The 54,334-nt window shown below is 66.4% G+C and carries 61 protein-coding genes and 1 pseudogene (1 of these 62 cut by a window edge); 25 read left to right on the top strand and 37 right to left on the bottom strand.

Translation table 11 applies throughout. The features are described from left to right. From STE01S_RS17105 to STE01S_RS17085, 6 genes are all read left to right on the top strand, one after another. Positions 1-189, top strand: the end of a protein-coding gene (locus STE01S_RS17105) for a DUF4440 domain-containing protein (RefSeq protein WP_062769953.1). It extends 396 nt beyond the left edge of the window; 189 of the gene's 585 nt are visible here — the last part of the coding sequence; its start codon lies beyond the left edge, outside the window; the stop codon is at positions 187-189. A 93-nt stretch (positions 190-282) separates the two neighbouring features. Further along, positions 283-1,272: a hypothetical protein gene (locus STE01S_RS17100; RefSeq protein ID WP_062769950.1), complete on the top strand. Its 990-nt coding sequence runs from the start codon at positions 283-285 to the stop codon at positions 1,270-1,272. Positions 1,273-1,329: 57 nt separating this feature from the next. Beyond that, positions 1,330-1,479, top strand: a complete 150-nt coding sequence (locus STE01S_RS20490) for a hypothetical protein (RefSeq protein WP_162928312.1) — start codon at positions 1,330-1,332, stop codon at positions 1,477-1,479. A 138-nt stretch (positions 1,480-1,617) separates the two neighbouring features. Further along, positions 1,618-2,070: a hypothetical protein gene (locus tag STE01S_RS17095; RefSeq protein WP_062769947.1), complete on the top strand. Its 453-nt coding sequence runs from the start codon at positions 1,618-1,620 to the stop codon at positions 2,068-2,070. 172 nt (positions 2,071-2,242) lie between these two features. Then, a complete protein-coding gene (locus tag STE01S_RS17090) occupies positions 2,243-2,491 on the top strand; it encodes a YdcH family protein (RefSeq protein WP_003038757.1) in 249 nt (82 codons plus the stop codon). Continuing rightward, positions 2,488-2,829, top strand: a complete 342-nt coding sequence (locus STE01S_RS17085; RefSeq protein WP_003038760.1) for a TraR/DksA family transcriptional regulator — start codon at positions 2,488-2,490, stop codon at positions 2,827-2,829. The genes STE01S_RS17090 and STE01S_RS17085 overlap by 4 nt, the downstream gene beginning before the upstream one ends. Before the next feature lie 97 nt (positions 2,830-2,926). Here the strand turns inward: STE01S_RS17085 and STE01S_RS17080 are convergent, their stop codons facing one another. After that, complete coding sequence (locus tag STE01S_RS17080; protein WP_062769944.1) at positions 2,927-3,184, bottom strand: DUF2171 domain-containing protein; 258 nt, start codon at positions 3,182-3,184, stop codon at positions 2,927-2,929. Between the two features lie 154 nt (positions 3,185-3,338). Here STE01S_RS17080 and STE01S_RS17075 point away from each other — a divergent pair, with 154 nt between their 5' ends. After that, on the top strand, positions 3,339-4,013 hold the full coding sequence (locus STE01S_RS17075) for a hypothetical protein (RefSeq protein WP_062769941.1): 675 nt from the start codon (positions 3,339-3,341) through the stop codon (positions 4,011-4,013). Here STE01S_RS17075 and STE01S_RS17070 read toward each other — a convergent pair. Continuing rightward, positions 4,010-4,417: a thermonuclease family protein gene (locus STE01S_RS17070; RefSeq protein WP_062769939.1), complete on the bottom strand. Its 408-nt coding sequence runs from the start codon at positions 4,415-4,417 to the stop codon at positions 4,010-4,012. The genes STE01S_RS17075 and STE01S_RS17070 overlap by 4 nt on opposite strands. A gap of 488 nt (positions 4,418-4,905) precedes the next feature. Between STE01S_RS17070 and STE01S_RS17065 the strand changes: the two genes are divergently transcribed. Then, entirely contained in the window at positions 4,906-5,487 is a 582-nt protein-coding gene (locus tag STE01S_RS17065) for a DsrE family protein (protein WP_062769936.1), read from the top strand. 12 nt (positions 5,488-5,499) lie between these two features. Here the strand turns inward: STE01S_RS17065 and STE01S_RS17060 are convergent, their stop codons facing one another. The 5 genes from STE01S_RS17060 to mnmA form a co-directional block, all read right to left on the bottom strand. Continuing rightward, the gene (locus STE01S_RS17060) at positions 5,500-5,802 is read right to left on the bottom strand and encodes a hypothetical protein (RefSeq protein WP_082813398.1); all 303 of its coding nucleotides are present in this window, start codon (positions 5,800-5,802) and stop codon (positions 5,500-5,502) included. 88 nt (positions 5,803-5,890) lie between these two features. Next, entirely contained in the window at positions 5,891-6,589 is a 699-nt protein-coding gene (locus tag STE01S_RS17055) for a DsbA family oxidoreductase (RefSeq protein ID WP_062769930.1), read from the bottom strand. 34 nt (positions 6,590-6,623) lie between these two features. Then, positions 6,624-6,764, bottom strand: coding sequence for a hypothetical protein (locus tag STE01S_RS20485; protein WP_162928311.1), 141 nt, complete (start codon positions 6,762-6,764; stop codon positions 6,624-6,626). A gap of 106 nt (positions 6,765-6,870) precedes the next feature. Further along, positions 6,871-7,287 (bottom strand): hypothetical protein, encoded by a 417-nt coding sequence (locus STE01S_RS17050; protein WP_062769970.1) that lies wholly within the window; start codon positions 7,285-7,287, stop codon positions 6,871-6,873. 57 nt (positions 7,288-7,344) lie between these two features. Beyond that, positions 7,345-8,487, bottom strand: a complete 1,143-nt coding sequence (gene mnmA / locus STE01S_RS17045; RefSeq protein WP_062769967.1) for a tRNA 2-thiouridine(34) synthase MnmA — start codon at positions 8,485-8,487, stop codon at positions 7,345-7,347. 144 nt (positions 8,488-8,631) lie between these two features. On the opposite strand from mnmA, the gene STE01S_RS17040 reads away from it, so the two are divergent. From STE01S_RS17040 to STE01S_RS17030, 3 genes are all read left to right on the top strand, one after another. Next, positions 8,632-9,015 carry a hypothetical protein gene (locus STE01S_RS17040; RefSeq protein ID WP_062769927.1) on the top strand — a complete coding sequence of 128 codons (384 nt, stop codon included), beginning with the start codon at positions 8,632-8,634 and terminating at the stop codon, positions 9,013-9,015. Positions 9,016-9,017: 2 nt separating this feature from the next. After that, positions 9,018-9,317: a CtrA inhibitor SciP gene (sciP, locus tag STE01S_RS17035; RefSeq protein WP_003038785.1), complete on the top strand. Its 300-nt coding sequence runs from the start codon at positions 9,018-9,020 to the stop codon at positions 9,315-9,317. A gap of 184 nt (positions 9,318-9,501) precedes the next feature. After that, positions 9,502-9,777 carry a hypothetical protein gene (locus STE01S_RS17030; RefSeq protein WP_003038787.1) on the top strand — a complete coding sequence of 92 codons (276 nt, stop codon included), beginning with the start codon at positions 9,502-9,504 and terminating at the stop codon, positions 9,775-9,777. A 240-nt stretch (positions 9,778-10,017) separates the two neighbouring features. On the opposite strand, the gene STE01S_RS17025 is transcribed toward STE01S_RS17030, so the two are convergent. Next, entirely contained in the window at positions 10,018-10,644 is a 627-nt protein-coding gene (locus STE01S_RS17025; RefSeq protein WP_003038790.1) for a GNAT family N-acetyltransferase, read from the bottom strand. A 179-nt stretch (positions 10,645-10,823) separates the two neighbouring features. Here STE01S_RS17025 and STE01S_RS17020 point away from each other — a divergent pair, with 179 nt between their 5' ends. After that, a complete protein-coding gene (locus tag STE01S_RS17020) occupies positions 10,824-11,174 on the top strand; it encodes a helix-turn-helix domain-containing protein (RefSeq protein ID WP_162928310.1) in 351 nt (116 codons plus the stop codon). A gap of 9 nt (positions 11,175-11,183) precedes the next feature. Here the strand turns inward: STE01S_RS17020 and lepA are convergent, their stop codons facing one another. From lepA to STE01S_RS17000, 3 genes are all read right to left on the bottom strand, one after another. Continuing rightward, complete coding sequence (gene lepA / locus STE01S_RS17015) at positions 11,184-13,007, bottom strand: translation elongation factor 4 (RefSeq protein ID WP_058812482.1); 1,824 nt, start codon at positions 13,005-13,007, stop codon at positions 11,184-11,186. A gap of 374 nt (positions 13,008-13,381) precedes the next feature. Further along, positions 13,382-14,308, bottom strand: a complete 927-nt coding sequence (locus STE01S_RS17005) for a hypothetical protein (RefSeq protein ID WP_062769918.1) — start codon at positions 14,306-14,308, stop codon at positions 13,382-13,384. A gap of 45 nt (positions 14,309-14,353) precedes the next feature. Next, positions 14,354-15,577 carry a TIGR04063 family PEP-CTERM/XrtA system glycosyltransferase gene (locus STE01S_RS17000; protein ID WP_062769964.1) on the bottom strand — a complete coding sequence of 408 codons (1,224 nt, stop codon included), beginning with the start codon at positions 15,575-15,577 and terminating at the stop codon, positions 14,354-14,356. Between the two features lie 104 nt (positions 15,578-15,681). On the opposite strand from STE01S_RS17000, the gene STE01S_RS16995 reads away from it, so the two are divergent. From STE01S_RS16995 to STE01S_RS16955, 9 genes are all read left to right on the top strand, one after another. Then, positions 15,682-15,867, top strand: a complete 186-nt coding sequence (locus STE01S_RS16995) for a hypothetical protein (RefSeq protein ID WP_003038799.1) — start codon at positions 15,682-15,684, stop codon at positions 15,865-15,867. Then, a complete protein-coding gene (locus STE01S_RS16990) occupies positions 15,860-17,218 on the top strand; it encodes a putative O-glycosylation ligase, exosortase A system-associated (protein WP_062769915.1) in 1,359 nt (452 codons plus the stop codon). Before STE01S_RS16995 ends, STE01S_RS16990 begins: the two co-directional genes overlap by 8 nt. Beyond that, a complete protein-coding gene (locus STE01S_RS16985) occupies positions 17,215-18,342 on the top strand; it encodes an acyltransferase family protein (protein WP_062769912.1) in 1,128 nt (375 codons plus the stop codon). Before STE01S_RS16990 ends, STE01S_RS16985 begins: the two co-directional genes overlap by 4 nt. A gap of 59 nt (positions 18,343-18,401) precedes the next feature. Then, entirely contained in the window at positions 18,402-19,424 is a 1,023-nt protein-coding gene (locus tag STE01S_RS16980; RefSeq protein ID WP_062769909.1) for a DNA topoisomerase IB, read from the top strand. A 33-nt stretch (positions 19,425-19,457) separates the two neighbouring features. Further along, complete coding sequence (locus tag STE01S_RS16975) at positions 19,458-20,609, top strand: mechanosensitive ion channel family protein (RefSeq protein ID WP_062769962.1); 1,152 nt, start codon at positions 19,458-19,460, stop codon at positions 20,607-20,609. 95 nt (positions 20,610-20,704) lie between these two features. Further along, complete coding sequence (locus STE01S_RS16970) at positions 20,705-21,163, top strand: MaoC family dehydratase (protein ID WP_082813397.1); 459 nt, start codon at positions 20,705-20,707, stop codon at positions 21,161-21,163. 70 nt (positions 21,164-21,233) lie between these two features. Next, the gene (locus STE01S_RS16965) at positions 21,234-22,415 is read left to right on the top strand and encodes an acetyl-CoA C-acyltransferase (RefSeq protein ID WP_003038814.1); all 1,182 of its coding nucleotides are present in this window, start codon (positions 21,234-21,236) and stop codon (positions 22,413-22,415) included. Position 22,416: 1 nt separating this feature from the next. Beyond that, the gene (locus STE01S_RS16960) at positions 22,417-23,001 is read left to right on the top strand and encodes a carboxymuconolactone decarboxylase family protein (protein ID WP_062769906.1); all 585 of its coding nucleotides are present in this window, start codon (positions 22,417-22,419) and stop codon (positions 22,999-23,001) included. A 36-nt stretch (positions 23,002-23,037) separates the two neighbouring features. Then, the gene (locus STE01S_RS16955) at positions 23,038-23,328 is read left to right on the top strand and encodes a putative quinol monooxygenase (protein WP_062769903.1); all 291 of its coding nucleotides are present in this window, start codon (positions 23,038-23,040) and stop codon (positions 23,326-23,328) included. 17 nt (positions 23,329-23,345) lie between these two features. On the opposite strand, the gene STE01S_RS16950 is transcribed toward STE01S_RS16955, so the two are convergent. The 7 genes from STE01S_RS16950 to argH form a co-directional block, all read right to left on the bottom strand. Next, a complete protein-coding gene (locus tag STE01S_RS16950; RefSeq protein WP_120694217.1) occupies positions 23,346-24,245 on the bottom strand; it encodes a transposase in 900 nt (299 codons plus the stop codon). Then, entirely contained in the window at positions 24,205-25,209 is a 1,005-nt protein-coding gene (locus STE01S_RS16945) for a HEAT repeat domain-containing protein (RefSeq protein WP_062769900.1), read from the bottom strand. The genes STE01S_RS16950 and STE01S_RS16945 overlap by 41 nt, the downstream gene beginning before the upstream one ends. Positions 25,210-25,259: 50 nt before the next feature. Further along, the gene (locus STE01S_RS20480; protein WP_162928309.1) at positions 25,260-25,406 is read right to left on the bottom strand and encodes a hypothetical protein; all 147 of its coding nucleotides are present in this window, start codon (positions 25,404-25,406) and stop codon (positions 25,260-25,262) included. Between the two features lie 74 nt (positions 25,407-25,480). Further along, positions 25,481-26,257 (bottom strand): precorrin-2 dehydrogenase/sirohydrochlorin ferrochelatase family protein, encoded by a 777-nt coding sequence (locus tag STE01S_RS16940; RefSeq protein WP_062769897.1) that lies wholly within the window; start codon positions 26,255-26,257, stop codon positions 25,481-25,483. Between the two features lie 153 nt (positions 26,258-26,410). Beyond that, a complete protein-coding gene (lysA, locus tag STE01S_RS16935) occupies positions 26,411-27,670 on the bottom strand; it encodes a diaminopimelate decarboxylase (protein ID WP_062769894.1) in 1,260 nt (419 codons plus the stop codon). A 16-nt stretch (positions 27,671-27,686) separates the two neighbouring features. Continuing rightward, entirely contained in the window at positions 27,687-27,947 is a 261-nt protein-coding gene (locus STE01S_RS16930; protein ID WP_062769891.1) for a hypothetical protein, read from the bottom strand. Between the two features lie 3 nt (positions 27,948-27,950). Further along, the gene (gene argH, locus STE01S_RS16925) at positions 27,951-29,348 is read right to left on the bottom strand and encodes an argininosuccinate lyase (RefSeq protein WP_255266005.1); all 1,398 of its coding nucleotides are present in this window, start codon (positions 29,346-29,348) and stop codon (positions 27,951-27,953) included. On the opposite strand from argH, the pseudogene STE01S_RS16920 reads away from it, so the two are divergent. Beyond that, positions 29,281-29,850: pseudogene (locus STE01S_RS16920) on the top strand (TlpA family protein disulfide reductase); the annotation flags it as partial. The gene argH and the pseudogene STE01S_RS16920 overlap by 68 nt on opposite strands. Before the next feature lie 160 nt (positions 29,851-30,010). Here the strand turns inward: STE01S_RS16920 and STE01S_RS16915 are convergent. The 11 genes from STE01S_RS16915 to zwf form a co-directional block, all read right to left on the bottom strand. Next, on the bottom strand, positions 30,011-30,349 hold the full coding sequence (locus STE01S_RS16915; RefSeq protein ID WP_003038837.1) for a hypothetical protein: 339 nt from the start codon (positions 30,347-30,349) through the stop codon (positions 30,011-30,013). Positions 30,350-30,499: 150 nt separating this feature from the next. Then, positions 30,500-31,501 carry an NAD(P)H-dependent glycerol-3-phosphate dehydrogenase gene (locus STE01S_RS16910; RefSeq protein WP_003038838.1) on the bottom strand — a complete coding sequence of 334 codons (1,002 nt, stop codon included), beginning with the start codon at positions 31,499-31,501 and terminating at the stop codon, positions 30,500-30,502. Between the two features lie 112 nt (positions 31,502-31,613). Further along, on the bottom strand, positions 31,614-32,546 hold the full coding sequence (locus STE01S_RS16905) for an alpha/beta fold hydrolase (RefSeq protein ID WP_062769882.1): 933 nt from the start codon (positions 32,544-32,546) through the stop codon (positions 31,614-31,616). A 109-nt stretch (positions 32,547-32,655) separates the two neighbouring features. Then, positions 32,656-33,507 (bottom strand): alpha/beta hydrolase, encoded by an 852-nt coding sequence (locus STE01S_RS16900; RefSeq protein WP_062769879.1) that lies wholly within the window; start codon positions 33,505-33,507, stop codon positions 32,656-32,658. Next, complete coding sequence (locus STE01S_RS16895; RefSeq protein WP_062769876.1) at positions 33,504-34,952, bottom strand: DUF3336 domain-containing protein; 1,449 nt, start codon at positions 34,950-34,952, stop codon at positions 33,504-33,506. The genes STE01S_RS16900 and STE01S_RS16895 overlap by 4 nt, the downstream gene beginning before the upstream one ends. A gap of 20 nt (positions 34,953-34,972) precedes the next feature. Beyond that, a complete protein-coding gene (locus STE01S_RS16890; RefSeq protein ID WP_255266003.1) occupies positions 34,973-36,541 on the bottom strand; it encodes a wax ester/triacylglycerol synthase family O-acyltransferase in 1,569 nt (522 codons plus the stop codon). A 140-nt stretch (positions 36,542-36,681) separates the two neighbouring features. Beyond that, complete coding sequence (locus STE01S_RS16885) at positions 36,682-39,033, bottom strand: glycerol-3-phosphate 1-O-acyltransferase (RefSeq protein WP_062769871.1); 2,352 nt, start codon at positions 39,031-39,033, stop codon at positions 36,682-36,684. A gap of 109 nt (positions 39,034-39,142) precedes the next feature. Next, a complete protein-coding gene (locus tag STE01S_RS16880) occupies positions 39,143-40,681 on the bottom strand; it encodes an HAD-IB family hydrolase (protein WP_255266002.1) in 1,539 nt (512 codons plus the stop codon). Positions 40,682-40,883: 202 nt separating this feature from the next. Then, positions 40,884-41,504, bottom strand: a complete 621-nt coding sequence (gene eda, locus STE01S_RS16875; RefSeq protein ID WP_062769865.1) for a bifunctional 4-hydroxy-2-oxoglutarate aldolase/2-dehydro-3-deoxy-phosphogluconate aldolase — start codon at positions 41,502-41,504, stop codon at positions 40,884-40,886. A 92-nt stretch (positions 41,505-41,596) separates the two neighbouring features. Continuing rightward, positions 41,597-43,438, bottom strand: coding sequence for a phosphogluconate dehydratase (gene edd / locus STE01S_RS16870; RefSeq protein WP_062769862.1), 1,842 nt, complete (start codon positions 43,436-43,438; stop codon positions 41,597-41,599). 96 nt (positions 43,439-43,534) lie between these two features. Continuing rightward, positions 43,535-44,938: a glucose-6-phosphate dehydrogenase gene (zwf, locus tag STE01S_RS16865; protein ID WP_051066284.1), complete on the bottom strand. Its 1,404-nt coding sequence runs from the start codon at positions 44,936-44,938 to the stop codon at positions 43,535-43,537. Positions 44,939-45,125: 187 nt separating this feature from the next. Here zwf and glpD point away from each other — a divergent pair, with 187 nt between their 5' ends. Further along, complete coding sequence (glpD, locus tag STE01S_RS16860) at positions 45,126-46,646, top strand: glycerol-3-phosphate dehydrogenase (RefSeq protein WP_062769859.1); 1,521 nt, start codon at positions 45,126-45,128, stop codon at positions 46,644-46,646. A gap of 70 nt (positions 46,647-46,716) precedes the next feature. On the opposite strand, the gene STE01S_RS16855 is transcribed toward glpD, so the two are convergent. Then, positions 46,717-47,460 (bottom strand): SDR family oxidoreductase, encoded by a 744-nt coding sequence (locus tag STE01S_RS16855; protein ID WP_062769956.1) that lies wholly within the window; start codon positions 47,458-47,460, stop codon positions 46,717-46,719. Between the two features lie 97 nt (positions 47,461-47,557). Between STE01S_RS16855 and STE01S_RS16850 the strand changes: the two genes are divergently transcribed. Further along, positions 47,558-48,466, top strand: a complete 909-nt coding sequence (locus STE01S_RS16850; RefSeq protein ID WP_062769856.1) for an AraC family transcriptional regulator — start codon at positions 47,558-47,560, stop codon at positions 48,464-48,466. Here the strand turns inward: STE01S_RS16850 and STE01S_RS20890 are convergent. The 6 genes from STE01S_RS20890 to STE01S_RS16825 form a co-directional block, all read right to left on the bottom strand. Continuing rightward, entirely contained in the window at positions 48,463-48,591 is a 129-nt protein-coding gene (locus tag STE01S_RS20890; RefSeq protein WP_255266001.1) for a hypothetical protein, read from the bottom strand. The two genes, STE01S_RS16850 and STE01S_RS20890, sit on opposite strands and share 4 nt — an antisense overlap. Positions 48,592-48,685: 94 nt before the next feature. Further along, positions 48,686-50,269, bottom strand: a complete 1,584-nt coding sequence (gene ahpF / locus STE01S_RS16845; RefSeq protein ID WP_062769853.1) for an alkyl hydroperoxide reductase subunit F — start codon at positions 50,267-50,269, stop codon at positions 48,686-48,688. Positions 50,270-50,405: 136 nt separating this feature from the next. Further along, a complete protein-coding gene (gene ahpC / locus STE01S_RS16840) occupies positions 50,406-50,969 on the bottom strand; it encodes an alkyl hydroperoxide reductase subunit C (protein ID WP_062769850.1) in 564 nt (187 codons plus the stop codon). A 154-nt stretch (positions 50,970-51,123) separates the two neighbouring features. Further along, positions 51,124-51,843 (bottom strand): anti-sigma factor family protein, encoded by a 720-nt coding sequence (locus STE01S_RS16835; RefSeq protein WP_062769847.1) that lies wholly within the window; start codon positions 51,841-51,843, stop codon positions 51,124-51,126. Continuing rightward, positions 51,836-52,387 (bottom strand): sigma-70 family RNA polymerase sigma factor, encoded by a 552-nt coding sequence (locus tag STE01S_RS16830; protein WP_062769844.1) that lies wholly within the window; start codon positions 52,385-52,387, stop codon positions 51,836-51,838. The genes STE01S_RS16835 and STE01S_RS16830 overlap by 8 nt, the downstream gene beginning before the upstream one ends. A 9-nt stretch (positions 52,388-52,396) precedes the next feature. Continuing rightward, a complete protein-coding gene (locus tag STE01S_RS16825; protein ID WP_062769842.1) occupies positions 52,397-53,611 on the bottom strand; it encodes a glycosyltransferase family 4 protein in 1,215 nt (404 codons plus the stop codon). Positions 53,612-53,694: 83 nt separating this feature from the next. Between STE01S_RS16825 and STE01S_RS16820 the strand changes: the two genes are divergently transcribed. Further along, complete coding sequence (locus STE01S_RS16820) at positions 53,695-54,021, top strand: DUF423 domain-containing protein (protein WP_062769839.1); 327 nt, start codon at positions 53,695-53,697, stop codon at positions 54,019-54,021. Between the two features lie 3 nt (positions 54,022-54,024). On the opposite strand, the gene STE01S_RS16815 is transcribed toward STE01S_RS16820, so the two are convergent. Then, the coding region (locus tag STE01S_RS16815; protein ID WP_303745191.1) for an oxidoreductase C-terminal domain-containing protein at positions 54,025-54,334 on the bottom strand (310 nt) is incomplete at its 5' end.

Here is a 54,334-nt window from a genome sequence, read left to right as displayed (position 1 = left end):
GCGCATGTCTTTTTCGAATGGAATGCCAAGGACGCGCGCTGGGACATGGTCGGCGGCGCACGCTATATGCACGTCTGGCAATGGATACCCGCCGAAGGCCGCTTCCGCCTGTCGGAAAGCCTGAGCTACGATCACGGCGCCGCCGCCCCCTATCCCCCGCCGCCCGCCGACCAGACCCGCGCCGACTAGGGCCCGCGCCGCTTCCCCGCATTTTCCGCTTTCCTACAATTCACCCATATGGTTCATTCTGGCAGTTTTACCTTTTCGGAAAGGATCACTGCCATGTCATTCGAAACCGTCGCCGAACCCGCCGCCCCCGCCAGCTATCATTGGACCCCCGCGCTCCAGCGCGCCTTTCTTGACCATCTGGCCGTCACCGGATCGGTTCAGATCGCCGCCAGCCGGGTGTCGATGTCGCCCGGTGCCGCCTATCAGCTTCGCCACCGCGCGCGCGGCGTCGCCTTCCGCCTCGGCTGGGCGGCGGCGCTGCTCGTCGCGCGGGCGCGGCTTGCCGACGAGCTGCTCGACCGCGCGATCTGGGGAATCGAGGAATGCTATGAGCGCGGCCCGGCCGAGCGCGAGGGCTATCATTTCCACAAGCGCCGCCGCCACGACCCGCGCCTTGGCCTTGCGATGCTTGCGCGGCTCGACCGGGCGGTCGATGTCCGCGCCAAGGCGGGCGAAGACATGCTGGCACAGATTATCGCGGGCGATTGGGACGCCTTCCTCGCGCTGTTCGACGCGGCGGAGGCCGATGGCGCGGCGGACGGCCAGAATGCGGCGTTCGCGCTCTGGCTCGCGGGGCGCGACAACCGCGCCAATCCGCTCGCGGAGCTGTGGCGCGACAGCCCGATCGCGTGTGAAGTTGCACGCATTTCCGCCGATTGTGCCGAGGGCGATGCGCCTGCGGCCGCCCCCGATCCGACCCCCGAGGAAGAGGCGGCGGCGATGGACGTGTGGCCCGACGGCGAAAGTGGCGAGCTGCGCACCAATTTCCCGCCGCCCGACGATTTTATGGGCATCGAGGAGGGTCAGTTCGGCGATGCCGACTATGAACGCACCCTCGACGATGACGAAGAGGCCGCCTTCGCGGCGATCGTCGCGGTCGAAACCGCGCCGCTGCGCGCGGCGGGGGAGGCGGCGCGGCGCGCCTTTTTCGGGCTGGGGGCAGACGGAAGCCCCGATCCCGTGCCCGCTGCGGCGAATGACGCGGCGCGCGATGCGGCATCGGCGCCGCGCACCGCCAGCCGGTCCGCCCCGCCCGCGGGGTGAGCGGTGCGCAGGCGCGCCGCCGCCATGCTATGCTGCGCGCCTGAAAGGAGAAAGCCCATGCAACCCGTGACCGAAGGCGACCGCCGCAAGGAACTCGGCACCCTCCTCCGCCAGATCGCCGCGCATCCCGAACGCGACTGGAGCGCGGCGCGGCGGCGGATCGCGACGCTCAACAAGCTGATCGCGCGGCGGCCCACGCCCGCCTGATCGCTCCGTCGCGCGCGCCGGTCGCTCCGCCGCCCATGCGGCAACGAACGCCCGGCGCGCCGGTTTCTCGTCGGCAAGGCCGCCCGTCCCCCCTTCCCCCCTCCGGGCGGCCTTGATCGGACAATAAGGAGAAACCCGATGCGCAAGACCCTGATGACGCTCGCCGCCGGTGCCGCGATCGTCGCCGTTCCCGCCGTCGCGCAGGTCGGCCTTGGCGGCTCGGCCAACCTCAACGCGGGCGCCGCACTCGATCCCGCCGCCACCGTCGGCAGTGTGACCGACCGCGTCGGCCAGACGGTCGACAGCGTCGATGGCGCCGCGAACGATGCCGTCGATTCGGCGAAGCTGACGCTCGCAACGCGCGAACAGGTGCGCGCCGGTGCGCAGGTTACCGACGCCAAGGGCGCGAGCATCGGCACGGTGCAGGGCATCGACGGCGACAATGCGATCGTCGTCGACGGCGGCAAGCTCTACAACGTCCCGCTTTCGGCGCTCTACAGCCAGGCCGACAGCGTGACCGGCCCGCTGGTGACGAAGCTGCCCAAGGCCGATCTGTCGGTCCGCGCCGCGGGTGCCGCCGAAGCGCGCTGACACGCTTTCGGCCTTTCGGGGCCGCAATCGACGATCGCCGTCCCGTGGGTCGCGGGATGGTGACCGGAACGGAGCCGGGCGATGTGCCCCGGCTCCGTTTTTGACTCAGCGCAATGCACGGCGGCGCGGTTGGGGTAGGATCGGCGGATTATCGAAGCAGGAGGAAGGCCCCATGTCGCATACCCCCCACGAACTGGCCGACGCATTTCCGGGCGATGCCGCGGCGATCCACCGGCTCAAGGAAGGCGACGCGCATTTCGCGGCGCTGGCGGAGCGCTACCATGTCGTCAACCGCGCCATCCACCGCGCCGAGAGCGAGGTCGAGCCGGTGTCCGACGAACATGCCGAGGAACTGAAGCGGCAGCGGTTGGCGCTGCTCGACGAGATCGCTGCGATCATCGCGGCGGAGCGGACGGCATGAGCGGCGGCGGCGACGGCTTCGCCGCGGTGCGCACCGGATTGATCCTGCGGCTCGCCGACCTCAGGGCGCGCGGGGCGCGGGTCGCCGCCGACCTCACCGCGCCGATCAGCGCCGACGCCGAAGATGCGGCGATCGAACGCGAGGATGACGATGCGCTGGCGGGCGAAGATGCGCTGCTGGCGCGCGAAGTCGCCGCGGTGACGGCGGCGATCGCCCGCATCGACGAAGGGAGCTATGGCATCTGCACCAGCTGCGGCAAGGATATCGCCGCCGAACGGCTCGCCGCCAAGCCCGAGGCGGCGCTCTGCATCGAATGCGCGCGCAAGCTATCGGCCTGATGCGCACATGAAATGGCCCGCCCGGAGGCAGTTGGGCGGGCCAGTTTCAGTGCCGGGCGCCCGATTGCGTCCCGGCCATCTGTTATCTGCGTGCCGGTCAATCCGCCTCTTCGAACAGATCGACCGCATTGGCGGCGGTCGCCGACAGGCGCACTGTATCGCCCTCGACCGCGGCGACGAGGCCGGCGGGCAGATAATGGTGCCGGGCACCCTCGCCATCTTCGGCCTGGGGGCTGTCGGCCTTGGTCAGCTTGATGCGTTCGCCATCGACATGATCGACGGTACCGACATGGACGCCGTCGGCGCCGATGACGGCCATATGTTCCTTGATCGCGCTATGATCGTGTTCGGCCATGGTTCTTCTCCTTGCCGCGCCGCCGCCAGCTGATCCGGCGGCCGCGACAAGGATGATACGCATGGGGCGCCGAGTCGGGTCCATCGGCTTGGACGAAGCGCTCCGAAACCGCGCCGGCTTTCCAAGCGGCGACACGCGGGCTAGCCTGGCCGCCATGCGCTTCCCCCTTCTCCTCGCTGTTTTCGCCTGCCTCGCCGCGCCGCTCCCGGCCGCGGCCTGCTCGCCCGCGCCGGGTTATGCCGTGCCGACCAACATGGAACTGACCGCCGAAGCCGAGCTGATCCTCCTCGCCACCGTCACCGGCGGCACCCCGATGGACGAAGCCGACGCCCCCGACACGATGCGCGTCGACATACGGCCGATCGCGGCGCTCAAGGGCAATCTTGCCGACGCGCCGAAAACGCTTCCGATCGCGCTCGCCACCGGCCGCTTCGCCGCGCTCAGCAATCCCTACGAGCTCCAGCACGCCCATCCGCTCGCCTATATCGGCGGCTGCGTCCGTTACATGGTGCCGCTCGGCTCGAGCCTGCTTTTCTTCCTTGACCGCCACGATGGAGAATGGGGGCCGGCGGGCGGCCCCTTCTCGCGCTGGGCCGAAGATGTGCCGGGCGACGACGCGCCGTGGCTTACCGCGGTGCGCTTTTACCTCGAGGTGATGGCGCTGCCCGAAGCCGAGCGCGCGGCGGCGCTGACCGATCGCCGCGATACGCTGCGCGCGCGCCGCGACGACCCCGTCGCGCAATTGCTGGCCGACGATCTCGACGCGCAGCTTGCAGGCCCGAACAAGCCGCTGCGCGAGGCCTTACCCCCTGCGCCCGACGGCGACTAGCACCACGGGCGCCGATACCCTTCCCACGGCCGCGCCAGCCCCGCATCGATGAGCACGCTGCCGACGCTCACCCCGTCGCGGGTGGCGATGCGCAGCTTGCGCCCGTAACGATCGCTGTCGCGTTCGTTTTCTTCGAGCCGGAAGGCCCCGGAATTGAGCCAATCGCGCAGCCGCTCGGTCGCCTGGGTCCCCAAACGCGCCTCCTGCGCACAGCGCGGCGGATGCGTCTCCGGCGTGTCGATGTCGGCAAGGCGGTATTTCTGGCCCTCGAACCAGAAGGTGTCGCCATCGACGACGCAATTGCGCCCGCCTCCGGTATGACAAAATCCGAAATGCGCCGAATGCGGTTCCGGCGCGGCAGTGGGCCATGACAGCTCGGCGTGGGCCGGCGCGGACGCCTGCATCTGCAAAGCCGCCAAAGTTCCCGCAAAGGCTCCGGCTGCCGCCACCAGAACCCATATCCCCCCAGATCGGCGGGCGCGGATACGGCGACGACGCGAAGCGGAACGGATATCTGTCGGGTGCGGCATGCCGGCGAATTTGCCAGCGCAGGCTTACCAAAGTCCTGACGAGTCCGGTCCGAACCGCCAGCGACGACCGGCAGACACCACCACTGCGGCGCCATATTGATCAGGATCAATGCCGCCGCGCCGCCGCTAATCCATGTCAGGGCTTCCGAACCACCAAGGAGCCCCAGACATGACCGATCCCTTGACCCAAACCCCCGTTCTTCTTTTCGCGCTGATGATGGTGAGCTTCATCGTCGTCGTCGGCGGCCTCGCGACGGCGGATCTGGTGCGCAAACGGCGCGATTGACAGGCTCGCGGGCTGGTGCAGCCTGAAGCGGAACGGTAGGCTGCGCCATCAATCCCGATCCGAGAGGAACCTCACGATGTCACCGTCCCGCCCGCTCGCGCTTGCCTTCGCTGTTGCCGGCCTTGCCCTTCTGTCGCCGGTGCAAGCCGCCGACATGGGTAAGGCATCGCCCGACCCGATGGCATCTTTTCACGGCGGTACGGTCATTCCGGCGTTCGGCAAGGTCGCAAGTGTCACCGACGCCGATATGCGCATTCCCGCCGGAACCGAATTTCACATCGCATTCGACGTTGCCGCGGCGAAAGAGTCGACACTCAATCGCACGCTGGAATCGGCTGCTCGTTTTCTCAACATGCAGGTCGAAGCCGGCGTGCCGGCCGAACGCATCCATCTCGCAATTGTCGTGCATGGCCCAGCAACCTTCGATGTGGCGGGCGCCGAAGCCTATGAGCGAAAATATCCCGGCGCGGAAAATCCCAACGCCGCGCTGGTCGATGCCCTGATAAAGGCCGGTGTCCGCATTATCGTGTGCGGCCAGAGCGCGGCGGGACAGGGCGTCAAAAAGACCGATCTGCTCCCGGGCGTCGAACTGGCGCTATCGGCGATGACTGCGCACGCGCTGCTTCAGCAGCAAGGCTATACGCTCAATCCCTTTTAGCATCGCCGATCATCAGGGGGCGCCGCGCGGTTCGTCGTCTTCCACCCCGCCCGGTCCCAATTCATCATCCTCGTCATCGTCGCTGCGCTCGCCGCGATAGGCGTCCATGTCGATGCGGCCCGATCGTTCCATCTGCCGCATATGATCGACCAGATCCTGCGCGTCGTCGCCCTCGTCGCGTGCCGGCGCTTTCCGACTGTCTTCGAGCGGACGCGCCTGACGCGCCGCCGCAGCTATGGTTTGCGCCTGTGCGGGTTCGTCATCCTGTTCGCGGTTGACCATTTCGGGGGCGTCTCCGTCGGGGGAAGCGGGCATCGAACCATCTCCTTGATTGCGCCTATCGGCCCCAAGAGCCTGTGCGGCGGGAATGGATGGAAAACGCGCGTGCGGCGGCTACAGTTCCTCAGGCGGCGGTCGCCAGCACCTTGTTTTCGATGACCCGAATGAAGGCTTCGGGATCCTGTGCGCCAGGGATCAGCATGCGGCCGCCCAGGATGAAGGCCGGAACGCCGGTGACATTATTGTCGGCCCAATAGGCCTCTTCCATCCGCACCATCTCGGCATAGTCGTCGCCGTCCAGAATCGCGGCGGCGCGGGCCGCGTCCAGTCCGACCGAGGCCGCGATATCGATCAGAACGGCGGGATCGCTAATGTCGCGATTGTCGGTGAAATGGGCGCGGAACAGTGCGAGTTTCAGCGCGGTCTGAACGCCGGTCGCTGCCGCCTGATCGGGCTCTTCCAACGCCCCGGCCCAGGTGAGCAAACGATGCGCATCGAAGCTGTTGCGCATGCGAAAACCCGGCCCCCGGTTGAATGCAAAGCCGAGGTCGGCCGCAATGGCCGCCAGCCGCCCGCTATTGGCCCGGCTCTGTTCTTGGGTAATCCCGTATTTCCGGATGACGTGTTCGGCCGCATCTTCGCCCTCAGGGGGCATGTGCGGATTGAGTTCGAAGGGGTGCCATTGGACACGGAAGGCCAACCGTCCCTCAAAATGCGCCATGACCTTCTGAAACTTCAGCCAGCCGATAATGCACCAAGGGCACATCACGTCGGACACGATATCGAGGCTGAGGCGCGGCAATTCTGTTTGGGTCACGGTCATTCTCCTGAACCGTGCCACCAGCCTGCCCGATCGGTCAGCCCCCGGTACGGCGTTCCTTGCCCGACCGCCGGTCGCCCTGACGGCGCTCGGGGCCTTTGTAGTCGGGATCGTCCGCGACGCGCCGATCGCTCTGGCGCCGGTCCGAACTGTCCCGCTTGTCGTCATCGGATGTCATGTGCGGCCCCTTTCACACAGGAAACAGAAGCGCGACCCGATGTTAATTTACGCATAAACCGGCCTGCAACACAACAGGACCGAATTTCTCGTTATCGCTCAGCTCATTATGACGAAATCTCGACTCCTGAAGCCGAAGCCGAAGCGCGCGACAGCATATAATAGGCCGTGATCATCAGGCCGACCGACAAGGCTTCGATAATCATCGCCTGCACGATGCCGCTGTTGACCAGGTCACCGCTCGCGACCCCGATCAGGCGGCCGACCAGCGCGGTGCCGTAGAGCGCGGCAGGAACCAGCAGCGCGCGCGACCAGCCGCGCAGCAGTCCGCCGATCGCCGCGCCACCGGCGGCCACAAGGAAAAAGGCCGACATGTCGGCACGCACCGTGTTCGCGGCAACGCCGTCGGCGATGATTCCGAAGGTTTCGGTAAAGCTGGCAGGGTTCAGCACGCCGCGAATGCCGACGATGAAGAAGAGCAGCGCCCAGAGCAGAACCGCGCCGCGCAACACCCAATTGATCATGATCGTCTCTCCCCTTGCTTTGCGCCGAAGCTGCGGCATCGGGACAGAAAGTGCAATCTATTCCGTCGGCTCGGCCGCGAAGCTTTCCTCTATCCAGCCGCCGCCGAGTACGCGCGTGGGGTCGGCAGCATCATAGAGCACCGCCGCCTGGCCGGGCGCAACGCCATATTCGGGCGCGGCGAAGAGCAGTCGGTCGCCGTCCATCTGCGCCGGCACGGGCTTCGCCATGCTACGCACCTTAGCCAGAACCGGGCGACGATCGACCTCGGCAAGCCAGTTCGCTTCGCCGATCCGCGCACCCGCGACGGCCAGCGCGCGGCGCGGCCCCACGATGACGCGCTTCGCCGCTGCATCGAGGCGTATGACATAGAGCGGCTCGGCCTGCCCGCCGATGTCGATGCCGCGGCGCTGACCGACCGTATAATGGATAAGTCCCTTGTGTGCGCCCAGCACCGTGCCGTCGACATGCACGATCTCACCGCGATCTTCCGCCTCCGGACGCAGCTTGCGCACCAGCGTCGCATAGTCGCCGTCGGGGACGAAACAAATGTCCTGGCTGTCGGGTTTGCCCGCAACGCCAAGGCCGAGATCGCGGGCGATTTCGCGCACCACGCTCTTTTCGAGCCCGCCGAGCGGGAAACGAAGAAAGTCGAGTTGCTCCTGCGTGGTCGCAAAGAGGAAATAGCTCTGATCGCGGGCCGGATCGACCGCCCGGTGCAGCTCGGCACCGGCCGGCCCCATCATGCGGCGCACATAATGGCCGGTCGCGAGGCAATCGGCGCCCAGATCGCGCGCGAGCTGGAAAAGATCGGTGAATTTCACACCCATGTTGCAGCGGACGCACGGGATCGGCGTCCGGCCCGCGAGATATTCGTCGGCGAACTGGTCGATCACCGTATCGCGAAAGCGGCTTTCATGGTCGTGGACATAATGCGCGAAGCCGAGCCGGTCGGCGACCGCGCGCGCATCGCGAATATCCTGCCCCGCGCAGCAAGCGCCGACGCGCTTGGCCTTGGCACCATGGTCGTAGAGTTGCAGCGTCACGCCGATCACCTCAGCGCCCGACCGCGCAGCGAGCGCGGCGACGACGCTCGAGTCGACTCCGCCCGACATTGCGACCACGATTCGCCGATCCTTTAACGGACCGGCGAGCTGGAAGTCGGCCTGGGCCAGGCCCGCGGGTGAAATTACGGTTGCCATGATGCCCGCCATCTAGGGATCGGCCATGCAAAATGCCAGCTTTTCCGCGGCAGCTGTCAAGATATTGACGGGGGTTAAGCTTCGCTAACAAGCGATGAAATGGGCATTTACTGGACCTTAGGCCACACGCGCTAGAGAGGCAGCATGAACTTGCTTCCCTCCGACCTTCCGCATCCAGCCGATGCGACGAGCCTGTCGAAGCCCGGCTTCGACATATTGCTCGCCGTGTCGCGGGCGCGGCAGGCGGCGCTTCCGACGGTTCGCTTGCTGCGTGAGCGCGAGACCGACGAATCGCATGCCGCAGCGGTCGGCGCGGTGCGCGAAATGCTGGGCGGCGGGGTGCAGGCACTGGACGACGGAATGCTTCGTCCCGCGCGCTTCTTCGACTTGTCCGACGAAGCGAACGGGCTGCCCGAAACTGTGAACAGCGCGTTTACCAGAGGGTTTCAGCCGATGTTGAACCCCTCTTCTATAAAAGCACGGACGTCGGCTTTGCCGATCCCCCACGACGAAGATTTTATGGAATGAGCATGATCGAGAATCAGAAAATCCGGCCCGCCCAGGTCATCGGCCCCCTCGGGGAACCGCTGACGCTGGACAGTCTGCCGCCTGCGAACACCACGCGCTGGGTCGTTCGCCGCAAGGCGGAAGTGGTCGCAGCCGTCAATGGCGGCCTGTTGACCGTGGACGAAGCGTGTGAGCGCTATTCGCTGACGCTCGAGGAGTTTGCCGGCTGGCAGCGATCGATCGACCGCAGCGGCATGCCGGGCCTGCGCGTTACGCGTATCCAGCACTACCGCGATCTGTACGAGCGCCAGCAGCGCTTCTGATCGCATCGCGCGCGATACACGATGAAGGGGGCGCCTGCGGGCGCCCCCTTTTTTGCGTCGGAGCGGGACAGGAGCGGCGTGAAAACAAAAAATAGCATTGCGAAAGCATAGGCTTGCAAATTTTGTTGCAACCGATGCCAGCGGCGCGGCGTTGCCCCCCCTGTAACAAGGGAGAACTGTTATAATGCGCAAGATTGCTCTTACCCTCACTGCCGCTTCGGCCCTCGCGCTCGGCGCTTGCCAGAGCCCCGCCGCCGACAGTGTCGAGGATCAGGCCGAATCGCGGGCCGACGCCATCGATGCTCAGGCCGACACCATGCCCGATGGCGCCGCCAAGGAAGCCATGGAGAACAAGGCCGACCGCGTCGAAGAAATGGGCGAGGAAAAGGCCAACGCCATGGACGACAATGGCGAGGTTGCCCCGTCGGAAACCGGCGTCGGCGACACGCAGAAGAAGTAAGACTGTCCCCGACCTGCGCCCCCCGCGGGTCACGGACAGCCTAGAAAGGGCGCCAGCGCATGCCGCTGGCGCCCTTTCGCTTGTTCGTGATCTAAAAAATTCGCCCCTGTGACGTCGGTCACGGTGACGTCATGGCAGCGCCGTTAGAGCGATGTGCGTGGGACACGGGGGCTCCGACACCCGCGTTCTTCACCTTCCCGCCGCCGGTCGCGACCCCCGGCGGCGGGGAGGACCACCGGTCTATCCGGCACCGAGTTGCTTCAGCACATCCTGAACCCCGCGTGCGCCCGCGTCGCTGCGCAGCGCCTCCAGCGCCGCCGCGACGTCGATCACATATTCCGCAACGCCGCGCGATTCCTCCTTGCGTGTGCCGCCCATCGCCTTGATCAGTCCCAGTGCGGCGTGATTTTCGGACAGGATGTTCACGTCAAGCGTCGTCAGCCCTTCGGCGAGACAATCGACGAGCAGCGCCGCGGTCATCATCCGGGCGAGGCCCTGGCCGTGAAAGGCGTCGAGGATCGCGATCGAATATTCGCCGACGCGCATCTCGTCCCCGCCGGCGCCTGCCTTGTGCCGGACGGCATGAACCGCACCGATCGCCGGTTCGCCCTCGCATTCGGTGCAAATCGCGCCCCAGGCGATATGGTCGTGGCCATCGACATCGACCAGCCGCTCGATCACAGCATCGGGCATGGCCGGCGCGGGCGAAAAGAAGCGCAGATAGCGCGATTCGGCTGAGAGTTTCTGAATTCCGGCGCGGAGCAGGCCGGCGTCGTCGGGCCGGATCGTCCGCAGGCATACCGCGGTTCCGTCGTTGAGCACGCTGTGCACGACGATGTCGTCGATCGGCCTTGCGGGAGCGTGCACCCTTCGTCCTTTCCCGGCTGTCGTCGGTGTTCGGCAAGCTATCGCCGCCCGGGCCGAAAGACAATCACCCCTGCCGGAGGGTGCAGCCCCTTATTTTTGCGTGAAAAGTTGAAAGTAGCCCGCCGCGTGCTTTGATATTCGGAACGGCCAACAAACGAAATGGCCGGGTCGTGCAGATAATGGATTTCAAAAGCCCCGATTTCGCCGGGGGCGCCGCCTTTCCCGAAACGCTCGGCGGGCGGCTGGTGCGGTTGCGCAAGGCGCGGCAGCTGACGCAGCGGGATATTGCCCGCCAGCTTGGCGTTGCGGTGACGTCGGTCTGCTATTGGGAGCAGGACCGGTCGCGCCCCAAGCCGGCGCGGCTGCGCCGGCTCGCCGATGTGCTCGGCACCCCGCTTGCAGACCTGAACGGCCTCGGCGGTCCGCCTCAGTCGGCACATCTCGGCGAGCTGGTCGCGCAGGCGCGCCGCGAGATCGCTGAGGCCGCCGGCACGACACCGGCGAAGGTCAAGATCATCATCGAGATGTAGCGCGCGCCCTCAGGCGTCGTCGCCCATTCGCAGCGCCGCGATGAACGCCTCCTGCGGGATGTTGACGTTGCCATATTCGCGCATCCGCTTCTTGCCCTCCTTCTGCTTTTCGAGGAGCTTCTTCTTGCGGGTCGCGTCGCCGCCATAGCATTTGGCGGTGACGTCCTTGCGCAGCGCCGCGATGGTTTCGCGCGCGATCACCTTGCCGCCGATCGCCGCCTGGATCGGGATCTTGAACATGTGGCGCGGGATCAGATCCTTGAGCCGCTCGCACATCCCGCGTCCGCGCGCCTCGGCGCTGCCGCGGTGGACGATCATCGACAGCGCATCGACCGGCTCGTTGTTGACGAGGATGCTCATCTTGACGAGATCGCCGGGGCGGTGACCGATCTGGTGATAGTCGAACGAGGCATAGCCGCGCGAAATGCTCTTCAGCCGGTCGTAGAAATCGAACACCACTTCGTTGAGCGGCAGTTCATAGGTGATCTGCGCGCGGCCGCCGACATAGGTCAGATTCTTCTGGATGCCGCGGCGGTCCTGACAGAGTTTGAGGATCGAGCCCAGATATTCGTCGGGGACATAGATAACCGCCTCGATCCACGGCTCCTCAATCTCCTCGATCCGGTTCGGATCGGGCATGTCGGCAGGATTGTGCAGCTCCATCTCGGTCGGGCCGCCTTCCTTCGACCGGGTGAGCTTGAGCTTGTAGACCACCGACGGCGCGGTGGTGATGAGGTCGAGGTCATATTCGCGGGTCAGCCGCTCCTGAATGATCTCGAGGTGCAGAAGACCCAGAAAGCCGCAGCGGAAGCCGAAGCCCAACGCGGCGCTCGTCTCCATTTCGAAACTGAACGACGCATCGTTGAGCCGCAGCTTCTGGATGCTTTCGCGCAGTTTCTCGAAATCATTGGCATCGGTCGGGAAGAGGCCGCAGAAGACGACCGGCTGAACTTCCTTGAACCCCGGGAGCGGCGCCGCGGCGGGCCTTTTGGCGTCGGTGACCGTATCGCCGACACGCGCCTGCGCAACGTCCTTGATCTGTGCGGTGATGAAACCGATCTCGCCCGGACCGATCTCGACAAGGTCGGTCCGCTTCGGGGTGAAACAGCCGACGCGGTCGATCAGATGGGTCGTCCCCGCCTGCATGAACTTGATCTGCTGACCCTTTTTCAGCACCCCGTCGACGACGCGAACCAGGATCACGACGCCGAGATAGGGGTCGTACCAGCTGTCGACGAGCATCGCGACGAGCGGCGCCGCGGCGTCGCCCTTCGGCGGCGGAATCCTGGCGACGATGGCTTCGAGCGTTTCCTCGATGCCGATCCCCGACTTGGCGCTGGCCAGAACCGCATCGTCGGCAGGCAGGCCGATGATATCCTCGATCTCCGCCTTCACCTTGTCGGTGTCGGCGGCGGGCAGGTCGATCTTGTTGATGACCGGCACGATTTCATGGTCATGCTCGATCGACTGATAGACGTTGGCGAGCGTCTGCGCCTCGACCCCCTGCGCCGCGTCGACGACGAGCAGCGCGCCCTCGCACGCGGCCAGGCTGCGCGAGACTTCATAGGCGAAGTCGACGTGGCCGGGCGTGTCCATCAGATTGAGCTGATAGGTTTCGCCGTCGTGCGCCTTGTACGTCAGGCGAACGGTCTGCGCCTTGATCGTGATCCCGCGCTCTTTCTCGATGTCCATATTGTCGAGAACCTGCGCCGACATTTCGCGCTCGGTCAGCCCGCCTGTGAACTGGATCAGCCGGTCGGCGAGCGTCGACTTGCCATGGTCGATATGCGCGATGATCGAGAAATTACGGATATGCGAGAGAGGAGTCGTCATCGCGCGCCGTTAGCAGGGGAATTGCGCGCTGTCAGCACCGCCGCGCAGCCGCGCACGGCAACCGGCGCGAAAGGCGCAGAAAAGCGTACAACTTCACGCGCGATTGCGGCAGTTACGGCGTCCCGAAGGCGCCGCAGGACCGGGCGATGCCTGCGGCGCGGTGCGGTTCGAAAAATGGCGGAAAACTGCGCAACTTCACACGCGATTGCATTGTGCCGGCTGTGGCGAAGCGGACGCGCTGCGGCAGCGCGCCGGGCGCAAAGTGGCCGCCGCCGCAAGGGTCGCGCAGGAAAGGATGGCACGGAAGGCATGCGGCGAGGCTGGCATGCCGGAACAATGTAGGAAAGCGATTTCGGGCCGCCGGGAGCGGCGGTTCAGCCCGTCGTGCCGCGGTTCAGGCGATGCAAGGTGCTCAGCGCGGCTTCGAGCGCGAAGTCGATTTCTTCGTCGGCATCTTCGTTGGCGGCGACATCGGGCACCGGGACTGCGGCGGTTGCCGTCCTGGTTTCGCGGCGCCGGGCGAGCCCTGCCTCGAAGCGCGCGACCATCGCGCCGAGCGATTTGTCGGCGGGATCGGGCATCGCCGGTCCGGCAACCTTTGCGGGTTGAAGCCAGGGTTCGTCACCGGGCGTTTCAACCTCGACCGGCGCGAGATCGGCGAGGATCAGTTCATCCTCTTCGTCCGGCGCAGCGTCGGCTGCGGGCGGCGTATAGGGTGCCACGGCCGCTTCGACGATCTCGACAGCGTCCGCATCCTCGACGACATCGGCACCGGCAAGCGCCTCGGGTTCATATTCGGGAAGATAGTCCGCCGCGACCTCGGGCGCCGCATCGACCGGTCCCAGCCCCTGTTCGGGCAGGTCGCGCCCGGCGCGCAGCGGCGCACGCGGCAGATCGTCGGGGTGGAGGTCCGCGCGACGGCGCACCGGAATATCATCGTCGACAGCCTCCTGGCGGCGGCGCAGACGGCGCCCGAGCGCGGCAAGGCCCGACGCCTCGGGCTCGGCGATCAGAAGCGCGACAAAGGCCGCAATCAGCGCAGCGACGAACGCCATGCCGAGCGCCAGCGCGAGGCGGGCGCCATTGCCGACCGGCGGCACGAACAGGTCCGACAGACGGTCGAGATAGAGGTTCCAGCCAATGCCGAACACCCACGCCATCGGCATGACCGCGGCGAAGAGGAAGGTCAGCGCCGCGGCGCCGATCACCGCCGGCATCGCCGGGCGGAGCGCGCGCATCCAGGCGGCGGCGCGGGCCTTGCGATGCGAAACCTTGTCGGAGCCGTCGGCGCTGTCGTCCATATCGTCCAAATCCGTCGCTCCCGCAGAGGAGCCTGTCCTATAGCATCAAGCCGCGAGCGATGCAGCGCCGCGGCGCAGCAGTCTCTGGTAAACGGGCTCGTAACGCAAAATGTTTGACGACCAGTTACGATCGGCCTCGACGAACGCCCGCGCGGTCCGGCGGCGTTCGTCCCAAATGTCGCGATCGCGCAGCAGTTCGGCAAGGGCCGCGGCGATTGCCGGTGGATCGTCGGGCGCGAACAGCGTACCCGTGACGCCGTCGGCGATCAGTTCACGGTGGCCGCCGACATCGGACGCAGCGACGAGCTTGCCCTGCGCCATCGCTTCGAGCGGCTTCAGCGGCGTGACGAGATCGGTAAGCCGCATTTTCTTGCGCGGATAGGCGAGGATGTCGATCAGCGAATAATAGCGCTCGACCGCCTGATGCGGCACCCGGCCGACGAACAGAATGCGGTCGGCGACGGGCGACGCCGCCGCCTGGGCCTTGAGCGCCGCCTCCATCGGCCCGCCGCCGACGAGCAGCAGCCGCGCGCCGGGTTCGGCAGCGACGAGCGCGGGCATCGCGGCGACCAGATCGTCGATCCCCTCATAATCATAAAAGCTGCCGATGAAGCCGATCACCGCTTCGCCCGGCATGAGGCCGAGGTCGGCGGCGAGCGCATCGTCGCGCGGTGGCGGGTCGCCGAACAGGTCGAGGTCGACGCCATTGGGTGAGACGACGATCTTCGCGGGATCGACGCCGCGCGCGATCAGGTCGCCGCGCAGCCCTTCGCAGATCACCGCGACGGCATCGGCGGCGCGGACGGCATGGCTTTCGAGCTGACGGGTCAGGAAATAGCGCGCGCTGCCCTCGCGCCCCGTGCCGTTGCCGACCGCCGCATCTTCCCAGAAGGCGCGGATTTCGTATATCACCGGAATGCCGAGCCGTTTGCCGACGCGCAGCGCCGCGAGCCCGTCGAGAACAGGCGAGTGGGCGTGGAGCAGATCGGGGCGCCATTCGTCGACCAGCGCCGCGACACGGTCCGCCAGCGCGCCGATTTCGCGCCATTCGCGCCACGGCGAGCGCGCGGGCGCGATCGGCGGCGTGCGATAGAAGGTCAGCCCGTCGACGGTTTCGACGGGCGGTCCGGGGTCGGGATGGCGGACCCCCGTCACCCCGGCAACCGCCCATCCCTTCGCCGCCTGCGCCTTCATCAGCGCCCGGGTGCGAAAGGTGTAGCCGCTGTGCGCCGGCAGGCTATGGTCAAGGACGTGCAGGATCCGGGTCATCGGCCAAGCCTTTGCCATACAAGCCTTAACGCCGCGTCAACCCCGATCGGGTAAAGCCGCCGAAACGGGCCTGCGGGCCGCAGGGGAAGCCAGGTGCGCCGCCGATGATCGACAATTTTGCGATTGCCCTGACGCATGTGCTGATGGCGATCGCCCTCTGGCGCCTGCTGCACCGCGACGACCTCGACCGCGAAGTCGGCCCGCGCATGCTGTGGCAGCAACAGCGCGATGCCGAACGCATGGCGGCGATGGCGGCCGAGGCCGCGGAGGATCGCCGATCCGATGCGTGACCTTGCCTTCGTCGCCTTTCTGTTCGCCTTCATCGGGGTCGGCTTTCGCAAGCCGTTCCTGTTCGTGCTGTGCTTTTGCTACATCGACATCGTCGCGCCGCAGCGGCTCAGCTATTTCCTGATCAATTCGATTCCGATCTCGCTGATCGTCTTCATCCTCGCGATCATCGGGTGGCTCGCCTTCGACGACAAGCGCGACACGCGCTGGTCGGGGCGGCAGACGTTGATGCTAATCCTGCTCTTTTATTGCTGGATGACGACGATGGGCGCCGACTTTCCGGTCGAGGCGCTCGATAAATGGGGATGGGTGTGGAAGGCGCTCGTCTGGGCGATCTTCCTGCCGCTGACGCTGCGCACGAAGCTGCGCATCGAATCGCTGCTGCTCTTCATGCTGCTGTCGGCCGCGACGATCGCGATCGCCGGCGGGATCAAGACCGCCGCGGGCGGCGGCGGCTATGGCGAATTGCAACTGCTGCTGTCCGAAAATTACGGCCTGTATGAAGGCAGCACCATGTCGACGGTCGCGGTGTCGATCATCCCCGCGATCCTGTGGTTCCGCCGCCACGGCACCGTCTTTCCGCCCGACTGGCGCGTTTCGCTCTTCTGCTTCGCGCTCTGCTTCGCCTGCATGTTGCTGCCGGTGGGGACGCAGGCGCGCACCGGGCTGATCTGCCTGGGCGTGCTGGCGCTGCTGTCGCTGCGCGCGGTCAAGCACCGGCTGCTGTATATCATGGGGGCGGTGCTGCTCGTCGCCGCGGCGATCCCCTTCCTGCCGCAAAGCTATACGCAGCGCATGGAAACGCTGCAGGATTATCGCACCGACCAGTCGGCATCTACGCGCGTCGCGGTGTGGGCGTGGACGTGGGACTATGCGAAGGACCATCCGTTCGGCGGCGGGTTCGAGGCCTATATGCAGAACCGTCTGCGCGTCGAAACCACCGGGTCGAACGCCGATGCGGGTCGTCCCGGCGCGGGCGATCCGGTGATCCATGACGAACAGTCGCGCGCCTATCATTCGGCCTATTTCGAAATGTTGGGCGAACAGGGCTATCCCGGCACGCTGCTGTGGCTGCTGCTCCACATCACCGGCATCGTCCAGATGGAGCGGGTGCGCCGCCGTTACCTCAAGACACGCCGCGCCGAGGAGCAATGGATCGCACCGCTCGCGACCGCGCTCCAGCACGGCCATATCGTCTATATGGTCGGGTCGCTGTTCGTCGGTATCGCTTTCCAGCCCTTCATCTACATGATGCTGGCGCTCGAAATCGGGCTGTCGACCTATTGCCGCCGCCGCGAGCAGGAATCGGGACGCAACTGGATGCGGCCGCGCGCGCAGGGATTTGCCGCATGATCGCGGTGCAAAAGCCCCGCATGCTGCCGACGCTGACCGGGGTGCGCGGCTTTGCGGCGCTTGCGGTGCTTTTCTACCATATCCGCGGCGGCATGGCGGGCTATCTGCCCGGCCCGGTCATCGACGGTTTCGCGCACGGCTATCTTGCGGTCGATCTCTTCTTCGTCCTGTCGGGCTTCGTGCTGTGGTGGAATTACGGCCCGGCGTTCGTTGCCGAGGGGACGCGCGCCGCGCCGCGCTTTCTGGTCCGCCGCATCGCGCGCATCTTTCCGCTGCATCTCGCGATACTGGCGGCGATGGCGCTGTTCGCGCTCGCGCTGCTCGCCAGCGGGCGCGATCCGGGGCCGCATTACGGCTTTGCCGCGCTGCCCGCGCACGCGCTGCTGGTCCAGAATTGGGGCTTCACCGCCGATCTGCGCTGGAACGATCCGGCCTGGTCGATCTCAACCGAATGGGCGGCCTATCTGCTGCTCGCCGCGACGGGCGGCTGGGCGGCGCGATTGCCCGCCGGGCGGTGGAGCTTTCCGCTGTTCGCGCTGCTGCTCGCGGCGGCGCTCGGCGGCTGGTTCGCCGCGACGGGGCGCGCGGGGATCGGCGACGATATCGCGGCGACCGGCCTCGTCCGCTGCCTCGCCGAATTCTTCATCGGGGTCGCGCTCTGCCAGTGGTGGACGGCGCAGCGCGCGCGCGCCGACGGTGGCCGGGTCATATATGCGACCGCGGCGATCTTCGCGCTGTTCGCGGCGGTGATCCTGTTCGCCGACCTGCCCCAGCCTGCCGCGATCCCGCTGGCGATGGCGGCGGTCGTCATCGCCGCGCTCCAGGCGTCGCTCGCGCCGCGCCCGCTGCTGTCGGGGCGGCTCGCCCAGTGGCTCGGCGACATCAGCTATGCTGTCTATCTGTCGCACTTCTTCCTGTGGATCCTGTTCAAGCTGGTCCTTGTCGACGATCCGGCGATGGTCGCGCCGGCGAAGGTCGCCGCTTTCGTGGCGCTGACGCTCGCCGTCTCGCACCTGCTCCACCGCTGGCTGGAAGTCCCGGCGCGGCGGATCGTCCAGCGCGGCGGCGACGCTCTCTTGTCGCGGCTGGCGGCCGGGCGGCGAGCGCAAAGCCGCCAAGGCTGACGCCTGCCCGCTTCGCCCGCCCAAGGGAACCATCGCCCGGCCGGGACGCTTAACAAGGCATGCCGTCGCCGCGTGCCGCCCCCCGCCTGATCCATGTCGACGACAGCCTGCCCGGCATCCGCCGCGAACGGACGGCATCGGGCTGGCGCTATCGCGACGCCGCGGGCAAGGTGATCCGCGACCGCGCCGAAATCGAGCGCCTCAACGCGATCGCCCTGCCCCCCGCCTATGAGGATGCCTGGTTCTGCCCGGCCGCGAACGGCCATATCCTTGCGACCGGCTACGACGCGCGCGGGCGCAAGCAATATCGCTATCACCCCGATTTCCGCGCCGCGCGCGAAGCCGACAAATATGATCGCTGCGCCGCCTTCGGCCGCGCGCTGCCGCTGCTCCGTGCGCGGCTGGAAAGCGATTTGCGCCGCCGATCGCTGTGCGCGGACCGCGTCGTCGCGGCGGTCGTCCGCCTGCTCGACCTCGCCGCGCTGCGCGTCGGCAACGAACAATATGTCGCCGCGAACAGGAGCTTCGGCGCGACGACGCTGCGCCGGCGTCACGCGCGACTGGAGGGGCAGCGCCTCCGGCTCCGCTACCGTGCCAAGGGCGGCGCGCGGCGCGAGGTGACGATCAGCGACCGCAGCCTGGCGACCCTGGTGCGCCGGTTGCAGGACCTGCCCGGCCAGCATCTTTTCCAATATGAGGATGCGGACGGCCCATGCGCGGTGGGCTCCGACGAGGTCAACGCCTATATCCGCGAGGCGATGGGCGCCGATTTCAGCGCCAAGCATTTCCGCACCTGGTGGGCGAGCGTCGAGGCATTCGCCTGTCTGTACGACGCCACCGAACCGCCCTCGCTCAAGGCGATGCTGACGCGCGTCGCCGACCGGCTCGGCAACACGCCCGCGGTCGCACGGCGCGCCTATGTCCACCCCGCCATGATCGCCGCCGCGCAAGATCGCGGCGATTTCGCCACGGCCGCGGGGCGCCTGCCGCGCGCGACCAAATATCTTTCGCGTTACGAACGCGGATTTTTGACCTATCTGGAGCGCGCGCCCGATGCCGGCGCGCTGCTCCGTTCCGCCTGACCGACCGACCAGACCAAGAGGACCGACGTGACTTTGCCTTTCCTTGCCACCGCGACCGCCAACCCCGCCGCGCAGATCCGCGCCTGGTGGACCAGCAGCGTCGCATGGGTCGATACGCACTGGTTGCAGATCGGCATCGCGATCGGCGCAGGGCTCGTCATCTATTTCGCGCTGTCGCTGATCCGCGGCTTCGCGCTCAAGAAAGCGCAGTCGGCGCCGGGGCAATTCACGCTGACCGACATTGTCGGGCGGGTGATCCACAAGACCAAGTCGCTGGTGCTGGCGATCGTCGCGATCCGGCTGGTCGCGGCATCGGCCAATCCACCTGTCGTCGTCCTGCAGATCATCCAGTTCGTCTTCACCGTCGCGGTGGTGCTGCAAGTGGCGATCTGGGCGCGCGAAATCGTCCTCGGGCTGATCCAGCGCCGCGCCGCGGAGGGGCATAACGAGACGCTGGTCAACGCGATGGGCATCATCCGCCTGCTCATCAGCATCGCGCTGTTCGCGGTCGCGGCGATCGTCATCCTCGACAATATGGGGGTCAATGTCACCGGCCTGATCGCCGGCCTGGGCATTGGCGGCATCGCGATCGGCCTTGCCGCGCAGGGCATTTTTTCCGACCTGTTCGCGTCGCTGTCGATCATCTTCGACCGCCCGTTCCGCGTCGGCGAAGCGATCAAATATGACAATAGCGTCGCCACCGTCGAGCGCATCGGGCTCAAAAGCACGCATCTGCGGTCGGTCAACGGCGAGCTGCTGGTGATTTCCAACACCAATTTGCTGTCGAAGGAAATCACCAACTATGCCCATCTCGAACGCCGCCGCGTCCAGTTCGCGATCGGTGTCATCTATCAGACCACGCCCGCGATGCTGCGCGCGCTGCCCGACCTGCTGAAGGCGCAGGTCGAGGCCGAGGGGCATGAGTTCGTCCGGTCGAGTTTCATCGGCTTCGGCGCCTCGAGCCTCGACTTCGAGCTGGTCGCCGACATTCCGAGCGCCGACTATAACGAGGTCATTGCGGCCCGCACCGCGATCGGCATCCGCGTCTTCGAAGAGATGACCAACGCCGGCTACGACTTCGCCTATCCGACGCAGACGACCTTCACCGCGGCGCCCGACGGGACGATGATTCTCCCCTATGCCGAAAGCGTCACGATGAAGACGCCGAAGCCCGCCCAGTCCTGACGCTACGGCGCCGTAGCGCAAAGCCCTAGGCCCTTGTGCTACCCCGCCCCGCGGGCCTAGAACGCGCCCCTCGACAGACATAGAGGGGATAAAGGATGAGCGCGATGACGCCGCAGGAAATGAAGGAACTGGTCGGCAAGCCGCTCGGCACGTCCGAATGGGTGCTGGTCGATCAGGAGATGATCAACAAGTTCGCCGACGCGACCGGCGATCATCAGTTCATCCATATCGACGAAGAAAAGGCGAAGCTGACGCCCTTCGGCGGTACCATTGCGCACGGTTTCCTGACCCTCTCGCTTTTCCCCATGTTGATGGCCAAATCCGACTGCCCGCGCCCCGCGGGCGTCAAGATGGGCGTCAACTATGGCGGCAACAAAGTGCGCTTCCTTGCCCCCGTGCGCTCGGGCAAGCGCGTGCGCGGCCATTTCAAGCTGCTCGAGCTCGACGAAAAGCGTCCGGGCCAGTGGCAGCAGACGCTGGAATTCACGGTCGAGATCGAGGGCGAGGAAAAGCCCGCGCTGATGGCCGAATGGATCAGCCAGTTCTTCGTCTGACATATAAACCGGCATTCCGGCCGAACCTCCCCCGAAAAGACAACCGGAACCAAGCAGAAGGAAGTTTATCATGCGTGACGCCGTCATCGTTTCCACCGCCCGCACCCCGCTGACCAAGGCGGCGCGCGGATCGTTCAACAACACGACCTCGCCGACGCTGGGCGCCTATTCGGTCGCCGCCGCGGTCGAGCGCGCCGGGGTTGAAGGGGGCGAGATCGACGATGTCCTGTTCGGCGCCGCGATGCAGCAGGGATCGCAGACGATGAACGTCGCGCGCCTGATCGGCCTGCGCGCCGGCCTGCCCGTCACCGTTCCCGGCATGTCGATCGACCGCCAGTGCTCGTCGGGCCTGATGACGATCGCGACCGCCGCGAAGCAGATCATCGTCGACCGCCAGGACATCTGCGTCGCCGGCGGCGTCGAAAGCATCTCGAAGGTCAGCGGCAGCGGCAAGACCTTCTTCGAGGCCGACCAGGAACTGCTGGCGATGCACAAGGACATCTACATGCCGATGATCGGCACGGCAGAAGTCGTTGCAAAGCGTTACAACATCAGCCGTGAAGCGCAGGACGAATATTCGCTCCAGTCGCAGCAGCGCACCGCCGCGGCCCAGGCCGCCGGCAAGTTCGACGACGAAATCGTCCCCTGCAAGGCGACGATGGCGGTGGTGAACAAGGAAACGAAGGAAGTCACCTTCAAGGACGTCGTCGCCGACAAGGACGAGTGCAACCGTCCCGACACCACGCTCGAAGGGCTGCAGAGCCTGAAGCCGGTGATGGGCGAAGGCCACACGATCACGGCGGGCAACGCCAGCCAGCTTTCGGACGGATCGTCGGCCTGTGTCGTCATGGAGGCCAAGGTCGCTGAAAAGCGCGGGCTTCAGCCGCTGGGCCGCTATGTCGGCATGGCCGTTGCCGGCACCGAGCCCGACGAAATGGGCATCGGCCCCGTTTTCGCCATCCCGAAGCTGCTCGAACGCTTCGAGCTCAAGATGGACGACATCGGCCTTTGGGAACTCAACGAAGCCTTTGCCGTGCAGGTGCTCTATTGCCGCGACAAGCTCGGCATTCCGAACGACCTGCTCAACGTCAACGGCGGCTCGATCTCGATCGGCCACCCCTTCGGCATGACCGGCGCGCGCTGCGTCGGCCACGCGCTGCTCGAAGGCAAGCGCCGCGGCGTCAAATATGCCGTCGTCACCATGTGCATCGGTGGCGGCCAGGGCGCAGCAGGCCTGTTCGAGGTCTTCTGATTTGCGTCTGAATGCTCCGCGCATCGAGCCGGTCGATTTGGGCCGGCTCGATGCCGACCAGCGCGCAGCGCTTGAACCCTTTCTTGCCTCCGATGGCGGCAAGGTGGGCGGCGGCAGGATTCTCAACATCTTCCGCACGCTGGCGCAGGCGCCCAAGGCGCTGACCGCTTTCCTCGGCTGGGGCAATTATATCCTGTCGAAGCGCAATGCGCTTGCCCCGCGGGATCGCGAGCTCGTTATCCTGCGCACCGGCTATAATTGCCTGTCGGGCTATGAATGGACGCAGCACAGGCGCATCGGGCTCGACTGCGGCCTGACCGAAGACGAGATCGAGCGGATCAAAGCAGGACCCGACGCGGCGGGCTGGAGCGACATCGACCGCGCGATGCTGCGTGCGACCGACGAGCTGACCGCGGACCATTTCGTTACCGACGCGACCTGGGCGGCGCTGGCGCCGCTCGGCGACAAGGGGCGCATGGATCTGGTGATGACCGTCGGTCAGTACACGCAGGTTTCGATGATGCTCAACAGCTTCGGCATCCAGGTCGAGGCGGGTTGGGACGTCGATCCCGACCTGCGCGCCTGATCATTTGAGCCTGACCATCTTCAAGGGAGAGACGATATGAGCGGAATCGGCATTATCGCCACGCTGCGCGTGCAGCCGGACAAGGAAGCGGAATTCGAAGCCGTGTTTGCCGAGCTGGCCCCCGCGGTGCGCGCGAACGAGCCGGGCAACAGCTTCTACAAGCTGTTCCGCACCGCGGAAGCCGGCGTTTACAAGGTGCTGGAATGCTATGACGACGAGGCCGCGGTCGCAGCGCACCGCGCGTCGGACCATTTCCGCACCCTCGGCGCGAAACTCGGCCCCTGCCTCGCCGGGGCGCCCGAAATCGAGAGCCTGCCGGGGGTTTGAGGTCCTAATCTGCGGGCCTAAAGCGTCAGCCATCGTTCGCAATCGTCCCTGACCCGCGCATCGGCGTCGCGCAGGCCGCGTTCGAGCGCCGCCGTTCGTCCCGTCCCGTCTGCGACGGCGGCGAGCGCGGCGATGGCGCTGGCGCGCACCCGCGGCACCGGATGGCTGACCGCCATATGGTCGGCGATGTCGCGGGCGTTGTCGGTCAGGTGGACCGCACAGCGGAGCAGCGCTTCGGTGGGTGTAAGCGTCGGCCGGCTGGCGATCGTGCTCCACCGCGCGGCGTCGGTGCCTAGATCGACCAGATATTGGTCGCGCCACGGGACATGCTCGCCCTCGTCCATGATGTTGAGGCTGACCGAAAGCCGTTCGGGCGGAAGCTGGCTGTGGACGTCGCGGTGGGCGCGGTAGAGGAGCATGCGGCCCTCGCCCAAACTGCTGCGTTCGACGAAGCGCAGGTTCAGCGGCTCGCCGCGGCGGCCATCGACCGCCTCCGCATCATATTCATAATAGTCGCTGACATAGCCCGGACCCCAATAGCCGGCGGTGAGAAAGTGGAAATTATGGTCGTGCGGCACGCCATAGGAAAAGGCGCGCGCGCCGCTGGTGCGATAGGCCTCGTCGCTTGCCGAGGGCCAGATGTTGGCGCGCAGGAAGTGGCCGCGGCGGCTGCGGTGGAGCAGGACCACCTGCGCCGAATAGCGGTTCGCCGCGAGTTGGCCCGCGTGCGCCGCCTTGAGGTCGGCGACGAGGCGGTCGGCGAGGAAATCGCGGTTGCGTGCGAGGCCGCCGAGCAGCGCGGCGCAGCGATCGACGCTGGCGGGATCGCCCAGATCAACGCCGCTTTCGTCGAGCCGCGCGGCGACCTCTTCGAGATCATATTCGGGCGTCGGCGGCGGGGCGATCATCTGGGGCATGGGCATCCTTGGCGGCGCAGAAGGAAGGATAGAGCGCAAGCGTAGCGCCGGCGGCGGCGCGGACTTCGGAGTGCGGGTCGGCGGCGGCCATTGCAGCGAGCGGCGCGCGCGCGGCCGCCGGATCGAGCGCGACAAGCTGGCGCATCGCCGACCAGCGCGCGGCGAAATCGTCATCACGCGTCGCCTCGACAAAGAGCGGCGCGGCGTCGCGGCGACCGAAGGCACCAAGCAGCGCGAGCGCCATCTGCCGAAAGCTGGCGTCGCGGCGGGCGCTCGCGACATGGATCAGCCGGCCGCTCGCAATGTCATAGGTTTGCACGGGGAGCGATGACGGCGGGTGGACCGCGAGGTCGAGCAGCAACAGGTCGCCGCTCGCACCGACGAGCGTTATCGCCTCGCGCGCGGTGTCGAGGCGCAGGATCGTGCCTTTCGGGAGCGGTTGCGGCGGATCGCTTTCGCAGCATCCCGCCCCCGCCGCGGTGAAGGCCGGCCGAGCGGCCGCGCCGACGATGCGGTGCCGACGCAGCCGGGCGCTGCCGCCCGCCAGGATGCGGATCGCGGCAGCCCCGGCACGGAAGCTGGCGGTCACGGGATCGGCCGCGCCCGCAGTGAAAGGCTGAAGCAGCAGCGACAGGCGGATCGCGCCGCGCTCGGCGAGTACCAACCCGCAAGGCCCGTCGCCGCCGCCGACGAGGCGCAGCGGCGGCCGCGCGAAGGGATCGGCGGCAATCAGCGTCAGCGCCGCGGCGAGCCGCGCGCGGAGCCAGCCGATATCGGCGAGCCAAGGCAGCAGCGCGTCGATCGCGGCGGCAGGCGGCGCATCCGCGAGCGCGTCCATCGCGGCGATCAGGCCGCCGGGGCAGGTGTCTTTGGCGCGCCAGTCCTCCGCCAGAGCATCGGTGGCCTCGCGGGCTGCCTCGCAGCGTGCGGGGTCGTGGCGGGGGAAATGATCGTGGCGCGACATGGCGTGCGATCCGGGCCGACGCAGAGGCAGTGCTCCGCGTCGGCGCACGGTCAACCGCGCACGATGGTTGCAATGGTCACGGCGATGTCGAACACCGACCCGTCGGTCGTCGTGTCGGGACCGATCGTCGATCCGTACAGGCCGACCGCGGTGTCGAGCAGCGGCAGCGCGTCGATGGCAATGGGCGGAAATTCCATAATCCCTCCTGTCTGAAACGGCGGCGTCGATGCCGCCGGCGACAGGGCTAGGAAGGCGCCGGAGCGAAGCCCAATTAACTTCGCGTAATCGCCGGTGCGAGCCAGAGCGACAGGCCGGGTGGCGGATCGACAGGCGGCGTTTCGGTAACGTGACGCACCGCATCGGCGCGCGCGCGAGCCAGGATCGCGGGCGGCGTCGCAGCGGGGTGGAAGATATGGTCGGCTTCACCCAGCAGGCGCGCGGCGCGCAGCGTCAGATCGTCGGGATCGTCGCTGGCGAGCGCGATCATCTCAAGGCGCGCGGGCGCCGCCACATGATCGGCGGCGAGCCAGGCAGCGACGGCCTGTTCGTCCGGCCCGGCAACCGGATCGAGCACACCGCCGGGCACCAGCGCGGCATCGATCGCGCGGCGGCGGTCGGCGGCATCGGGCCAGCGCGCCTTCATCGCGCCGCGCGCGGTGAACAGCGCGGTCGCAAGATTGCCGAGGGTGGCAGGCAGCAACACCTCGATCCGCTGGCGCACCGCCTTGGCGAGCCCGGCCGACGCACCGCCGGTGCCGACCGCGATCGTTACCGGCGCGCGGTCGACGATCGCGGGGGTGGTGAAATCGCAAAGATCGGGCCGATCGACGACATTGACGAGAAGGCCGCGCGCGCGCAGCTCCGCCGCCGCCTCTTCGGCGCCCTCGTCCAGCGCAACAAAGGCAATCGCCGCGCCGTCTTCCCACTGCGGCACGATCCGCCCGCCGGCGCGCGCAATCAGCCGCGCCTTCGCATCGGCAGCCTCCCCCTCCCCGACCAGCACGACCGTGCGGCCCGCAAGGTTCAGGAAGAGGGGAAGCTGGTGCATCGGCAATATCCTTCAACCATTGCAAGCCGTGTGCTCCCGCGAAGGCGGGAGCCCATCTCCGGCAGGTGCCAACTCGAAGCGGCAGGAGATGGGTCCCCGCCTTCGCGGGGACACACATAATTTCGATGGAATTCTAGCCGAACGCAATCTTGTTCAGTCGATCCAGTCGGGGACGCGTTCGGCGGCCATGATCGTGCCGGCGGGGATACGGTCGGCAACGACGATATAGCGGTCGCCGTCGACGAGCACTTCGGGAACCAGGCTGCGGCTGTTGTAGGTCGACGCCATCGTCGCGCCATAGGCGCCCGCGGTGCGGAAAACGGCGAGATCGCCCGCCGCAACCTTGTCGATCACGCGGTCGCGCGCGAAGGTGTCGCCGGTTTCGCACACCGGGCCGACGATCGAGGCGGTCATCGTCTCGCCGCTCGGGCGCACCGCCTGGAAATCGTGCCACGCGTCGTAGAGCGCCGGACGTGCCAGATCGTTCATCGCCGCATCGACGATGACGAAATCGCTCTGCGCCCCCGGCTTGACCCACAGCACTTCGGTGAGCAGCACGCCGGCGTTGCCCGCGATGACGCGCCCGGGTTCGAACATCAAGGCGACGTCCCAGTCGCGGGTGACGCGCGCGACCATCGCTCCATAATCGGCGGGGCTCGGCGGGTTGTCACCCTCCTTGTAGGGAACACCGAGCCCGCCGCCGAGGTCGACATGGGTGATGTCGTGCCCCGCAGCGCGCAGGTCGGCGATCAGCCGTCCGACGCGGACGAACGCCGCCTCCAGCGGGTCGAGGCTGGTGAGCTGGCTGCCGATATGGAGCGCGATGCCGCGCAGTTTCAGGCCAGGCAGCCGCGCGAGCCGGTCGAATATCTGCGGAGCGACGTCGATGCCGACGCCGAACTTGTTTTCGGCCTTGCCGGTCGAAATCTTGGCGTGGGTGCCCGCGTCGACGTCGGGATTGACGCGCAGCACCGCCTGCGCGGTCATTTCCTTCCGCGCTGCGATCTCTGCGAGCGCGACGCCTTCGGGTTCATGTTCGATGTTGAATTGGCCGATGCCGCGGTCGAGACCAAGCGCCAGTTCGGCGCGCGTCTTTCCGACGCCCGAAAAGACGATGTCTTCGGGCGCCATCCCCGACGCGATCGCGCGTTCGAGCTCGCCGCCCGACACGACGTCGGCGCCATAGCCCTGCCGCGCGAGGACACGCAGCACGCCGAGGTTGGGGTTGCACTTGATCGCAAAGGCAATGTGCTTGCGCGGAATATCGGCGAGCGCGTCGCGAAACACCTGCGCATGGCGTTCGAGCGTCGCGCGCGAATAGACATAGACGGGGGTGCCGATTTCCTCGGCAATGCGCGGCAAGGGGATGTCTTCGGCGTAGAGAACGCCGTCACGATAAGCAAAATGATCCATGGAAAAGGTCCTGAACTCAGCCCGGAGGCGGCAAGTCGAAATCGTCGGGTTCGCGCTTTTCGGATCGTTTAAGAAGGTCGTCGCTGCGCGCGGGCCGGGCCTGCGCGTCAGGCGTCGTAAGCTCCTCCGTGGTCGGCTGGCGCTGTGCCCCGATGGGCAGCGCGGGCGGGGCCGAACCCGCCACCGGCTTCAGATCTTCCTTCTTGCCGCACGCGCCAAGCGTCACGAGCGCAGCGCTCGAAGCGGCCAGCAAAATCGTCGTGCGGATCTTTGCCATCACCTAAATCTCCAGCGCCGCGCGCGCCGCGGCAACGGCCTGCCTTACCCGTTCGGGCGCGGTGCCGCCATAGCTCATGCGGCTGGCGACCGACGCCTCGACCGTCAGCGCCGCGAGCGCGGCGGGCGTGACCGCGGCATGGATCGCCGCCGCTTCGTCCGCCGGAAGCGCCGACAATTCAACGCCGAGCTCTTCCGATCGTTTCACGCAGGCACCAACGATATGGTGCGCCTCGCGGAACGGCACCCCCGCCTCGCGCACCAGCCAGTCGGCCAGATCGGTCGCGGTCGAAAAGCCCGATGCGGCGAGCGCGCGCATCCGGTCGGTGCGAAAGGCCAGCGTGTCGACCATGCCGGTCATCGCGGCGAGCGACAGCGCGAGCGCGTCGAAGGCGCCGAAGACCGTTTCCTTGTCGTCCTGCAAATCCTTCGAATAGGTGAGCGGCAGCCCCTTCACGATCACCGAAAGCCGCTGGAACGCACCGAGCAGCAGGCCGGCGCGGCCACGCACCAGTTCGGCGGCATCGGGATTGCGCTTTTGCGGCATGATCGAGCTGCCCGTCGACCAGGCGTCGGGCAGGCTGACGAAACCGAAGGGCTGGCTGGCCCAGATCACGATCTCTTCGGCAAGGCGCGAGAGGTGAATCGCGGCAATCGAGGCGGCGGCGCAAAATTCGAGCGCGAAATCGCGGTCCGATACGGCGTCGATGCTGTTCGCCATCGGCCGGTCGAAACCGAGCGCCGCTGCGGTCGCAGCGCGGTCGAGCGGGAAGCTGGTGCCCGCCAGCGCCGCGGCGCCGAGCGGCGATTCGTTGAGCCGCGCGCGCGCGTCGGCGAAGCGGCCGCGATCGCGGGCGAACATCTCGACATAGGCGAGCAGATGGTGGCCGAGCGTCACCGGCTGCGCGACCTGCAGATGCGTGAAACCGGGCATGATGCTGCCCGCATGTTCGTCGGCGCGCGCGAGCAGAGCGTTCTGAAGCGCCTTGAGCCCGGCATCGATCCGGTCGCACGCGGTGCGCACCCAGAGGCGAAAATCGGTCGCGACCTGATCGTTGCGCGAGCGCGCGGTGTGAAGCCGCCCGGCCGCTTCGCCGACCAGTTCCTTGAGGCGCGATTCGACCGTCATGTGAATATCTTCGAGCGCAAGATCGACCGGCACACCGTTCGCGGCGAACTCGTCGGCGATCTGCGCCAGCCCGCGATCGATGGTTGCCGCGTCCGCGGCGGCGATGATCCCCTGCGCGCCGAGCATCGCGGCATGCGCACGGCTGGCGGCGATATCCTCTTCCCACAAGCGTTTGTCGACGGGGATCGAGGCGTTTATCTCTTGCATGATCGCCGCAGGTCCGCCACCGAAGCGGCCGCCCCACATGCTGTTGCTATCGGGAGTATTCGCCATCCGCCGCGTTCCAAATCTTCGTCTTGCCGTGCTGGCCCTGCTGATCGCCGGTTCCGTCGCGGGGTGCGATAGGCAAAAGGAGGCCTCGGAGCAAGCAGGCGCGGGCCAAGCAAATATTTCGCCCGGCGAAGCGGCGCATGTCCGCGACCCCGCCACCTTTCAGCATGTCGTCGAGCGCGGCAACGCCGGCAAGGCCGGACCGGTCGCCGTCTTTCGCGGTCCCGACGACGCGCCGGTGACGGTCGCGTCGTTTCGCGGCAAGCCGCTGCTGGTCAATCTGTGGGCGACCTGGTGTGCGCCCTGCGTCGCCGAAATGCCGACGCTCGATGCGCTTGCCGCGCAAAAGGCAGGCAAGCTGACGGTCGTAGCGGTGGCGCAGAATCTGCAAGGCGCCGCGGTCGTCGATCCCTGGTTCCAGAAGGCGGGGCTGAAGGCGCTGCAACCCTATCTCGATCCGCAGAACACCTTGTTGGACGCAGCGAATACCGCGCTGCCGACGAGCATCCTCTACGATGCGAACGGGCGCGAACTGTGGCGCGTGGTCGGCGCCATCGACTGGCAGGGCGAGGAAGCGAAGGCGCTCCTGGCCGAAGGCGGGGTATAGAATGAAGACGGCGGACGCGTAGCGCCCGCAGCCTTTTGAGACATAATCGTTTCGACAATCAGCCTTCGATCGAGACGCGCCCCACAGGATAGCCCTTCTTGCGCATCACCTTGGTATAATCCTTGTCGGCGTCGACGACTTCGGTCGCCCATTCGTCCCATGCATCCCAGCGATCCTCGCGGTCGGTTGCGCGGCCAAGGTCACTCTTGAGCTCCTTTTCAGCCTCAAGAATATCGGTGCGATAATTGTACCAATATTTATTGTACACACCGGCAATCGGCACGCTGCGAACCGGGGGGCGATCGAAACCCGGCGGCATCGACCCATAGGGGACCGTCGCCATTGCGGCACCGGCCGGAAGAGCCATAAGCGCCGCCAAAGTCGTCCATTTTTTCATCGTTCGTCTCCTTGGTGGACCCTGCTGGTCAGGAGAAAGAACGAAAGAGAACCGGCTTTTCTTCACGGACCGACGAGGATTCGACACGCCTCGCGGCGGAATCGTCCACGGCCGTCCCCGCAAGCGAGGCGGCGCCTCCGTCCGACGCCCCTACCCCGGATGCGCCTCGTCACCGACGCTCGATTTGAGCAGCCCGCGGAACACGTCCTGCGCGGTCCGTTTGCCCTGCGTCACGTCGAAGACGTCGCGCGCGATCGGCATCGCGATACCGTGGCGATCGGCGAGCGCCATCACCGTGGGCGCGCTTTTCACGCCTTCGGCGACCATGTGCATGTCGGCGATGATCGCGTCGATATGGCGCCCCTTGCCGAGTTCGACCCCGACGTGGCGGTTGCGCGACAGCGGGCTGGTGCAGGTCGCGATCAGGTCGCCCATGCCGGTCAGACCGGCGAAGGTTTCGGGGCGCCCGCCCATCGCGACGCCGAGCCGGGTGATTTCGGCCAGCCCGCGCGTCATCAGCCCGGCGCGCGTATTGTCGCCCGCGCCGAGCCCGTCGCCCATGCCGACCGCAATCGCGATGATATTCTTGAGCACCCCGCCGAGTTCGCAACCGAGCAGGTCGGTGTTGGTATAGACGCGGAACAGCCCCGAATGGAAAAGCGGGTGCAGCGCGCGCACGACGATTTCATCCTCCATCGACAGTACGCTCGCCGCCGCCTGGCCGCTCATGATCTCGCGCGCGAGATTGGGGCCGGTGAGCACGCCGACGGGATGGCCGGGCAGCACCTCTTCGATTACCTCGGTCATCCGCTTGCCGGTCGCGAGTTCGAGTCCCTTGGTCAGGCTGATCACCGGCACCCAGGGGCGCAGATGATCGCGTGCTTCCTCCAGCACCGCGCGAAAGCTGTGCGACGGCACGCCCATGACGAGGACGTCGGCGCCCGCCACCGCTTCGCCGAGATCGGCCGTCGCGCGCAGCGCCGTGGGCAGGCGGATGCCGGGCAGATATTTGCGGTTTTCCTGATCGCGGTTGATGCCATCGACCGTTTCGGCGTCGCGCGCCCACAAGGTGATCGGCGCGTTGCGCGATACCGTCGCGGCGACCGTCGTCCCCCAGCTCCCCCCGCCGAGGAGGCCCACTTTCAGGCGCATGTCTCTCTCCCTGTTTCGGGCGAGAGTGGCGCGCTTGCGCGCGATTGGCAAGCCGGTCCTCCCCGTGCCGCAGGCATGGTCCCCCTCCCCACCGCTGCGCGGCTGGGTGAATTCAGAGCCCGGCGAGAAAATCCTTCATCAGCGCGGCGGTGGCCTTCGGGTCCTCGACCATCGGGACATGGCCGACATGATCGAGCACATGCGCGCGGCTGTTCGCGATGCCCGCTTCGAGCACGGCGACGCAGCTGACGTCGATCAGCCGGTCGTGGCGGCCCCAGATGATCAGCGTCGGCACCGTCACCTCGCCCAGCCGGTCGTTGAGCGGCCGGTCGCGCATCTCGGTCGCAATAACCCAGAAGGCGGTATCGAGCTGATCGCGATATTTGAGCGCGTCGGCATAGAGCACCGGCTTCAATCGCGACGGCACGAAGGGCGGTTTGTGGACGACCATCGCGACGAGGCGGTCGGCATCCTCGATACCCGCCAGGACGAGCGGGTTATAATCCTCGTTCGCCGCCTGCTTCTGAAGGTCGCTCTCATTCGCGCCCGCGACCCCGGCATTGTCGATCAGGATCAGGCTGGCGAGCGCATCGGGAAAGTCGAGCGCGTAGCGCAGCGCGATCCAGCCGCCCATGCTGTTGCCCGCGATATGCAGCTGCCGCAGTCCGAGCGCATCGACGAATGCCTTCAGCCGCGCGGTCTGCGCTTCGATGTCATAGGCGAGATCGGGGTTGCGTTCATTCTCGCCGAAGCCGGGGAGATCGGGTGCGACGACATGATAGTCGCGCGTCAGAAAGGGGGCGAGAAACGACCAATTATCCTTGTCGCCCGAAAAGCCGTGGACGAGCAGCAGCGTCGGCTTCGCGCGATCGCCGCCCTCCAGATAGGGCCAGGCGCGGCCGTCGACGGTAACGCTTTTCTGCACCGTGCCGCCGCGCCGCCGGAGCAGCGCGCGACCGATCGCGACGAGGCGGCCGGGGAAGACGAAATAGAAGATCGCGAGCGCGATGAGCGGCGCGAAGAGGAGGATGAGAAGGATTTTCATTGTCTAATTCCCTCTTCCGTTCGCCCTGAGCTTGTCGAAGGGCCGTTCTTTCTTTCGGCGTTCACCAGAAGGACGGTGCTTCGACAAGCTCAGCACGAACGGACTTTGGCTATGGCCGCGGAACATGCGCGTCAAACCAGCCGATCAGATCGTCCAGCACCGCATCGCGTTCGGGCTCGTTATAGATCTCGTGGAACAGGCCGGGATAGATTTCGAGGCGCTTGTCGGCCGAGGCGACATGGTCGAACAGATAGTGCGACCCCGCCACCGAGGCGAGGCTGTCATGGTCGCCGTGCTGGAGCAGGATCGGCAGCCTGATTTTCGGTGCGCCTGCCTGCGCGGCCGCCATCGCGTCCATGAATTCCTTGCCGAGCCGCGCGCCGATCTTTCCCGTATAGACAAGCGGATCGGCAAGATAGGCGGCGACCACCGCCGGATCGCGGCTCACCCCGTTGGGATCGAGCGCCAATACGCCGAGGCGCGGAAAAAAGCGCGACAGAAAGCGGCTGATCCAGACGGTAAAGCGCGAAGGCGGCGCACCGGGGACAATCGCCGGGCCGGACAGTGCGGCGGCGACAAAGGCGTCCTGCCGGTGGATCAGGAACAGCGTCGCGATCAGGCCGCCCATGCTGTGTCCGAGCAGCAGGCGCGGCGCGCCCGGATGGTTGACCTCGACGAGCGTCAGCAGTTCGGCCATGCCGTCGGTGAAGGCCGAAAAGCGCGGGACATAGCCCCCCTCGCCATCCGACTTGCCATGGCCCCAATGGTCGACCGCATAGACGGCATAGCCGGCGTCGGTGAGCCGTTTTGCCACATGGGCGTAACGCCCGGCGTGCTCGGCATAGCCGTGCGCGAGGAGGATCACGGCCTTGGGCGCCGCGGCGGGAAGCCAATGGGTGACGTGCAGCATCGCGCCGACGCCCGCCGATCCCGGCGGCAGCATCACCCCCGCGCCGCTCACCGGACCGGCTTTTTGAGCGCCGCGCTGCGGTGGCCGGGGCCGTCGTCGCCGCCCTTGTCGATGCGCGCGAGGATGGCGTCGAGCGCGCGGCTGATCGCGGTCTGGGTGCGCACCATCTCGATCTTCGGCCAGGCGGTGCGCATGCCGGTGTCGATCAGTTCGTCGATATCGTCCTGCGACAGATCGGACAAAATCTTCGTCGGCGACCAGAATTTGGGCGGCCGGATGATGTTGATGTCGCCGGTATATTCCTGATTGATCAGCGAGCGCGCCATATTGGCGAGGCTGTTGAGCGGCGGCACCAGTTCGAGGGGCTTCTGGAAGATCACCATATTGGCGTTGAGCCACGCCTTGAAGGTCGCCATCGACGCATGCTGAATGGCCTCGATCGGCGCCATCTGCTTGCGCGTGTCGGTCGCGAAAGGCAGCGCGAGCGGGTTCGCCTGGCTGACGATATGATGGTTGACGCCGTAGAGGCGTTCGAGCCGCTTGGTCGGAATGTCGTGCGTCACCGACCCGTCGACCCAGCGCCGGTCGGGCTGATAGGGCACGCGCTTGCCCGCCTCGTCGCGCGCCATCAGCATGACCGGCGGAAAGACGCCCGGTACCGCGCACGAGGCAAGCACCGCTTCGCGGATCAGCACATTGGGCGCAGTGATCGCGTTGAGCAGGCGGCCGTTCTGATATTTTTCGGCCGGCGCGACCGATACGTTGAGATGCCGGCCGCTGACTTCATAGGCTTCCTGAAAGGTCAGGTCGGGAATGAGTTCGGCGAGGCGCGCGGCGACCTCATCAGGGGCGAGGCGGCGCACTTCGGGATCGCGGTCGGCGCTGGCGAGCTTGTCGCTGGCCAGAAAGGCGCCGACTTCGGCATCCTTGCGCGTGCAGACGACCGCGGCGACGATCGACCCGCCGCTCGATCCCGCGAGGATCGTCGGCAGCACGCCTTCGTCCCACAGCGCTTTCACGACGCCGACATGGAAATAGAGAAAGCTGCCCGACCCCGACAGCAGCAGCGCCGAACGGCCGTAGCAATGCTGGGCGCGGCGGAAGAAATCGCGCTTTTCGTCGCGCGGGATGCTGCGCGCCGCGGCGATCTTGCCCAGCGCGGAGACGACCTCTGCCACATAATCCTCGATCAGCCTTTTGGTGCCGAAGCGCGCCTTTTGATACAGGCGTTCGTGGCCCATGCCGTCGATATTGCCGTGGATGCCTTCGTTGAGGACGAAGAGCAGCCCCTTCACATCGCCCGCCGCCGACAGCTTGCGCAGCCGTTCGAGGCGGGCGCGGATCGCGCGATAGTCGAAATGCTTGCTTTCGTCGGCGTCGCGCCACACCTGCATCCCCGATTTGCCGTCGGCAGCAATCGCCGCTCTGGTCCAGGCGGCATAGTCGGGCGCCTTCGCCAGATCGGCGTCCACGCTGAGCGTCGGGGAAAAGATCATTCGATGGTCCTGCAACTCGCCTATTTTTTGCGATTCTTGCCGCTAGCGGCGGCTTTGGCAACCGGTTTCGCCCTGCCCTTCGTGGCAGGTTTCGCCGTCGGCTTTGCCTTGGCCGCGGGCTTTGCCGCCGCTTTCGGCTTTGCCGTAGCGGCTTTGTGCCCGGCAGCAGCCTTTTCGGGCGTGGGCTGAGCGGCGAGCAAGTCGGCGAAACTTTCGTCGATGCACGTACGAAAGAAGGCGATGTCGGGCATGATCGCGCGTTCGGAGATGATCGAGAAGCCGACCTGACCGTTATAGCTGGGGGTCGCGATGAACAGCCCCATATTGTTGGCGAGCGGGCCCGCGCCATATTGCTGCACAAGCTGCGCGCCCGCGAGATAGAGCGGAACCTGCGCGCCCGGCACGTTCGAGATAAAAAGATTGGTGCCGCGCACCGCGAACCGCTCGCTCGTCAGGATGCGCGCAACCGCCGCCATCGTCGCGCCCGGAATATGCTGCGACAGGTCGGTCATGATCCGCGCGCTGACGCCCGCCTTTGCCTCCTTCGCCTCCACCGTATAGTCGCGGATCGCCGCGAGGCGCTTCAGCGGATCGGCGATGTCGGTGCGCAGCGGCACGCTCATCGCGGTCACCTGATTGCCGGGACTGTCGGCCTTGCCGCCCTTGCCGCGCCGGTTGATCGGGGCGACCGCGACGACGCTTTCCTTGGGCAGTTCGCCATGCGCCTGAAGATATTTGCGCAGCGCGCCGGCGCAGGTCGCAAGGATGACGTCGTTGACCGTCGCGCCGGGCACCTTTGCCCGCACCTTCGCGATATCGGCGAGCGCAACCCGGGTCGCGTCGAACATCTTGTGCGGGCCGACGGGTGCGTTGAAGCGCGTTTCGGGGACGCCCGCGGTCATCCCCTGATCGCTGAGCATCGACTTGCGCGCCGCGGTCATCAGCGAGGGCGACACCTTGAGCAGCGCGTTCATGAATTTGACCGGCGATTGCATCGACGCGGTCCAGGCGCGCGTGGCGACCTCCGCGCTCGACGGCGCGCGCCCGAGATCCTCGACCGGCGCGCCGGGGATTGCCGGCGTCCCCTTGGCGTCGATGTCGCTCATCGCGATGAAGGCATGCGCGCCCGATGCGCCGTCGACCGCGGCGTGATGGACGCGGTGGAGCATCGCGAAGCTGCCCTTCGGGATGCCGGGGATGCGGTCGAGCCCCTCGATGATATAGATGTCCCAAAGCGGCCGGTTCATATCCATCGGCTTCGAGAAATAGCGCGCGACCGCGATGCAGAATTGCCGCCAGTCGCCGGGTTCGGGCAGGCGCGCGTGGCTCATATGCGCTTCGATGTCGAAATGTTCGTCCTCGACCCAATAGGGATGGTCGAGATCGAGCGGCAGCCGGTGGAGCCGACGTTTGAACAGCGGCGATGTGTCGACGCGCGACTGGACGTGCGCGATGATGTCCTTGAACCGCACGAAGCCGCCCGGCGCCGTCGACGGGTCGTAGATATAGATACCCATGATATGCGTCAGATTGTTCGCGGTCTGGGTATAGAGGAACTGGGCGTCCTGGGCGCTGAGTTGCTTAAGCATGCGAACCTCCATCCAACATCGATGATCCCGTCATTGCGAGCGGAGCGAAGCAATCTCCCGTCACCGGCCGGGCGCCGGGACAAAGGCGGGCGATTGCCGCATCGCCTGCGGCTCCTCGCCATGACGAACGCGGTGTCATGTCATTCTCCCGTCCCCGGCAATCGGTCGGCGAGCGCGAGCGTGGCCAGCCGCATCGATTCCATGACGTTGGCGAGCCCGCGGAGTTCCACGAGCAGTGCGCGGCGCGCGCGCAATCCGTCAGGGGTCGCGGTTTCCGCCAGCCCCATATGGCGCATCTGCGACAGGGCGTTGGCGAAGAGCAATTTTCCGATCGACGCTTCGCTGCTGATCCGGCGCAAGAGCCAGGCCTGCCGCCCCTCGATCAGCGCGGCGTCGAGCAGCGCCTTTTCATCGACCGGATCGCCGGGGCGCGCGCGCGCCAGAATGTCGGCAACGACCGAATAGGCCTCGGCAAAGGGTAGCAGGATCGCATGGCCGACCATCGGCTGACAGCGGCGAATGAGCTGCGCAACGCCGCGGTCGCCGCTCGCCAGTCGCTTGGCCCAGGCAGGGTCGATGCGCGCAAGTTCGGCCTCCAGCGCGGCCAGATGTTCGCCGCGCGGCGGGTAGAAGAATTCGAATTTGAACAGATCGCGCAGCCGGTCGATCCGCGCCCAGAAGGCGGCGGTCGAATCCTTGCTGTCGGCATCGCGCAGCTCGAACAGCGCCAGCTCGATCATCGCGCGGTCGAGGAAATGATGCGCGATGATGTTGCGATAATAGCTCGCCATCGGATGCTTGGCGGGGTCGATCGAATAGACGGTCTCGCTGCCGGCCTCGAACCGCGTGAGCAGGCCGCCCTCGACGAGCGTGTCGAGCGTCGCCGCGAGCGCCGCGGCGTCGCCGCCTTCGAGCTCGCGGCTGAGGCGGATGCCGCGCTCGCGCGCCCAGGCGGTGATGCGCGCGATCGTCGCGATCATCTCTGCCTCGGTCACGCCGCGCGGCGCGGTGCCGAGCAGGATGAGGCACATAACCGAGGTGACGGTAAGCGGGGTGACGCGGTTCGCCTCGACCGCGACAGCGAAGGCGATACGCTCCAGCGCGCGCCGGTCGTCGGGGGCCGGGGCCTCCGGAATGACGACGGGATCGCCGATGTCGAGACGGATGCGCCCCGACGGTTCCTTGAGGCTCTTCATATAGCCGATGAACCAGGCGAGGCTTTCAGGTTTCTTGGTCCGCCCGGTCTGTTCCGCGGCATATTCCTCGACATCGCGGATCAGGTCGAAACTGGTGACGAAGGGCACGAAATGCACCCCCTGCGTCCCGGTCGCGTGCGCGGCGTCGAGGACATATTTCATCAGGCCATATTTAGGCGGCATCAGCTTGCCGAGGCGCGAGCGAGTCCCTTCAAAGGCCCAGGACAGCGGGAAGCGCTTGGCGAGCAGCCAGGCGATGTAGTGGCGCAGCACCAGCTTGTAGACCGGCTGATCCTGAAAGCTGCGGCGAATGAAAATCATTCCCGAGCGGCGGAAGAACTGGCCCATGATCGCGAAGTCGAGATTGGCGCCGCCGAAACTGTGCAGCATCGGCAGGTCATTTTCATAGGCGAGGCGGCTGGGGGTCGCGCCGTCGATATAGGTTTTATGCGTGAACAGGATCGCGGTCGGATGTTCGCGCAGCACCGAGCGCAGCTTTGCAAGCTCGGCCGCGTCGACCTCCATCTCGGGCGCATAGCCGCCGAACATCATCCGGTCGAGCCGCGCGCGCAGGTCGAGGAACAGCGCACTGGGGGTCGCGATGACCTCCTTCATCAGCGGGCGCGCCTCGCGGTAGAGATCGGCGACGGGACGGCCGAGCTGGCCGGCAAGATCGGCAAGCGCGGCGCGGAATTTGGGGTTGGTACGCAGCGAGTCGGCAACGAAGCGTGGCACCTTGTAGCGGCTGCCGCGGATGCCGCGTTCGGCGACGTCGAGCGCGAGCCCCGCCTGCCGCGCGACGAAGCCCGCAAACTCGCTGCTCCCCTCCTCGCAGCCGTCACCGCCTCCGGTCTGCGCAAGATAGCGTGCCTTCAGCTCGGTCTGCGTTGCCGCTTCGCCGACAAGGATCTGCGCCCGGCGCCGGTCGCGCCACAGGATGAACCGCGCGCGCAGCGGCCCCGGCCGGCGCGGGTCGCCGAAGATCAGATGCCGAAATTTCAGCGCGCGATCGCGCTCGAAACCGGGGATGCGCCACGCGACGCGCAGCGGCACCACCCTGCGCGCAGGATCGCCCGCCAGCCGCGCCTTGAGCGCGTCGAGGTCGAGGGCATGATCGTCGTCGGCGATCGCGAGGCTGACCCACATCGGCGCCCCTTCCCCGCCCGGATCGACCGAGGTCGCATGGATCCAGTCGAGCAAAATCTGCCGCTCGATCCGGTTGCGCGCGTCGATGATGTAAAGCCGGTCGGCCACCTGCTCCGCGACGAATTCGCTGCGGGGCGTGCCGTCGGCCATGGCCTTAAACCACCGTCATTGCGAGGAGCGAAGCGACGCAGCAATCCAGCGTGGCGTAACCCGCCCTGGATTGCTTCGCTTCGCTCGCAATGACGAGGTGAAACATGGGCTAGGCCTTCTTTGCCTTTCGGGGCGTCGGCTTTTTCTTGGCGGGAGGCTTCTTGGTAGCCGCCTTCTTCGGCGCTTTTTCGGGTTTTGCCGTGGGCGCCGCCTCCTTCGCAACCGATTCCGCGACCGTCTCCTCGGGCTGGCCGAGGGTGCGCAGGAACATGTTGCGCACGTCGCGAACATGGGCGTTCAGCGTCTTCACCTGCCAATCGGACGTTTCGACCGGCGGCAGGACGGTGACGCGCACCGTCGCGGGGCGCATCACGAATTCGTTCTTCGGCGCGACGTCGGTCGCATTGTGGATGACGATCGGGACGATCGGCACGCCCGCCTGCATCGCAAGGTGGAAGGCGCCCTTTTTGAAAGGCTCGAGCTTCGGCGTCAGGCTGCGCGTCCCTTCGGGGGCGATGCAGATCGACTTGCCTTCCTTTTGAATGGCCTCGACCAGCGGTTCCATCGCCTTGATCGCGCTCTTGCCGTCGGCGCGGTCGACGAAGACGGTACCGCCCCATTCCATCAGCTTCCCCAATATGGGGATGTCCTTGATCTCCTTCTTCCCTACCCCGCCCATGTCGCGGCGGATGAGCTTGGCGAGGATCATCACGTCCGCCTTGCTCTGGTGGTTGAAGATGAAGATGCACGGGCGCGACGACCACAGGTGGCGTTCGTCTTCGACCTCGAGTTCGACGCCGGTGATCGCGGTGGCGAAATCGCCGAACAGCCCCATCGAGAAATTGACCGCCTCGCGCTGCGAGCGGGTGAGCGCCCAGATCGGCAGGCCGGCAGCGAAAGCGCCGATCAGCGAGCCGGTGGCGTAGATGGTACGCGTATAGTCGACCCAGGAGGGCGTGCCGCGGCTCGCAAAGCGCTGCACCGGCCAGTTTCGCTCGTCGGCGATCGCCTTCAATTTCATATTGGGATTGAGCGGCCGCGGTTTGCCGACGCGTTCGAGCAGTTCGATGTCGTCGTCGCTGTCCGAATAGAAATAGCTCTGATCGAGGTCGAGACCATATTCCGCCGCCAGTTCCTCGGCGGCGATCACCTTGCCCTCGCCGAAGCAGAGCGGGCGGATGATGTCGCCGGTGAACACGCCGTCCTCAATCTCATAGGCCGAGCATTTGATGTCGGATATGCCAAGGTCGCGCGCGGTCGGTTCGATCTGGTAGATCGTTGCCGATGAAATGATCGCGACGCGGTGTCCCTTGGCCTGATGCGCCTCAATGATCGCGCGCGTCTCGGGATAGATTTTGCGCGCGATATGCTTTTTGTAGAGTTCTTCGCCGAACTGGACGAATCTTTCCTCTTCGACGCCCTTCATGAATTTGGCGGCGCCGCTCATCAGCCCCGAAAAGCCGATCGCGCCCAGGCTGTGCTGCGCGATGACATTGGCGGTCTCGGCGATCTCCTCGACCGACATTTCGCGGCGCTGCAGCTTTTCGCGCAGCATCGCGGTCGCCGAATAGCCGGCGATGATCGTTCCGTCGAAATCGAAGAGCGCGGCGATATGCGATCCGGGTTCGGACGCGAGAACTTCTTCCAAATGCGGCTGCGGCCTTGGCACGCGCATCTCCCCCACTGGCGGCTGTACCGCCTTATCCCTGCACGATGACAGGTAAAATGGGGTTAATCAATGGCGCGAAAGAGTGAGCGCCCGTCCCAATTTCGTCATACCGGCGAAGGCCGGGGTCTCGCCGGTGCGGAAGGATGCCGGGTTGAGACCCCGGCCTTCGCCGGGGTGACAATCAGGGTTTGAACGCCGATGCCTCGCGCGCGAGTGTCTCGATCCGGGCCGGATCGAGCGGCCCCGCGGGGACGACCCAGCTACCGCCGACGCACAGCACCGGATCCAGCGCCAGCCATTCGGGTGCTGTCGCGGCGGTGATGCCGCCGGTGGGGCAGAAGCGCGCCTGCCCGAACGGCCCCGCGAGCGCCTTGAGCGCAGGGATGCCGCCGCTCGTCGCGGCCGGGAAGAATTTGAAATGCGAAAGGCCAAGATCCATGCCGCGCATGATGTCGCCGGCATTGGCCGTACCCGGAAGGAAGGGAATGCCGCTCGCGACCGCCGCCTCGCCGAGATTGTCGGTCAGCCCCGGCGAGACGATGAATTCGGCGCCCGCATGGATCGCGCCCGCCAGCATCGCGGGATCGAGGACGGTACCGGCGCCGACGACCGCGCCCGGCACCGCCTTCATCGCCGCGATCGCGGCAAGCGCGGCGGGGGTGCGCAGCGTGACCTCGAGCACTGGCAGACCGCCCGCGACGAGCGCCTCGGCCATCGGGACGGCGTCCTCGACGCGGTCGATGACGATCACCGGGATGACGGGGGCTAGCGCCATGATCTGGTCGATGGACTTGTCGGTCATTCTGTTTCCTTCGTCGCCCCCGCGAAGGCGGGGGCCGTTGGCAAGGGTGGCGCTAGGCCGATAGCGGCCCCCGCCTTCGCGGGGGCGACGGCTTAGGTGACGGTCTCCATCGCTGCCAGCACCGCCGACCCGCCCTTCTCCGCCTCGTCGGCGTGGTGACGGAACAGCGCGAACAGCTCGCGCCCGACGCCGAGTGCGGGCGGCGGGGCGATGGCGGGCGTCCGCGCGGCCCATTCAGCAGGATCAACGAGCGCCGTCACCTCGCCCTTTACCGCGCAGACGTGCACCATGTCGCCGTCCTGCAAACAGGCGAGCGGGCCGCTGATCCCGTCGGGGCCGGGCAGCGCCTCGGGCGAGAGGTGGATCACCGCAGGCACCTTGCCGCTCGCCCCCGACATGCGGCCGTCGGTGAGCAGCGCGACGCGGTAGCCGCGGTCCTGCAGCACGCCGAGCGCCGGGGTGAGCTTGTGGAGTTCGGGCATGCCGTTGGCGCGCGGCCCCTGGAAGCGCACGACGACGACGCAGTCGCGGTCGAGTTCGCCCGCCTTGAATGCAGCGAGCACCTGATCCTGATCGTCGAAGAGGCGCGCCGGGGCTTCGATCGTCCAGCGATCCGGGGCAACCGCGCTCGTCTTGATGATCGCGCGGCCGAGATTGCCCGACAGCAGCCGCATGCCCCCGTCGGGCGAAAAAGGCGCGGAAACGGGACGCAGCATCGTATCGTCGCGCGACGTTTCGGGTGCGGCCTCCCAATGAAGCGCATCGTCGACCAGCACCGGCTGTCCCGAATAATCGGCCATTGACCCGCCCACCGTGAGCACATCGCCGTGGAGCAGTCCGGCGCCGAGCAGTTCGCGCACGACATAGCCGATCCCGCCCGCGGCGTGGAAATTGTTCACATCGCCCGCGCCATTCGGATAGACGCGCGCGAGCAGCGGCACGGCGTGGCTCAGTTCGTCGAAATCCTGCCAGTCGATGATGATGCCCGCCGCGCGCGCGATCGCCGGCAGGTGGATGGCATGGTTGGTCGAACCGCCGGTCGCGAGCAGGCCGATCGCGGCATTGACGATTGCCTTTTCATCGACGCAGCGCGCGAGCGGGCGATAATCGTCGCCGGTCCAGCCGATTTCGGTCAGCCGGCGCGTCGCCGCACGGGTCAGTTCCTGCCGCAGCTTGGTGCCCGGATTGACGAAGGCACTGCCGGGAATGTGCAGCCCCATCAATTCCATCATCATCTGGTTGGAATTGGCGGTGCCATAGAAGGTACAGGTGCCCGCGCCATGATAGCTGGCCGCCTCCGCCTCGAGCAGCGCGTCGCGGCCGACCTTGCCCTCGGCATATAGCTGACGGACGCGGACCTTTTCCTTGTTCGCGAGGCCCGACGGCATCGGCCCGGCCGGGATGAGGATCGTGGGCAGATGGCCGAAACGCAGCGCGCCGATGAGCAGGCCGGGAACGATCTTGTCGCAGATGCCGAGCAGCAACGCGCCCTCGAACATCGCGTGGCTAAGCGCAATCGCGGTGCCCTGCGCGATATTGTCGCGGCTGAACAGCGACAGGTCCATGCCCGCCTGTCCCTGCGTCACCCCGTCGCACATTGCGGGAACGCCGCCCGCGACCTGCGCCGTCGCACCGGCTTCACGCGCGAAAATCTTGATCTGTTCGGGGTAGCGGCCATAGGGCTGATGCGCCGACAGCATGTCATTATAGGCGGTGACGATGCCGATATTCATCTCGGCGCCCGCGCGGATCGCGGGCTTGTCCTCGCCCGACGCCGCGAAGCCATGCGCAAGGTTGCCGCACGACAGATTGCCGCGATTGGTTCCGGCCTCGCGCTGACGCTGCATCAGATCGAGGTAGGCGGCGCGGCGCTGGGCGCTGCGGCGAGTGATGCGGTCGGTGACGGCGGCGATCGTGGGGTGGAGGGTGGTCATATTTACCTCGTCACCCCGGCGAAGGCCGGGGTCTCACCGTTGCAGCAAAATGCGAGGTCGAGATCCCGGCCTTCGCCGGGATGACGATCAAAAAAACTAGTCATGCCAGCTCGCTCCGTCGCGTTCGATGAGCGCGATCGCGCTCGACGGCCCCCAGCTTCCCGCGGTGTAGGTCTGCGGCGCCAGATCGACCGACGCCCAGGCATCGCGGATCGAATCGATCCATTCCCACTGCGCCTCGACCTCGTCGCGGCGCACGAACAGCGTCTGATCGCCCTCGATGAAGTCCAGCAGCAGCCGTTCATAGGCGATGCGCCGCCGCTCGCCCTCGAAACTGTGCGAGAGCGACACGTCGAGCGTGACCTCTTTGAGCTTCACCCCGTCGCGGTCGAGCCCCGGCTGCTTCGCCATCACCTTGACCCGGATATTCTCTTCGGGCTGCAGGTTGATGATCATGCTGTTGGCGTCGAGCCGGCCCGCGCCGACGCGCGCGAAGATATTATGCGGCACCGGCTTGAACTGGATCAGCACCTCCGACTTGCGCTGCGGCATCCGTTTGCCGGTGCGCAGGTAAAAGGGCACGCCCTTCCAGCGCCAATTGTCGATATAGGCCTTGAGCGCAACGAAGGTTTCGGTGTTCGACGGATGGCCCAGCTCGTCGGCATAGCCCGCGACCGCCGCGCCGTTCACCGCGCCGCTCGTGTACTGACCCTTGACGCTGTGCGCCTTGACATCGTCGGCGCGCATCTTGCGCAAGGACCGCAGCAGCTTGACCTTTTCGTCGCGCACCGCGGTCGCCGAGACGCTCGCCGGCGGCTCCATCGCGATGATCGCGAGAAGCTGGAGCATATGGTTCTGCACCATATCCTTCAATGCACCGACGCCATCATAATAGGAGACGCGGCCTTCGAGGCCGACGGTTTCCGCCACGGTGATCTGGACATGGTCAATCGCCTGCGCGTTCCACAGGGGTTCGAACAGCATATTCGCGAAACGCAGCGCGAGCAGGTTCTGGACCGTTTCCTTGCCCAGATAATGGTCGATGCGGAAAACGCGATCCTCGGCAAAGGCGCTGCCGACCTGTTCGTTGACCGCACGCGACGAGGCGAGATCGTGGCCGATGGGCTTTTCCATCGCGATCCGGCATTCGGCGCAGGCGATCCCGGCGGCGGCAAGACCCTGCGCGATCGGGCCGAACATCGACGGCGGGGTCGACAGATAGGCGCCGATCGGACGGTTCATCCGGTCACCGAGCATTTCGGCCAGCCGGTCGTACCCCGTCCCCGCGCCGGCATCGACCGCGCAATAGTCGATCCGGTCCAAGAAGGCGGCGATCACCCTTTCGTCGATGCGATCGCCCGCGAGATGGTCGTCGAGCGCGGCGCGCACCATCGCGTGCGCCCCTGCCCGGTCCATCTGCGAGCGGCCCGAGGCGACGATCGTCATCGCATCGTCGAGCAGCCCGTCCATGTGCAGATTGTAGAGCGAGGGGAAGAGCATGCGATGGGCAAGATCGCCCGTCGCCCCGAACAGCACCAATGTTTCGACTTTGACGCTCACAAATATCCCCTTGGATAACGGACAGGGACGGTGGCGAAAGCCCCTGGCGATTGCAACGCGCATACGTAAGCCGCATAGCTTTGCATCGCCATTGGCAAGCCGCCCGCTTCTGGCATAGGAACGCGCCATGACCGACGCGCCCATCCCCTATGATGTCATCGTGATTGGCGGCGGCGTCAATGGGGCCGGCGTCGCGCGCGATGCCGCGGGGCGCGGGGCGCGGGTGCTGCTGATCGAACAGGGCGATCTGGCGCAGGGCACCTCCTCGGCCTCGACCAAGCTGATCCACGGCGGGCTGCGCTATCTGGAGCATTATGAATTCGGCCTGGTGCGCGAGGCATTGGCCGAGCGCGAGATATTGTGGGGCATCGCACCGCACATCATCTGGCCGATGCGCTTTGTCCTCCCCTATCGCGACGGTCTGCGCCCGCGTTGGCTGCTGCGGCTCGGCCTGTTCCTCTATGACCATATCGGCGGACGCCGGAAATTGCCGCCGACGCGGTCGATCGACCTGGCGCGGCATCCGGCGGGCGCGCCGCTGCAGCCGCAATATGCCAAGGGTTTCGAATATTCGGACGGCTGGGTCGACGATGCGCGGTTGGTGACGCTGAACGCGCGCGACGCCGCCGACCGCGGGGCGCGGATCAAGACGCGCACCCGCGCCGACCTGATGCGCGTCGAGGACGGGTTATGGGTGGTCGAGGCGACCGGCGCGAACGGCCAAGCCTATCGCTTTACGGGCCGCAGTCTTGTCAACGCCGCCGGCCCCGCCGTGCTCGACCTGCTGCGCCGCGCCGCCGCGCCGCCCGATTATCAGATGCGGCTGGTGCGCGGATCGCACATCGTGGTGCGCAAGCTGTTCGACCATGATTTCGCCTATTTCTTCCAGCTTCCCGACGGACGCATCTTTTTCGCCATCCCCTATGAGCGCGATTTCACGCTGATCGGGACGACCGACCAGGATCATAAGGGATCGCTGGCCGACGTGCATGCAAGTGCCGAGGAAATCGCCTATCTGTGCGAGGGAGCGAACCAGTATTTCGCCGCGCAGATCGGCCCCGACGATGTCTTGTGGACCTATTCGGGGGTGCGGCCGCTGGTCGAGGACGGATCGGGCAAGCCCGAGGCGGCAACGCGCGGATACCGCATCGACCTTGACCTGGAAGAAGGCGCGCCGCTGCTCACCATCTATGGCGGCAAGATCACCAGCTACCGCCATGTCGCCGAACATGCGGTAGACGATCTGGCGGCGCATGTCGCCGCGCTGACCGGGGCGCGCTGGACCGCCGGCGCGCCGCTCCCCGGCGGCGATTTTCGGACCGACGGCGCGGCGGCGCTGAAGGCCGACTATCGGCTTGCCCACCCCTTCCTCTCAGCCGCGACGGTCGACCGCATCGTCAAGGCCTATGGCACCGACGCGCGGGCGTGGCTCGGTACGGCCGAAAACTGGGACGATCTGGGCGGCGAGATCGCGCACGGGCTGTCGGCTGCCGAAATCCGCTGGATGATCGACCGCGAATGGGCGCAGACGAGCGACGACATTTTGTGGCGGCGTAGCAAGCTGGGGCTGCATTTCACCGCCGAGGACATCAAGCGGCTCGATGCTTTTCTGGACGGCATCGCCGTCAAGCCCGCGCTTCCCGAGTAAGCGCCCTTTAGATTCCAGTTTTTCCGCATTTTCTGAATCGTCAGGTAATTCCACCTGACTGGAAAATGCTCTAGGCCCCAGCGGCGATCGCCAACGCATCGGCGCCCGCCGGAAAATGGCTGCGGCCCGTCCGGTCGTGCACCGCGTCCCACACCGCCGCGGCGACGTCGGCCTCGGTCGTGAAGAGCGCGGACTGCGCCATGCCAGCAAGGATCGGCGCAGCATGGCTGCCATAGGGTTCGGGCAGCACGTCGGCGAGCGCAACATCGGTGTTCGCGGTAAAGGCGGTGGTGGGGCCATAGCCCGGCTCGACGAGTTTCACCCCGATACCCAGCGGTTCGAGTTCGTGCGCGAGGCTGCCGGTGAAGCCCTGGATCGCGGTCTTGCTGCCCGTATAGGCGGCGGCATAAGGGAAAGAGGCGAGCGTCGCCGACGAGGTGACGTTGACGATCGTTCCCGACCGGCGTTCGCGCATCTGCGGGATCACCGCCTGCGTCATGGCGATGGTGCCGAGGCTGTTGGTGGCATAGACGTCGCGGATGCGACGCAGCGGCGAATGTTCGAGCGCGCCGAACAGGCCGATCCCCGCATTGTTGACGAGAACGTCGATCGGCCCGGCAGCGGCGACGGCGGCGGCGATGCTATCGTCATCGGTCACGTCGAGCGGCAGCAGGCGAAGCCGCGCCGAAGGTTCGAGCGGCGCGGCGGCCGGGTTGCGCATCGTCGCGATCACGGTCCAGCCGCCCGCATGAAAATGGCGTGCGGTTTCGAGGCCATAGCCCGACGAGCAGCCGGTGATCAGAATCCGTTTCATCATTCTTCCTTTCATCAGGGTGATGGAAAGGATCTAGGCAGAGAACGCGATACGATCTATAATGTGAAATCCGCAATTTATTACAGATAGTCCGGATATGGCCGACCCACTCTCCGATCTTATCGCGCTGCTGCGCCCCAGCACGGTCTTCGCGAAAGGGATCGGCGGACGCGGGCAGTGGGCGGTGCGCTATTCATCCTTCGGCGACCTGAGCTTTTGCACGGTGCTGCAAGGTCGCTGCCGGTTGACGGTCGATGGCGCCGATCCGGTCACGCTGATTGCCGGCGATTTCGTGCTGTTGCCTGCGACGCCGGGCTTCACCATGTCGGCCATCGACGCAGGGGCTACCTGCGATCCGGTCATGATCGATCCCCATGACACCACCGGATTTTCGGGCGAGATGCGGCATGGCGAGCCCGACGGTGAGCCCGATGTCCGGATGCTCGGCGGCTATTTCGCCTTTGCCTCGCCCGACGCCGGCCTGCTGGTATCGCAGCTTCCCGCCCTGATCCATCTGCGCGGAGCCGAGCGGCTGGCGGCGCTGGTGCAGATGGTGCGCAGCGAAGCGGACGGCGACAGGCCGGGGCGCGATCTGGTGCTCGCGCGGCTGGTCGAGATACTGCTGGTCGAGGCGCTACGCGCTGCGGGCGGTGACGAGGCGCCGCCGGGGATGCTACGCGGCCTCGGCGACCCGCGGCTGGCGAGCGCGATCCGCTGCATCCACGATGCCCCCGCGCACGTCTGGACGGTCGCGGCGCTTGCGCAGGAAGCGGCGCTGTCGCGATCGGCCTTTTTCGACCGTTTCGCGCGCACCGTCGGCGTGCCGCCGATGGAGTATGTGCAAAGCTGGCGCATGAGCCTGGCCAAGGACATGTTGCGCCGCCGCGCGGGCAAGATCGACGAAATCGCCGAGCGTGTGGGCTATGGGTCGGCGAGCGCGTTCAGCACCGCCTTTGCGCGCGCGGTGGGCGTGCCGCCGCGGCGCTTTGCAATGACGGCCGGCTAGCGCGGTTTGCGCGTCGGCTTTGCGGCCTTGCGCGCCGCTTCGTCGCGCAGCCTGTTCTCGCGCTCGGCCAGTTCTTCGAATCGGCAGAGCGGAATTGGTGCGGGCGGTTTCTTCTTGTCGGTCATCCTGCTCTCGTCGCCGCGGACCTGATCCGGGGTCCATGCGAGCTTGCGCCGCGAATGGATGCCGGATCAAGTCCGGCATGACGAAAATATGGCGTTACGCCGCCTCGGCTTCCGCACCCACCGGCAGGCGGATCATGTAGTCGAAGGCCGACAGCGCCGCCTTCGATCCTTCGCCCATCGCGATCACGATCTGCTTGTAGGGGACGGTCGTGCAATCGCCCGCGGCGAAGATGCCGCGCTGGCTCGTCTCGCCGCGATGGTCGACCTCGACCTCTCCGTGGCGCGACAGGGTGACGCTGTCCTTGAGCCATTCTGTGTTCGGCACGAGGCCGATCTGAACGAAGATGCCTTCGAGTTCGACCTGATGCAGTTCGTCCGAATTGCGGTCCTTATAGGCAAGCCCGGTCACCTTTTCGCCGTCGCCGAGCACTTCGGTGGTCAGCGCCGAGGTAATGATCCGGACATTGGGCAGGCTCGCGAGCTTGCGCTGGAGGACGGCGTCGGCGCGGAGCTGGCTGTCATATTCGATCAGGGTGACGTGCGCGACGATGCCGGCAAGGTCGATCGCCGCCTCGACGCCCGAATTGCCGCCGCCGATCACCGCGACGCGCTTGCCCTTGTAGAGCGGGCCGTCGCAGTGCGGGCAATAGGCGACGCCCTTGTTGCGATAGGCATCCTCGCCCGGCACGCCGAGCTGGCGCCAGCGCGCACCGGTCGAGAGGATCACGGTGCGCGCCTTGAGCGACGCGCCATTGGCAAGCACGACTTCGTGCAACCCGCCCTCGGCCTTTGCCGGGATCAGCTTTTCGGCGCGCTGCAGGTTCATGATGTCGACGTCATAGTCTTTGACGTGGCTCTCAAGCTGCGCGACGAGCTTCGGACCTTCGGTGTGCTGGACTGAAATGAAATTCTCGATCGCCATCGTATCGAGCACCTGCCCGCCGAAGCGTTCGGCCGCGATGCCGGTGCGGATGCCCTTGCGTGCCGCGTAGATCGCGGCCGCGGCGCCCGCGGGGCCGCCGCCGACAACGAGCACGTCGAACGCGTCCTTGGCAGCGATCTTTTCGGCCGCCTTGGCTTCGGCACCGCTGTCGAGCTTCGCGAGGATCTGTTCGAGCTCCATGCGGCCCTGACCGAAATTCTGACCATTCAGGAAGATCGTCGGCACCGCCATGATCTTGCGATCCTCGACCTCGGCCTGGAACAGCCCGCCGTCGATCGCGGTGTGGGTGATGCGCGGGTTGACCACGCTCATCAGGTTCAAGGCCTGCACGATGTCGGGGCAATTCTGGCACGACAGCGAGAAATAGGTTTCGAAGTGGAAGTCGCCGTCGAGCGCCGTCACTTGCTCGAGCACCTCGGCGCTCACCTTCGGCGGGTGGCCGCCGACCTGAAGCAGCGCGAGGACGAGCGAGGTGAATTCATGGCCGAGCGGGATGCCCGCGAAGCGCACCGCGACACGGGCGTCGCTCGCGCGGCGGATCAGGAAGCTGGGCCGGCGCGCATCGTCGTCGGTGCGCGTCACGCTGACCTTGTCCGACAGCGCGGCGATATCGTCGAGGAGCGCCGCCAGCTCGACCGACTTCGCATCGTCGCCGAGTGACGAGAGCAATTCGATCGGTTCACGAAGGTTCGTGAGAAGACCCTGAAGCTGCTGCTTCATATTGGCGTCGAGCATGGGGAAGATTCCTGCCTGGTTTCAAAGAAAATCCGTGTGCTCCCGCGAAGGCGGGAGCCCAGGGCCGTAGAGCGCAAGTGTAGCGAATTAACGCTCTGGGTCCCCGCCTTCGCGGGGACACACGGACGATTATACCTTAGATCTTGCCGACGAGGTCGAGCGAGGGCGCGAGCGTTTCGGCGCCTTCTTCCCACTTGGCGGGGCAGACTTCGCCGGGGTGGCTGACCCAGTACTGCAGCGCCTTGATCTTGCGGAGCAGTTCGGCGGCGTTGCGGCCCACGCCTTCGGGGGTGATTTCCAGAAGCTGGATTTCACCCTGCGGGTCGAGCACGAAGGTGCCGCGGTCGGCAAGGCCGACGCCCTGGCGCAGAACTTCGAAATTGTTCGACAGATTGTGGTTCTGGTCGCCGACCATATAGTAATTGATCTTGCCGATCGCCGGCGAGGTGTCGTGCCACGCCTTGTGGCAGAAATGCGTGTCGGTCGACACCGCGAACACTTCGACGCCCATGTTCTGCAGCGTCGGATAGATGTCGGCGAGGTCTTCGAGCTCGGTCGGGCAGACGAAGGTGAAGTCAGCCGGATAGAAGAAGAAGACGGCCCACTTGCCCTTGACGGTTTCGTCGCTGATTTCGACGAACTTGCCGTCCTTGTACGCGGTCGCGTTGAAGGGCTTGATGGTGGTGTTGAGCACGGACATGGAGAGCCTCCTTTTGTTTGTGGAGCCCCCCCCCCTAGCGATTTATGTTGCAGTGCGGAAATTGGAAATCCGCGCCGCCATGATCGATTTTATCGATCAAAAACGCCTTGAATTGTCAATCTTTCGAACACATGTCGCGCGGCTTGCATCATCGTCAGGACCAGCTTCGCGCCAGCTTCTCCGCCGTCGCGTCGATCGCGCCCGGCCCGGTGTTGCCGACCAGCGCGTAGGACATGTCGCCGCGGCGCCAATAGGCCACCGATTGCGCGCCTTCGCGCACCGCGTCGGGGCGTTCGGGCGCGCCTGAACGCTGGTGCAGCGCAAAGAGCGACAGTGGATCGCCCGCCTGGGTGCGGACCGCGACGAGCAGGGCCGGGCCGCGTTCGGTCGGGAAAAGCTGAACGTCGGTGATCTTCCAGCTCTTCGGCACGCTGGGAATCGCGATATTGGTGGTGCTCGCAATCTCGCGCGCGTCGTAATGCGTCGTTTCGGCCTGCGAATCGAGCTCGGCGCGCATCATCGCGATGCGGTGCGACGAGATGGCATAATCGACATAGGCGGGCGGTCCCTGGGTTGCGACGAACAGCAGCGCGACAACCGCTGCGGCGACCGAGGTGCCGCCGACCGACATCCAGCGACCCCAGCGCCGGGCCGGCTCTGCCAGATCACGGCCGAGCGCCGCGACCGCGGCGGGCATCGCGCGCCTGTCCTGCGCCAGAAGCTGCAAGGCGCTGCGTGCGCCGAGATCGCCCATCACGCGTGCGGCGAGGTCGGGGTTACGGCGCAGATGATCCTCGACGGCGAAACGCCCTTCGACATCGAGTTGCCCGTCGACATAGGCGGTGAGTTCGCTTTCGTTCGGCCCGTCAGTCATCCTGTCCTCCAACCAGTCGCAGCGGCGCGGCGCGGCGCCGTCCGTCCGTGTCCTCGCGTCCATTTTCGAGATCGCGGAGCGCCGCGCGCGCGCGCGCAACGCGCGACATCACCGTTCCGATCGGGACGGCCAGAAGGTCGGCGCATTGCTGATAGCTGAGGCCTTCGACCGCGGTCAGGTGCAGCACCGCGCGATGATGGTCGGGAAGCGCGGCGAAACTGCGCGCGATTTCGCGCAGCCGCGCATGATGTTCCTGCGCCGCGTCGGCCTGCGTCGCGAGCGTATCGGCGAAACGATCGTTGCGCCGCGCTTCGGCCGCGCGGCGGCGGGTGCCCGATACGAAGACATTGTGGACGATCGCGAGCAGCCAGCCGCGGCGATTGCCTTCGGCCCGAAAGGTATCGCGCCGTTCGATCGCGCGCAGCAGCGCATCCTGGACCACATCGTCGGCATCCTGATCGTCGCGCGCGAGCGAGCGTGCATAGCGTCGCATCGCGGCGAGATCGCCATCGATATCGGGATCGGTGTCGCGGCCCTTGCGCATCGAAACTCCTCAGGCGACTCTCGCCAGTGCCGCGACAGTAGCGGTTCCGGCGAGCCGGCCATAGAGCGCCGCGACCCCGGCGAGAATATCGTCCCAGCAATAGCGGTCCGCGGCGACCGCGGCGGCGCGGCGCAGCACCGCGAGCTGCGCGGATTCGTCGATAAGCTGCGCGATCGCATCGGCATAGGCCGCGGCGTCGTGCGGCGGGACCAGCAGGCCGGTGCCGCCATGCACGATCAGCGACGAGGCGCTGGGAACGTCGGCCGACACGACCCCGATCCCCGATGCCATCGCCTCCAGATTGACGTTGCCGAAAGCCTCGGTCACGCTGGGATTGACCAATATGTCGGCGCTGGCCACCGCGCAGCCAAGGTCGGCGCCGGCCAGATGGCCCAGGAAGGCGACATTGGGCAGCCGCCGCGCCAGCCAGTCACGCGCCGGTCCTTCGCCGACGATCATCGGGCGCACATTATAGCCGCGCGCGCGGAGCGCCTCGATCGTGTCGGCAAAGACGCCGAGCCCCTTTTCGAGCACCAGCCGCCCGAAAAATAGCGGCACCACATCGCCGGGTGTATAGCCGAGCCGGGCACGGAAAGCGTTGCTACGCAGCGCGGGATGAAAGGCGGTACGGTCGACCCCGCGCGACCAGATCGACACATTGTCGCGGCCGTAGAGCGCCGCGAATTCGTCGAGGATCGGCGGCGTCGGCAGAAGGATATGATCGGCATCGCCGTAAAAGCGCCGCAGATAGGCCTCCATCGGCCGGCGCAGAAAGCCGAGATGATAATATTCGGGGTAGGTTTCGAAGCGCGTGTGGAGGCTCGCGACTACCGGAATGCCCGCGGCCCGCGCATATTTTTGTGCCTGGCGGCCCAAGATATCGGGCGCCGAGAGATGGACGATATCCGGGGCAAATGCCTCGAGGTCGGCGCGGGCAGCGCCCGTGAAGCCAAGCGCGAGGCGATATTCGGGGCGCCCCGGGATGCTCGCCGAGCGCACCGAGACAATATCGCCGACCGATTCGAACGCCTTCGTCGGCGCGGTCGGCGAATAGATGCGGACCGCCATTCCTGCGCGATCGAGCAGATAGGCGACGAGGCGGTTGAGCGCCCGATTGGCGCCGTCGCGCACGCAGTCGTAATTGCCCGAGAAGAGCGCGATGCGCAGCGGCCGGCCGGCGGGCGAACGCCCCGCGACCCGCCCCGATTCCAGAACATGCTTCATGCCCGGTTTACGCCCCCGCGGCGCGGCTTATTCCATCGGCGCGCTCGGCACGCTAAGATTATGGCTACAAAGGAGAGACGGAGATGATCGGACTGTTCGCGGCGATTTCGGCGGCACTGGCGGTCGCGGCGGGTGCCTTCGGGGCGCATGGCGCGGCGGGACCCCAGGAGGCCGACTGGCTGCGCACCGGCGGTCTGTATCAACTGGTCCACGCGGTTGCGGCGCTCGCGATCATTGGGACCGCACGCGGCCCGGCGATCATGCTGCTGATCGGCGGCGGACTTTTTGCCGTCACCCTCTATGCGATGGCGCTCGGCGGGCCGCGCTGGCTGGGCGCCGTCACACCCGTGGGCGGCACCCTGCTGATCGCCGGCTGGCTGTGGGCCGCGTGGCTCTACTGGCGCAGCTGATCGTCAGCCTGTGATCAGTTCCTTGAGGGGTGTGTCGGTATCGGCGAGCTGTTCGGGGGTTGCGGCGGTGCCGGCGGTGACGAGCATGCGGCCCTGGACATAATCCTTGGTCGCGTTGACGCAGTCGAGCGCGATGACCTTGCCGGCTTTCAGGTAGACGACCGAGAAGCTGCGGCTGGCGGGATCGCCGCGCAGCACCGCCTGGTCGTGGCCCGTCGACAGCCCGGCGGTCTGGAGCTTGAGGTCATATTGGTTCGACCAGAACCAGGGGATGGCATGATAGGGCGCCTCGGCGCCGCAGATGCCCTTGGCC

Source organism: Sphingopyxis terrae subsp. terrae NBRC 15098 (assembly GCF_001598815.1).
GTDB classification, from domain to species: domain Bacteria; phylum Pseudomonadota; class Alphaproteobacteria; order Sphingomonadales; family Sphingomonadaceae; genus Sphingopyxis; species Sphingopyxis terrae.
The sequence above is the reverse complement of the archived record's forward strand: the minus strand, read 5'-3'. Positions and strand labels throughout refer to the sequence as shown.

What these genes read in the sequence shown, in the direction of transcription:
- STE01S_RS17040 (WP_062769927.1), top strand. Translation starts at nt 8,632, where the DNA reads ATGAACTTGCTTCCCTCCGACCTTCCGCATCCAGCCGATGCGACGAGC.
- STE01S_RS17075 (WP_062769941.1), top strand. Translation starts at nt 3,339, where the DNA reads ATGCGCTTCCCCCTTCTCCTCGCTGTTTTCGCCTGCCTCGCCGCGCCG.
- STE01S_RS17020 (WP_162928310.1), top strand. Translation starts at nt 10,824, where the DNA reads ATGGATTTCAAAAGCCCCGATTTCGCCGGGGGCGCCGCCTTTCCCGAA.
- STE01S_RS16910 (WP_003038838.1), bottom strand. Translation starts at nt 31,501, where the DNA reads ATGCGCCTGAAAGTGGGCCTCCTCGGCGGGGGGAGCTGGGGGACGACG.
- STE01S_RS17055 (WP_062769930.1), bottom strand. Translation starts at nt 6,589, where the DNA reads ATGACCGTGACCCAAACAGAATTGCCGCGCCTCAGCCTCGATATCGTG.
- STE01S_RS16985 (WP_062769912.1), top strand. Translation starts at nt 17,215, where the DNA reads ATGATCGCGGTGCAAAAGCCCCGCATGCTGCCGACGCTGACCGGGGTG.
- STE01S_RS16895 (WP_062769876.1), bottom strand. Translation starts at nt 34,952, where the DNA reads ATGATCTTTTCCCCGACGCTCAGCGTGGACGCCGATCTGGCGAAGGCG.
- STE01S_RS16980 (WP_062769909.1), top strand. Translation starts at nt 18,402, where the DNA reads ATGCCGTCGCCGCGTGCCGCCCCCCGCCTGATCCATGTCGACGACAGC.
- STE01S_RS17100 (WP_062769950.1), top strand. Translation starts at nt 283, where the DNA reads ATGTCATTCGAAACCGTCGCCGAACCCGCCGCCCCCGCCAGCTATCAT.
- STE01S_RS17030 (WP_003038787.1), top strand. Translation starts at nt 9,502, where the DNA reads ATGCGCAAGATTGCTCTTACCCTCACTGCCGCTTCGGCCCTCGCGCTC.
- STE01S_RS16995 (WP_003038799.1), top strand. Translation starts at nt 15,682, where the DNA reads ATGATCGACAATTTTGCGATTGCCCTGACGCATGTGCTGATGGCGATC.
- zwf (WP_051066284.1), bottom strand. Translation starts at nt 44,938, where the DNA reads ATGCTCTTCCCCTCGCTCTACAATCTGCACATGGACGGGCTGCTCGAC.
- lysA (WP_062769894.1), bottom strand. Translation starts at nt 27,670, where the DNA reads ATGGATCATTTTGCTTATCGTGACGGCGTTCTCTACGCCGAAGACATC.
- STE01S_RS16825 (WP_062769842.1), bottom strand. Translation starts at nt 53,611, where the DNA reads ATGAAGCATGTTCTGGAATCGGGGCGGGTCGCGGGGCGTTCGCCCGCC.
- STE01S_RS17085 (WP_003038760.1), top strand. Translation starts at nt 2,488, where the DNA reads ATGAGCGGCGGCGGCGACGGCTTCGCCGCGGTGCGCACCGGATTGATC.
- STE01S_RS20890 (WP_255266001.1), bottom strand. Translation starts at nt 48,591, where the DNA reads ATGACCGACAAGAAGAAACCGCCCGCACCAATTCCGCTCTGCCGATTC.
- STE01S_RS20480 (WP_162928309.1), bottom strand. Translation starts at nt 25,406, where the DNA reads ATGGAATTTCCGCCCATTGCCATCGACGCGCTGCCGCTGCTCGACACC.
- argH (WP_255266005.1), bottom strand. Translation starts at nt 29,348, where the DNA reads ATGGCGAATACTCCCGATAGCAACAGCATGTGGGGCGGCCGCTTCGGT.
- STE01S_RS17005 (WP_062769918.1), bottom strand. Translation starts at nt 14,308, where the DNA reads ATGGACGACAGCGCCGACGGCTCCGACAAGGTTTCGCATCGCAAGGCC.
- STE01S_RS17065 (WP_062769936.1), top strand. Translation starts at nt 4,906, where the DNA reads ATGTCACCGTCCCGCCCGCTCGCGCTTGCCTTCGCTGTTGCCGGCCTT.
- STE01S_RS17050 (WP_062769970.1), bottom strand. Translation starts at nt 7,287, where the DNA reads ATGATCAATTGGGTGTTGCGCGGCGCGGTTCTGCTCTGGGCGCTGCTC.
- STE01S_RS16945 (WP_062769900.1), bottom strand. Translation starts at nt 25,209, where the DNA reads ATGTCGCGCCACGATCATTTCCCCCGCCACGACCCCGCACGCTGCGAG.
- mnmA (WP_062769967.1), bottom strand. Translation starts at nt 8,487, where the DNA reads ATGGCAACCGTAATTTCACCCGCGGGCCTGGCCCAGGCCGACTTCCAG.
- ahpF (WP_062769853.1), bottom strand. Translation starts at nt 50,269, where the DNA reads ATGCTCGACGCCAATATGAAGCAGCAGCTTCAGGGTCTTCTCACGAAC.
- STE01S_RS17095 (WP_062769947.1), top strand. Translation starts at nt 1,618, where the DNA reads ATGCGCAAGACCCTGATGACGCTCGCCGCCGGTGCCGCGATCGTCGCC.
- STE01S_RS16950 (WP_120694217.1), bottom strand. Translation starts at nt 24,245, where the DNA reads ATGCCCCAGATGATCGCCCCGCCGCCGACGCCCGAATATGATCTCGAA.
- STE01S_RS16835 (WP_062769847.1), bottom strand. Translation starts at nt 51,843, where the DNA reads ATGACTGACGGGCCGAACGAAAGCGAACTCACCGCCTATGTCGACGGG.
- STE01S_RS16905 (WP_062769882.1), bottom strand. Translation starts at nt 32,546, where the DNA reads ATGAAAATCCTTCTCATCCTCCTCTTCGCGCCGCTCATCGCGCTCGCG.
- STE01S_RS17000 (WP_062769964.1), bottom strand. Translation starts at nt 15,577, where the DNA reads ATGACCCGGATCCTGCACGTCCTTGACCATAGCCTGCCGGCGCACAGC.
- STE01S_RS16855 (WP_062769956.1), bottom strand. Translation starts at nt 47,460, where the DNA reads ATGAAACGGATTCTGATCACCGGCTGCTCGTCGGGCTATGGCCTCGAA.
- STE01S_RS20485 (WP_162928311.1), bottom strand. Translation starts at nt 6,764, where the DNA reads ATGACATCCGATGACGACAAGCGGGACAGTTCGGACCGGCGCCAGAGC.
- STE01S_RS16850 (WP_062769856.1), top strand. Translation starts at nt 47,558, where the DNA reads ATGGCCGACCCACTCTCCGATCTTATCGCGCTGCTGCGCCCCAGCACG.
- STE01S_RS16970 (WP_082813397.1), top strand. Translation starts at nt 20,705, where the DNA reads ATGAGCGCGATGACGCCGCAGGAAATGAAGGAACTGGTCGGCAAGCCG.
- STE01S_RS16955 (WP_062769903.1), top strand. Translation starts at nt 23,038, where the DNA reads ATGAGCGGAATCGGCATTATCGCCACGCTGCGCGTGCAGCCGGACAAG.
- eda (WP_062769865.1), bottom strand. Translation starts at nt 41,504, where the DNA reads ATGACCGACAAGTCCATCGACCAGATCATGGCGCTAGCCCCCGTCATC.
- STE01S_RS17060 (WP_082813398.1), bottom strand. Translation starts at nt 5,802, where the DNA reads ATGCCCGCTTCCCCCGACGGAGACGCCCCCGAAATGGTCAACCGCGAA.
- STE01S_RS16990 (WP_062769915.1), top strand. Translation starts at nt 15,860, where the DNA reads ATGCGTGACCTTGCCTTCGTCGCCTTTCTGTTCGCCTTCATCGGGGTC.
- edd (WP_062769862.1), bottom strand. Translation starts at nt 43,438, where the DNA reads ATGACCACCCTCCACCCCACGATCGCCGCCGTCACCGACCGCATCACT.
- STE01S_RS16940 (WP_062769897.1), bottom strand. Translation starts at nt 26,257, where the DNA reads ATGCACCAGCTTCCCCTCTTCCTGAACCTTGCGGGCCGCACGGTCGTG.
- ahpC (WP_062769850.1), bottom strand. Translation starts at nt 50,969, where the DNA reads ATGTCCGTGCTCAACACCACCATCAAGCCCTTCAACGCGACCGCGTAC.
- lepA (WP_058812482.1), bottom strand. Translation starts at nt 13,007, where the DNA reads ATGACGACTCCTCTCTCGCATATCCGTAATTTCTCGATCATCGCGCAT.
- sciP (WP_003038785.1), top strand. Translation starts at nt 9,018, where the DNA reads ATGATCGAGAATCAGAAAATCCGGCCCGCCCAGGTCATCGGCCCCCTC.
- STE01S_RS16930 (WP_062769891.1), bottom strand. Translation starts at nt 27,947, where the DNA reads ATGGCAAAGATCCGCACGACGATTTTGCTGGCCGCTTCGAGCGCTGCG.
- glpD (WP_062769859.1), top strand. Translation starts at nt 45,126, where the DNA reads ATGACCGACGCGCCCATCCCCTATGATGTCATCGTGATTGGCGGCGGC.
- STE01S_RS16830 (WP_062769844.1), bottom strand. Translation starts at nt 52,387, where the DNA reads ATGCGCAAGGGCCGCGACACCGATCCCGATATCGATGGCGATCTCGCC.
- STE01S_RS16820 (WP_062769839.1), top strand. Translation starts at nt 53,695, where the DNA reads ATGATCGGACTGTTCGCGGCGATTTCGGCGGCACTGGCGGTCGCGGCG.
- STE01S_RS17070 (WP_062769939.1), bottom strand. Translation starts at nt 4,417, where the DNA reads ATGCAGGCGTCCGCGCCGGCCCACGCCGAGCTGTCATGGCCCACTGCC.
- STE01S_RS20490 (WP_162928312.1), top strand. Translation starts at nt 1,330, where the DNA reads ATGCAACCCGTGACCGAAGGCGACCGCCGCAAGGAACTCGGCACCCTC.
- STE01S_RS17080 (WP_062769944.1), bottom strand. Translation starts at nt 3,184, where the DNA reads ATGGCCGAACACGATCATAGCGCGATCAAGGAACATATGGCCGTCATC.
- STE01S_RS16915 (WP_003038837.1), bottom strand. Translation starts at nt 30,349, where the DNA reads ATGAAAAAATGGACGACTTTGGCGGCGCTTATGGCTCTTCCGGCCGGT.
- STE01S_RS17090 (WP_003038757.1), top strand. Translation starts at nt 2,243, where the DNA reads ATGTCGCATACCCCCCACGAACTGGCCGACGCATTTCCGGGCGATGCC.
- STE01S_RS16890 (WP_255266003.1), bottom strand. Translation starts at nt 36,541, where the DNA reads ATGCTTAAGCAACTCAGCGCCCAGGACGCCCAGTTCCTCTATACCCAG.
- STE01S_RS16885 (WP_062769871.1), bottom strand. Translation starts at nt 39,033, where the DNA reads ATGGCCGACGGCACGCCCCGCAGCGAATTCGTCGCGGAGCAGGTGGCC.
- STE01S_RS16965 (WP_003038814.1), top strand. Translation starts at nt 21,234, where the DNA reads ATGCGTGACGCCGTCATCGTTTCCACCGCCCGCACCCCGCTGACCAAG.